This is a genomic window from Streptomyces sp. TSRI0107 (assembly GCF_001905845.1).
GTDB lineage: Bacteria > Actinomycetota > Actinomycetes > Streptomycetales > Streptomycetaceae > Streptomyces.
This window is the reverse complement of sequence record NZ_LIVZ01000011.1, coordinates 1-56,027: the sequence shown is the minus strand read 5'-3', so window position 1 is coordinate 56,027 and position 56,027 is coordinate 1. Positions and strand designations below refer to the sequence as shown.

The 56,027-nt window shown below is 72.2% G+C and carries 53 protein-coding genes, 1 pseudogene and 1 riboswitch; of the genes and pseudogenes, 21 read left to right on the top strand and 33 right to left on the bottom strand.

What is annotated here, in order from left to right:
• Positions 1-75: 75 nt before the first annotated feature.
• From AMK31_RS27835 to lnt, 6 genes are all read left to right on the top strand, one after another.
• Positions 76-951 carry an undecaprenyl-diphosphate phosphatase gene (locus AMK31_RS27835; RefSeq protein WP_073943427.1) on the top strand — a complete coding sequence of 292 codons (876 nt, stop codon included), beginning with the start codon at positions 76-78 and terminating at the stop codon, positions 949-951.
• Positions 952-1,182: 231 nt separating this feature from the next.
• A complete protein-coding gene (locus tag AMK31_RS27830) occupies positions 1,183-1,362 on the top strand; it encodes a hypothetical protein (RefSeq protein WP_073943426.1) in 180 nt (59 codons plus the stop codon).
• 10 nt (positions 1,363-1,372) lie between these two features.
• Positions 1,373-1,942, top strand: a complete 570-nt coding sequence (locus AMK31_RS27825) for a chloramphenicol phosphotransferase CPT family protein (protein WP_073943425.1) — start codon at positions 1,373-1,375, stop codon at positions 1,940-1,942.
• A gap of 182 nt (positions 1,943-2,124) precedes the next feature.
• Positions 2,125-3,444: a vanadium-dependent haloperoxidase gene (locus AMK31_RS27820; RefSeq protein ID WP_198948587.1), complete on the top strand. Its 1,320-nt coding sequence runs from the start codon at positions 2,125-2,127 to the stop codon at positions 3,442-3,444.
• Positions 3,445-3,610: 166 nt separating this feature from the next.
• Entirely contained in the window at positions 3,611-4,096 is a 486-nt protein-coding gene (locus AMK31_RS27815) for a nuclear transport factor 2 family protein (protein ID WP_073943424.1), read from the top strand.
• Between the two features lie 78 nt (positions 4,097-4,174).
• Positions 4,175-5,746 carry an apolipoprotein N-acyltransferase gene (lnt, locus tag AMK31_RS27810; protein ID WP_073943423.1) on the top strand — a complete coding sequence of 524 codons (1,572 nt, stop codon included), beginning with the start codon at positions 4,175-4,177 and terminating at the stop codon, positions 5,744-5,746.
• On the opposite strand, the gene AMK31_RS27805 is transcribed toward lnt, so the two are convergent.
• Positions 5,661-6,575 carry a Gfo/Idh/MocA family protein gene (locus tag AMK31_RS27805; protein ID WP_073943422.1) on the bottom strand — a complete coding sequence of 305 codons (915 nt, stop codon included), beginning with the start codon at positions 6,573-6,575 and terminating at the stop codon, positions 5,661-5,663. The genes lnt and AMK31_RS27805 overlap by 86 nt on opposite strands.
• An 11-nt stretch (positions 6,576-6,586) precedes the next feature.
• A complete protein-coding gene (locus tag AMK31_RS27800; RefSeq protein ID WP_073943421.1) occupies positions 6,587-7,768 on the bottom strand; it encodes an FAD-dependent oxidoreductase in 1,182 nt (393 codons plus the stop codon).
• 116 nt (positions 7,769-7,884) lie between these two features.
• On the opposite strand from AMK31_RS27800, the gene AMK31_RS27795 reads away from it, so the two are divergent.
• Together AMK31_RS27795 and AMK31_RS27790 are read left to right on the top strand one after the other, a co-directional pair.
• Complete coding sequence (locus AMK31_RS27795) at positions 7,885-8,493, top strand: TetR/AcrR family transcriptional regulator (RefSeq protein WP_073943420.1); 609 nt, start codon at positions 7,885-7,887, stop codon at positions 8,491-8,493.
• A gap of 113 nt (positions 8,494-8,606) precedes the next feature.
• Positions 8,607-9,116, top strand: a complete 510-nt coding sequence (locus tag AMK31_RS27790) for a hypothetical protein (protein ID WP_073943419.1) — start codon at positions 8,607-8,609, stop codon at positions 9,114-9,116.
• A 14-nt stretch (positions 9,117-9,130) separates the two neighbouring features.
• On the opposite strand, the gene AMK31_RS27785 is transcribed toward AMK31_RS27790, so the two are convergent.
• From AMK31_RS27785 to fabG, 5 genes are all read right to left on the bottom strand, one after another.
• Entirely contained in the window at positions 9,131-9,691 is a 561-nt protein-coding gene (locus tag AMK31_RS27785; RefSeq protein WP_073943418.1) for a hypothetical protein, read from the bottom strand.
• 147 nt (positions 9,692-9,838) lie between these two features.
• A complete protein-coding gene (locus AMK31_RS27780; RefSeq protein ID WP_073943417.1) occupies positions 9,839-10,522 on the bottom strand; it encodes a uracil-DNA glycosylase in 684 nt (227 codons plus the stop codon).
• Between the two features lie 92 nt (positions 10,523-10,614).
• Complete coding sequence (locus tag AMK31_RS27775; protein WP_107468741.1) at positions 10,615-12,201, bottom strand: ABC transporter substrate-binding protein; 1,587 nt, start codon at positions 12,199-12,201, stop codon at positions 10,615-10,617.
• Between the two features lie 246 nt (positions 12,202-12,447).
• Positions 12,448-13,200 (bottom strand): SDR family oxidoreductase, encoded by a 753-nt coding sequence (locus tag AMK31_RS27770; RefSeq protein WP_073943415.1) that lies wholly within the window; start codon positions 13,198-13,200, stop codon positions 12,448-12,450.
• A 13-nt stretch (positions 13,201-13,213) separates the two neighbouring features.
• Positions 13,214-13,975 carry a 3-oxoacyl-ACP reductase FabG gene (gene fabG, locus AMK31_RS27765; protein WP_073943414.1) on the bottom strand — a complete coding sequence of 254 codons (762 nt, stop codon included), beginning with the start codon at positions 13,973-13,975 and terminating at the stop codon, positions 13,214-13,216.
• 239 nt (positions 13,976-14,214) lie between these two features.
• Between fabG and AMK31_RS40750 the strand changes: the two genes are divergently transcribed.
• Positions 14,215-14,715, top strand: coding sequence for an excalibur calcium-binding protein (locus tag AMK31_RS40750; protein ID WP_073943413.1), 501 nt, complete (start codon positions 14,215-14,217; stop codon positions 14,713-14,715).
• Positions 14,716-15,352: 637 nt separating this feature from the next.
• On the opposite strand, the gene AMK31_RS27755 is transcribed toward AMK31_RS40750, so the two are convergent.
• Positions 15,353-15,769 carry a DUF3037 domain-containing protein gene (locus tag AMK31_RS27755; protein ID WP_073943412.1) on the bottom strand — a complete coding sequence of 139 codons (417 nt, stop codon included), beginning with the start codon at positions 15,767-15,769 and terminating at the stop codon, positions 15,353-15,355.
• Positions 15,766-16,530 carry a HipA family kinase gene (locus AMK31_RS27750; protein WP_073943411.1) on the bottom strand — a complete coding sequence of 255 codons (765 nt, stop codon included), beginning with the start codon at positions 16,528-16,530 and terminating at the stop codon, positions 15,766-15,768. Before AMK31_RS27750 ends, AMK31_RS27755 begins: the two co-directional genes overlap by 4 nt.
• 170 nt (positions 16,531-16,700) lie before the next feature.
• On the opposite strand from AMK31_RS27750, the gene AMK31_RS27745 reads away from it, so the two are divergent.
• Positions 16,701-17,165 (top strand): Rieske (2Fe-2S) protein, encoded by a 465-nt coding sequence (locus tag AMK31_RS27745; RefSeq protein ID WP_073943410.1) that lies wholly within the window; start codon positions 16,701-16,703, stop codon positions 17,163-17,165.
• Here the strand turns inward: AMK31_RS27745 and AMK31_RS27740 are convergent.
• Positions 17,152-17,820: a cysteine hydrolase gene (locus tag AMK31_RS27740; RefSeq protein ID WP_073943409.1), complete on the bottom strand. Its 669-nt coding sequence runs from the start codon at positions 17,818-17,820 to the stop codon at positions 17,152-17,154. The two genes, AMK31_RS27745 and AMK31_RS27740, sit on opposite strands and share 14 nt — an antisense overlap.
• A gap of 86 nt (positions 17,821-17,906) precedes the next feature.
• Here AMK31_RS27740 and AMK31_RS27735 point away from each other — a divergent pair, with 86 nt between their 5' ends.
• Positions 17,907-18,374: a pyridoxamine 5'-phosphate oxidase family protein gene (locus AMK31_RS27735; protein ID WP_073943408.1), complete on the top strand. Its 468-nt coding sequence runs from the start codon at positions 17,907-17,909 to the stop codon at positions 18,372-18,374.
• Here AMK31_RS27735 and AMK31_RS27730 read toward each other — a convergent pair.
• The gene (locus tag AMK31_RS27730) at positions 18,337-19,293 is read right to left on the bottom strand and encodes a LysR family transcriptional regulator (protein ID WP_073943407.1); all 957 of its coding nucleotides are present in this window, start codon (positions 19,291-19,293) and stop codon (positions 18,337-18,339) included. The genes AMK31_RS27735 and AMK31_RS27730 overlap by 38 nt on opposite strands.
• Before the next feature lie 110 nt (positions 19,294-19,403).
• Between AMK31_RS27730 and AMK31_RS27725 the strand changes: the two genes are divergently transcribed.
• Positions 19,404-20,342, top strand: a complete 939-nt coding sequence (locus AMK31_RS27725) for a DMT family transporter (protein ID WP_198948586.1) — start codon at positions 19,404-19,406, stop codon at positions 20,340-20,342.
• A gap of 47 nt (positions 20,343-20,389) precedes the next feature.
• Here the strand turns inward: AMK31_RS27725 and AMK31_RS27720 are convergent, their stop codons facing one another.
• Positions 20,390-21,721 carry an aminotransferase class I/II-fold pyridoxal phosphate-dependent enzyme gene (locus AMK31_RS27720; protein WP_073943405.1) on the bottom strand — a complete coding sequence of 444 codons (1,332 nt, stop codon included), beginning with the start codon at positions 21,719-21,721 and terminating at the stop codon, positions 20,390-20,392.
• A gap of 36 nt (positions 21,722-21,757) precedes the next feature.
• Between AMK31_RS27720 and AMK31_RS27715 the strand changes: the two genes are divergently transcribed.
• The gene (locus tag AMK31_RS27715; protein ID WP_073943404.1) at positions 21,758-22,441 is read left to right on the top strand and encodes a pyridoxamine 5'-phosphate oxidase family protein; all 684 of its coding nucleotides are present in this window, start codon (positions 21,758-21,760) and stop codon (positions 22,439-22,441) included.
• Here the strand turns inward: AMK31_RS27715 and AMK31_RS27710 are convergent.
• The gene (locus AMK31_RS27710; RefSeq protein ID WP_073943403.1) at positions 22,423-23,328 is read right to left on the bottom strand and encodes a LysR family transcriptional regulator; all 906 of its coding nucleotides are present in this window, start codon (positions 23,326-23,328) and stop codon (positions 22,423-22,425) included. The two genes, AMK31_RS27715 and AMK31_RS27710, sit on opposite strands and share 19 nt — an antisense overlap.
• A gap of 119 nt (positions 23,329-23,447) precedes the next feature.
• Between AMK31_RS27710 and AMK31_RS27705 the strand changes: the two genes are divergently transcribed.
• On the top strand, positions 23,448-23,948 hold the full coding sequence (locus AMK31_RS27705; RefSeq protein ID WP_073943402.1) for a cupin domain-containing protein: 501 nt from the start codon (positions 23,448-23,450) through the stop codon (positions 23,946-23,948).
• Positions 23,949-23,973: 25 nt separating this feature from the next.
• On the opposite strand, the gene AMK31_RS27700 is transcribed toward AMK31_RS27705, so the two are convergent.
• Together AMK31_RS27700 and AMK31_RS27695 are read right to left on the bottom strand one after the other, a co-directional pair.
• Entirely contained in the window at positions 23,974-24,978 is a 1,005-nt protein-coding gene (locus AMK31_RS27700; protein WP_073943401.1) for an EamA family transporter, read from the bottom strand.
• A 249-nt stretch (positions 24,979-25,227) separates the two neighbouring features.
• Positions 25,228-25,740, bottom strand: a pseudogene (locus AMK31_RS27695) (Clp protease N-terminal domain-containing protein); the annotation flags it as partial.
• 76 nt (positions 25,741-25,816) lie between these two features.
• Between AMK31_RS27695 and AMK31_RS27690 the strand changes: the two are divergent.
• Positions 25,817-26,206: a type II toxin-antitoxin system Rv0910 family toxin gene (locus AMK31_RS27690; RefSeq protein WP_073943660.1), complete on the top strand. Its 390-nt coding sequence runs from the start codon at positions 25,817-25,819 to the stop codon at positions 26,204-26,206.
• A 91-nt stretch (positions 26,207-26,297) separates the two neighbouring features.
• Here the strand turns inward: AMK31_RS27690 and AMK31_RS27685 are convergent, their stop codons facing one another.
• The 4 genes from AMK31_RS27685 to AMK31_RS27670 all read right to left on the bottom strand — a co-directional run bounded on the left by AMK31_RS27685 (position 26,298) and on the right by AMK31_RS27670 (position 31,552).
• Positions 26,298-26,936, bottom strand: coding sequence for a PadR family transcriptional regulator (locus AMK31_RS27685; RefSeq protein WP_073943659.1), 639 nt, complete (start codon positions 26,934-26,936; stop codon positions 26,298-26,300).
• 95 nt (positions 26,937-27,031) lie between these two features.
• Positions 27,032-28,744, bottom strand: a complete 1,713-nt coding sequence (locus tag AMK31_RS27680) for an ABC transporter ATP-binding protein (RefSeq protein WP_073943399.1) — start codon at positions 28,742-28,744, stop codon at positions 27,032-27,034.
• Positions 28,741-30,609, bottom strand: a complete 1,869-nt coding sequence (locus AMK31_RS27675; RefSeq protein WP_079186953.1) for an ABC transporter ATP-binding protein — start codon at positions 30,607-30,609, stop codon at positions 28,741-28,743. The genes AMK31_RS27680 and AMK31_RS27675 overlap by 4 nt, the downstream gene beginning before the upstream one ends.
• Positions 30,610-30,655: 46 nt before the next feature.
• The gene (locus AMK31_RS27670; protein ID WP_079186952.1) at positions 30,656-31,552 is read right to left on the bottom strand and encodes an alpha/beta hydrolase; all 897 of its coding nucleotides are present in this window, start codon (positions 31,550-31,552) and stop codon (positions 30,656-30,658) included.
• A 193-nt stretch (positions 31,553-31,745) separates the two neighbouring features.
• Here AMK31_RS27670 and AMK31_RS27665 point away from each other — a divergent pair, with 193 nt between their 5' ends.
• A complete protein-coding gene (locus AMK31_RS27665; protein ID WP_073943397.1) occupies positions 31,746-32,555 on the top strand; it encodes a PhzF family phenazine biosynthesis protein in 810 nt (269 codons plus the stop codon).
• A gap of 71 nt (positions 32,556-32,626) precedes the next feature.
• On the opposite strand, the gene AMK31_RS27660 is transcribed toward AMK31_RS27665, so the two are convergent.
• Positions 32,627-33,427, bottom strand: coding sequence for a CPBP family intramembrane glutamic endopeptidase (locus AMK31_RS27660; RefSeq protein ID WP_073943396.1), 801 nt, complete (start codon positions 33,425-33,427; stop codon positions 32,627-32,629).
• 172 nt (positions 33,428-33,599) lie between these two features.
• A complete protein-coding gene (locus AMK31_RS27655) occupies positions 33,600-35,117 on the bottom strand; it encodes a glutamate-cysteine ligase family protein (protein ID WP_073943395.1) in 1,518 nt (505 codons plus the stop codon).
• Between the two features lie 583 nt (positions 35,118-35,700).
• Here AMK31_RS27655 and AMK31_RS27650 point away from each other — a divergent pair.
• Positions 35,701-36,285, top strand: coding sequence for a hypothetical protein (locus tag AMK31_RS27650; RefSeq protein WP_073943394.1), 585 nt, complete (start codon positions 35,701-35,703; stop codon positions 36,283-36,285).
• A gap of 306 nt (positions 36,286-36,591) precedes the next feature.
• Complete coding sequence (locus AMK31_RS27645) at positions 36,592-36,798, top strand: DUF5999 family protein (RefSeq protein WP_073943393.1); 207 nt, start codon at positions 36,592-36,594, stop codon at positions 36,796-36,798.
• 59 nt (positions 36,799-36,857) lie between these two features.
• On the opposite strand, the gene AMK31_RS27640 is transcribed toward AMK31_RS27645, so the two are convergent.
• Complete coding sequence (locus tag AMK31_RS27640; protein WP_073943392.1) at positions 36,858-38,369, bottom strand: glycoside hydrolase family 43 protein; 1,512 nt, start codon at positions 38,367-38,369, stop codon at positions 36,858-36,860.
• A 142-nt stretch (positions 38,370-38,511) separates the two neighbouring features.
• On the opposite strand from AMK31_RS27640, the gene AMK31_RS27635 reads away from it, so the two are divergent.
• Together AMK31_RS27635 and AMK31_RS27630 are read left to right on the top strand one after the other, a co-directional pair.
• Positions 38,512-39,075 carry a hypothetical protein gene (locus AMK31_RS27635; protein ID WP_073943391.1) on the top strand — a complete coding sequence of 188 codons (564 nt, stop codon included), beginning with the start codon at positions 38,512-38,514 and terminating at the stop codon, positions 39,073-39,075.
• Positions 39,076-39,148: 73 nt separating this feature from the next.
• Positions 39,149-39,544: a TOBE domain-containing protein gene (locus AMK31_RS27630; protein ID WP_241842736.1), complete on the top strand. Its 396-nt coding sequence runs from the start codon at positions 39,149-39,151 to the stop codon at positions 39,542-39,544.
• Positions 39,545-39,667: 123 nt separating this feature from the next.
• On the opposite strand, the gene gcvP is transcribed toward AMK31_RS27630, so the two are convergent.
• A complete protein-coding gene (gene gcvP, locus AMK31_RS27625) occupies positions 39,668-42,553 on the bottom strand; it encodes an aminomethyl-transferring glycine dehydrogenase (protein WP_073943389.1) in 2,886 nt (961 codons plus the stop codon).
• Between the two features lie 176 nt (positions 42,554-42,729).
• Positions 42,730-42,825, bottom strand: a riboswitch (glycine riboswitch).
• A gap of 114 nt (positions 42,826-42,939) precedes the next feature.
• Between gcvP and AMK31_RS27620 the strand changes: the two genes are divergently transcribed.
• Positions 42,940-43,311: a PRC-barrel domain-containing protein gene (locus AMK31_RS27620; RefSeq protein ID WP_198948585.1), complete on the top strand. Its 372-nt coding sequence runs from the start codon at positions 42,940-42,942 to the stop codon at positions 43,309-43,311.
• Positions 43,312-44,865: 1,554 nt separating this feature from the next.
• Here the strand turns inward: AMK31_RS27620 and AMK31_RS27610 are convergent.
• The 10 genes from AMK31_RS27610 to AMK31_RS27565 form a co-directional block, all read right to left on the bottom strand.
• On the bottom strand, positions 44,866-46,878 hold the full coding sequence (locus AMK31_RS27610) for a DNA polymerase IV (RefSeq protein WP_385313109.1): 2,013 nt from the start codon (positions 46,876-46,878) through the stop codon (positions 44,866-44,868).
• A 267-nt stretch (positions 46,879-47,145) separates the two neighbouring features.
• Positions 47,146-47,787: a MerR family transcriptional regulator gene (locus AMK31_RS27605; RefSeq protein WP_073943386.1), complete on the bottom strand. Its 642-nt coding sequence runs from the start codon at positions 47,785-47,787 to the stop codon at positions 47,146-47,148.
• 245 nt (positions 47,788-48,032) lie between these two features.
• The gene (locus tag AMK31_RS27600) at positions 48,033-48,506 is read right to left on the bottom strand and encodes a bifunctional nuclease family protein (RefSeq protein ID WP_004002801.1); all 474 of its coding nucleotides are present in this window, start codon (positions 48,504-48,506) and stop codon (positions 48,033-48,035) included.
• 135 nt (positions 48,507-48,641) lie between these two features.
• On the bottom strand, positions 48,642-49,379 hold the full coding sequence (gene ftsR, locus AMK31_RS27595; protein ID WP_073943385.1) for a transcriptional regulator FtsR: 738 nt from the start codon (positions 49,377-49,379) through the stop codon (positions 48,642-48,644).
• A 43-nt stretch (positions 49,380-49,422) separates the two neighbouring features.
• Positions 49,423-50,385: an FHA domain-containing protein gene (locus tag AMK31_RS27590; protein ID WP_073943384.1), complete on the bottom strand. Its 963-nt coding sequence runs from the start codon at positions 50,383-50,385 to the stop codon at positions 49,423-49,425.
• Positions 50,386-50,446: 61 nt separating this feature from the next.
• The gene (locus tag AMK31_RS27585) at positions 50,447-51,280 is read right to left on the bottom strand and encodes a DUF881 domain-containing protein (RefSeq protein WP_073943383.1); all 834 of its coding nucleotides are present in this window, start codon (positions 51,278-51,280) and stop codon (positions 50,447-50,449) included.
• A gap of 5 nt (positions 51,281-51,285) precedes the next feature.
• Positions 51,286-51,618, bottom strand: coding sequence for a small basic family protein (locus AMK31_RS27580; protein WP_003988855.1), 333 nt, complete (start codon positions 51,616-51,618; stop codon positions 51,286-51,288).
• The gene (locus AMK31_RS27575; protein WP_073943382.1) at positions 51,615-52,544 is read right to left on the bottom strand and encodes a DUF881 domain-containing protein; all 930 of its coding nucleotides are present in this window, start codon (positions 52,542-52,544) and stop codon (positions 51,615-51,617) included. Before AMK31_RS27575 ends, AMK31_RS27580 begins: the two co-directional genes overlap by 4 nt.
• Positions 52,545-52,643: 99 nt before the next feature.
• Positions 52,644-55,139 carry a mannose-1-phosphate guanyltransferase gene (locus tag AMK31_RS27570; RefSeq protein ID WP_073943381.1) on the bottom strand — a complete coding sequence of 832 codons (2,496 nt, stop codon included), beginning with the start codon at positions 55,137-55,139 and terminating at the stop codon, positions 52,644-52,646.
• 116 nt (positions 55,140-55,255) lie between these two features.
• Positions 55,256-55,861: a CDP-alcohol phosphatidyltransferase family protein gene (locus AMK31_RS27565; RefSeq protein ID WP_073943380.1), complete on the bottom strand. Its 606-nt coding sequence runs from the start codon at positions 55,859-55,861 to the stop codon at positions 55,256-55,258.
• Between the last annotated feature and the right edge of the window lie 166 nt (positions 55,862-56,027).

The following is a 56,027-nucleotide window of genomic DNA, read 5'->3' as shown; positions in this document are numbered from 1 at the left end:
ACACCTGATCACCGCGCGGCGGGACGGTGTGTCCGTCGTCCTTTCCACGATCGGCACTTGGACTCCGTAACTTCCATGTCTTGGTTCGAATCACTCATCCTCGGACTCGTCCAGGGGCTGACCGAGTTCCTTCCCGTGTCCTCGAGCGCGCACCTGCGACTGACGGCCGCGTTCTCCGGCTGGGACGACCCCGGCGCCGCCTTCACGGCGATCACCCAGATCGGCACCGAGACCGCCGTGCTGATCTACTTCCGCCAGGACATCGGCCGGATCCTGTCCGCCTGGTTCCGCTCGCTGTACGACAAGACGTGGCGCAAGGACCACGACGCGCAGATGGGCTGGCTGGTGATCGTCGGCTCGATCCCGATCGGCGTGCTGGGCGTGACGCTCAAGGACCAGATCGAGGGGCCGTTCCGCGATCTGCGGGTCACGGCGACCATGCTGATCGTCGTCGGCGTGGTCATCGGCATCGCCGACCGGCTGGCCGCGCGCGACGAGACCGGCGGACGGCACCGCGCGGTCAAGGAGCGCAAGGGCCTGCAGGACCTGAGCGTGAAGGACGGCCTGATCTTCGGCCTGTGCCAGGCCGCCGCGCTCATCCCGGGCGTCTCCCGCTCGGGCGCGACGATCAGCGGCGGCCTGTTCATGGGCTACCAGCGCGAGGCCGCGGCCCGCTACTCGTTCCTCCTCGCCATCCCGGCCGTGCTCGCCTCCGGCGCGTTCGAGCTGAAGGACGCGATGGAGGGCGGCCATGTGTCCTGGGGGCCGACGATCTTCGCGACGATCATCGCCTTCGTGACCGGCTACGCCGTCATCGCGTGGTTCATGAAGTTCATCTCCACCAAGAGCTTCATGCCGTTCGTCTGGTACCGCGTGGCCCTCGGCATCATCCTCATCGCCCTGGTCACCTTCGGCGTACTGAGCCCGCACGCGGCCGAATCGGCACACTGAGCCACCGCTTCCGGGTCCGGTTCAAGCCGGTCGGACCTACGAAGGCCCCCGCAGACGACATCTGCGGGGGCCTTCCGCTGCCCGGGGCCCGATCCGGGGCTTACCCGGGACGTGGCCGAATCGGCGTACTGACGCCGGGAGTTGGTCCATACGCCGAGCGTGACCGACTCCATACGGAACGAGTAGCCGCGCGGTAGCGCAGTGTCAGTGACAGCGCCTAGGCTTGCCCGCATGTCCCCTGATTCCGTTGCCCCTGGTTCCGTGCGGTCCGCGGCCGAGGTGAACGAAGAGATCCGGGCCCTGTGGCTGCGCGCGGGCGGCACCCTGTCCGCCGAGGAGCGCGCCGAGTACGAGCTGCTGGTGGTCGAGTGGGCGGCCGCCGTGCGGTGCGAGATCATCGAGGCGGCGTGAGAGCGGCGGTATGCGGCATCTGACCGGCGTACCGCCGCGCCGCGGCCGCGTCATCCTGCTCAACGGCACGTCGAGCTCCGGCAAGTCCAGCATCGCGGCGGAGCTGCTGCGCCTGCTGGACGAGCCGTGCTTCCACATGCCGGTGGACGCCTTCCACGCCATGCGCTCCCCCGTCCCCGTTCCGCCGGAGCGGCTGGACACCGTGCTGCACCGCACCTGGCAGGGCTATCACCGCGCGGTCGCCGGCATGGCCGCCGCGGGGAACGACGTGGTGATGGACCATGTGCTGAGCGCCGAGTGGCGGCTGGCGGACTGCCTGTCGCTGTTCGTCCCGCAGGACGTGGTCTTCGTCGGCGTCCACTGCCCCCTGGAGGAGCTGGAACGCCGGGAGCGCGAGCGCGGCGACCGGCCACCGGGGCTCGCCGCGCGGCAGCTGCGCCAGGTGCACGCGCACGGCGTGTACGACATCGAGTGCGACACCGCCACCGACAGCCCCGCCGAGTGCGCCCGCCGGATCAGGGACTTCCTGCCCGCCCAGCCCACTCCCACCGCGTTCGAGAAGCTGCGCGGCACGGACTGAGCGGCGGAGGACGCCTGAAACCGCCCGTTTTGCGGCGGGTTGTCTTGATCACGCAGTGGGCCGTTGCTAAGCCTTGGGCACTCGACTCCAGGGAGCACACTGTGCATCGAGAGCCCCCTCTTCCCGTTCCTCGGCGTTCACGTGTCCGGGGATACATCTGCGCCCTCGCGGCCACCGCCCTCGTGACGGTCACCGCCGCGACGAGGCCCCCCGAACCGGACACCCGGACCACCGCGGACCCGGCGGCCGTGGTCCGCGAGTGGAACGCCCTCACCATCGACACGATCAAGACCAGTCTCGGCCCCCGCCCCTCCGGGCAGGTGGCGATCTGGCAGGGATTCGTCTCCGTCGCCGTGTACAACGCCGTGGTGGGGATCGAAGGCGGTTACGCCCTGTACAAATGGCGCGAGCGCGGTCCGGCCAGGGCGTCCTCCGCGGCGGCCGCCGCCACCGCCGCCCACGACGTGCTGCTCGCCTACTTCCCCGCCTTCAAGGAGCGGCTCGACACCGCCTACGCGGACTCGCTCGCCGCCCTTCCGGACGGTCAGGCCAGAGACCGGGGTGTTCACTACGGACGGCGCGCCGCCGCCCGCCTCATCGAACTCCGGGAGGGCGACGGCAGGTTCGCGGACGTTCCCTTCACCGCCTCCCCGGCGCCGGGGGTCTGGCGGCCCACCCCGCCCGCGTTCCAGCCCTTCATCGACACCTGGCTCGCCAGGCTCCGCCCCCTCCTGCTCACCTCCCCGCAGCAGTTCCGCCCCGGCGGACCCCCCGCCCTCTCCTCGGCCGAGTACGCGGAGGACATCCAGGAGCTGAAGGTCATGGGCGCGAAGTCCGGTTCGGGCAGGAGCGCGCAGCAGACCGAGACCGCCCTCTTCTTCAGCGGCAACCTGGTCGAACAGGTCCAGACGGCCGTACGGGACCACGCCGCCCGGCACCGGCTCGGCATCGCCGAGACGGCCCGGCTGTTCGCCGCGGTGAACGCGTCGGCGACCGACGCCGTCGTCACCGCGTGGGACGCCAAGCTCCACTACGCGTCCTGGCGGCCGATCACCGCCATCCGCCTCGCCGACACCGACGGCAACCCCGCGACGACGGCGGACCCGGCCTGGGAGCCACTGCTCCCCACCCCGCCGCACCCGGACCACATCGCCGGCCACACGACCGTCACCGCTGCCGTGGTGCGCGCCCTGACCGGCGTCCTCGGCACCTCGCGCATCGACCTCCGCGTCCCCTCCGAGGTCACCGGCACCACGCGGTTCTACGGGTCCGCCGACGACCTCAACCGGGACGTCGTCGACGCCCGTGTGTGGGGCGGCGTCCACTCCCGTACAGCGGACGTGGCCGGCTGCCGGGCCGGTACCCGCGTGGCCGCCTGGGCGCTGGACCACTACTTCCAGCCGGTCGCCGAGGACGGCACCCGGCAGTCCCCACCGAAGCGAACGGCTCGGCAGGACGGGCTTTCCGAGCCGGAGTGCGGCGGCGGCACCGGCGGACGGTGAGCGTGGTCTCCGGGTGGCGGGCACGGACGCGGAATCGCGGTTCCGGCTGATCGGGGCGAGCGTTCACGGCGATCGCCCTCCGCCCGTGCCACCCACTCGGAGCCACCGCGCATCCCGGCCCGCACGCCCCCTTGGCGGGACCGGTCCGGTGCCCAACACTGAGCCGATGACGCAGCGCGTGGAGCTCGCGACCGTGTTGGACCGGCTGGCCGTGGACGGTCTGATCACCGACTACGCCGTGGCCGTCGACGACGGCGACTGGGAGGCGTACCGAGAACTGTTCACCCCGGACGGGCGGGCGGACTACCGCTCGGCCGGCGGGATCGAGGGCGAGGCGCGGACGGTCGCCGTATGGCTCGCCGAGAATCTGGGCGTGTTCCCGATGCGGCAGCATCTGATCGTCAACCGCCGGGTGCGGTTCGGGGTTCTGGAGCGGGACACCGGGGACACGGCACGGGTCCAGGCCGACTACGTCAATCCGATGGGCTTCGCCGGCTCCGACGGTGCCTCGGCCCCGCCCGACCTGGTGTGCGGCGGCCGGTACGCGTTCGGGCTGCTGCGGACGGACGAGGGCTGGCGGCTGCGCGAGGTCGTCGTGCACGAGAAGTGGCGCCGTGCGCCCGCCGGGACCGGGGCGGCGGTGACCGGCTGAGCCGAGGCCCCCTGTACCGAGATCGTCCGCAGCGCGCACACTGGACGCACGGGTGATCGAGGGGCAGGAGGAGGCGCCGTGACGAAGACGCTCGGGCAGTGGCTCGACTCCCCGTGGCGGCGGTCGCTGCTCGGCGTCGCCGCGGGCGCCCTGCCGATGTTCGCCTTCCCCGGCCCGTCCCTGTGGTTCTTCGCCTACGTCGCCCTGGTGCCGTGGATCCTGCTGGCCCGCACGGCGCCGACCGGACGGCGGGCGGTGTACGACGGCTGGTGCGGGGGGTTCGGGTTCGTGCTGGCCGTGCACCACTGGCTGCTGCCGAACCTGCATGTGTTCACGTTCGTCATCGCGGGCCTGCTCGGCGCGCTCTGGGCGCCCTGGGGCTGGCTGGTGCGCCGGTTCCTGGCCGGCGGCGCCGCACCGGGCCGGGTCGCGGCGGCGCTGCTGGTGCTGCCGTCGGCCTGGCTGGCGGTGGAGCTGGTGCGCTCCTGGCAGGGGCTCGGCGGGCCCTGGGGCATGCTGGGCGCGAGCCAGTGGCAGGTGGAGCCGGCGCTCCGGCTGGCATCGGTCGGCGGAGTGTGGCTGCTGAGCTTCCTGGTGGTGGCGGTGAACGTGGCCGTCGCCGTGCTGGTCGCGGTACGAGCGGCGCGGGTGCCCGCGCTGGCCGGGCTGCTGGCGACGGCGGCCGCCACCTCGGCGGCCTGGTCGTGGTCGCCGCGCCCGGAGGTGCACGGACAGGCACGGGTGGCGGTGGTCCAGCCGGGGGTGATAGCGGGCCCCGGCCAGCGGTTCGACCGGGAGGAGCGGCTGACCCGGCAACTGGCCGGGCAGGACGTCGATCTGATCGTGTGGGGCGAGAGCAGCGTCGGTTTCGATCTGCCGGCCCGGCCCGACGTGGCGCGGCGGGTCGCGGAGCTGGCCCGCGTGACGGACACGCCCGTCCTGGTCAACGTGGACGCCCGGCGCTCGGACCGGCCGGGCATCTACAAGAGTTCGGTGCTGGTCGGGCCCGACGGTCCGACCGGCGACCGGTACGACAAGATGCGGCTGGTCCCGTTCGGCGAGTACGTTCCGGCACGGTCGCTGCTCGGCTGGGCCACCTCGGTCGGCGAGGCGGCGGGCGAGGACCGGCGGCGTGGCACCCAGCAGGTGGTGATGGACGTCGGGGGCGGGCTGCGGGCCGGGCCGATGGTCTGTTTCGAGTCGGCGTTCCCCGACATGAGCCGCAGGCTCGCCGAGGCGGGTGCCGATCTGCTGATCGCCCAGTCGGCGACCTCGACGTTCCAGCAGAGCTGGGCGCCGGCGCAGCACGCGTCGCTGGGCGCGCTGCGCGCCGCGGAGACCGGCCGCCCGATGGTGCACGCGACGCTGACCGGGATCTCGGCGGTCTACGGCCCCGAGGGGCAGCGGATCGGCTCCTGGCTCGGTACGGACGAGAGCGCCGCCGAGGTGTACGAGGTGCCGCTGGCCGCCGGGACGACGCCGTACGTCCGCTTCGGCGACTGGCCGGTGTACGCGGCGCTGCTGGTGCTCGCCGGGTTCGCGGCCGCCGAGGGGGCGCGGGTGGTCAGGCGGCCGGGCCGGAGTACTCCAGCACCGCGTGTACCACCCGCTCGCACAGCTCGTGAGTCGCCAGCGCGTCCCGGGCGCTGAGCACCTTGCCCGCGCGGACGGCGTCGAGGAAGCCGAGGACGGCCTGCTCGATGCCGCGCTGCCGGGCGACCGGCACCCAGTCGCCGCGCCGCCGGACGGTCGGCTGGCCCTTGTGGTCGATCACCTCGGCGAGGTTGATCACCTGCCGCTTGGTGTCCTGCCCGGAGATCTCCAGGATCTCCTCGCCCGAGCCGCTGAGCCGGTTCATCACGCCGAGCGCGGTGAAGCCGTCCCCGGCGAGCTGGAGCACCACGTGGTGCAGCAGCCCGTCGCGGAGCCGGCCGCGCACCGTGACGTCGTCGACCGGTCCCGGCACCAGGAAGCGCAGGGTGTCCACGACGTGGACGAAGTCGTCGAGGATCATCGACCTGGGCTCTTCGGGCAGCCCGATCCGGTTCTTCTGCATCAGGATCAGCTCGCGCGGATGCTCCAGGCACTGCGCGTAGGCGGGCGCGTGCCGCCGGTTGAAGCCGACGGCCAGGCTCGTGCCGCGTTCCTCGGCGAGCGTCACCAGCCGCTCGGAGTCGGCGAGTTCGTACGCGAGGGGCTTGTCGACGTACGTCGGTACGCCCGCCTCCAGCAGCCGGGTGACGATCTCCGGGTGGACGGCGGTGGGCGCGTGCACGAAGGCGGCGTCGAGGCCCTGCGCGAGCAGGGCGTCGAGGTCGGTGTGGCGCTGCCCGGCGGGCAGGTGCAGGGTGTCGGCGACCCGGGTGAGCGTCGCGGGCGTACGGGTCTGCAGGTGCAGCTCGACGCCGGGCAGCACCCCGAGCACCGGCAGATAGGCCTTCTGCGCGATGTCGCCGAGTCCGATGCAGCCGACCTTCACGTGTTCTCCCCTCACCGCGTCCCCGTGTCCGCCTCGACGGAAGCATACGGGGGCTGCGGGGGCCGCCAGTCGGCGATGCCGTCGAAGCCGCGCAGGACGAGCGCGGGTCCGGCTTTGGACAGGCCGGCGATGAGCGTGTTCCGTACGGCCATCAGGGCCCGGTTGCCGGTCATGTTGAGCCGGGCGACCCTGACGGCCTGGCGGGCAACGGCGGTGGTGCGCGGCAGGCGGGCGGCGGTGTAGGCGGCGAGGTCGCCGCAGTGGTGGGCGAGGACGACGGCGTCCTCGACGGCCTGGTTGCCGCCCTGGCCGAGCGTGGGCGGCATGGCGTGCGCGGCGTCGCCGAGCAGCGCGGCCCGGCCGTGGTGGTAGGCGGGCAGCGGCTGGGCGAGGTGGAACACGTCGTGGCGCAGGACGTCCTCGGGGCGGGCGGCGGCGAGCACCGCGGGGACCGGGTCGTGCCAGTCGCCGAAGCGACGCAGCAGTTCCGCCTTCTCGTCACCGCCGCGCCCGCCGGCGGGGGTCATGGCGGCGGCGTAGGCGTAGACCCGGCCGTCCTTGAGCGGATGCGTGCCCCAGATGCGGCCCCGGCCCCAGGTCTCGTGCGAGGCGAACTCCACGCCGGGCACCGGGATCACCACCCGCCAGGTGGTGAAGCCGGAGTAGACGGGCCCCGGGTGGTCGGGGAACAGCGCGCGGCGCACCTCGGAGTGGATGCCGTCGGCGCCCACGACCAGGTCGGCCTCCAGCTCGCCGGCGGCGGTGCGCACGACGGCCGGCCGGCCGTCGTCGCCGGGGTCGGCGAGGGTGGCCTCGGCGGCCGTGCGGACGGTGCCGTCGGGGAGCAGCGCGGCCAGGTGGCCGATCAGGGTGGCGCGGTGCAGCAGGACCAGGGGTCCGCCGAAGCGCTCCTGGGCCGCGGCCGCGCTGGAGCGGGACAGCCAGCGCCCGCTCGGGGTGCGCAGGCCGCCGTCGCCCTGCCAGGCGGCGAGGTCGCGGACGGTGTCGCCGAGGCCGATGACGTCCAGGGCGCGCAGGGCGTTGGGGGCGAGCGAGATGGCCGCGCCGACGGGCTCCAGCGAGCGGGCCCGTTCCAGCACGGTGACCCGCCACCCGCGCTGGTGCAGGGCGGCGGCCGCGGTCAGTCCTCCGATGCCGCCACCGATCACGACGGCCCGCCTGGACGCTGTCATGGCTCCTCCTCGCCCCGACCCGTTGACTACAGCTGTAGTCCCCGACCGGTCCCGACTGTACTACAGGTGTAGTGAGGCGAGGAAGCGGGAAGAAGCGGGCCGGTAGGTTGATCCCCATGTCCGTACGCACCGCCGGCGGCGCCTCCCGCGCCGATCTCGTCGCCGACACCGCCCTCGCCCTGCTCGCCGAGCGCGGGATGCGCGGGCTGACCCACCGCGCGGTCGACGAGGCCGCAGGCCTCCCCCAGGGCTCCTCGTCCAATCTGGCGCGCACCCGGCAGGCGCTGCTCGAACTGGCGGTACGGCGGCTCGCGGACCGGGAGGCGCGGGTGCTCGCGCTGGACGAGATGCCGGACCCGCGCGGCGGACTCGACGCACTGGCGGACGGGCTGGCCCTGGCGACCCACCGCGCCCTGACCCACCACCGCGAACTCACCCTCGCCCGCTACGAACTGGCCTTGGAGGCGACCCGGCGCCCCGAACTGCGGACGTACTTCGACGCGACGGGCGCCCGTTTCCGCGAACGGCTCTCCGACCTCGTCACCGCCCTCGGCTCCCCGGCCCCGGACCGCCACGTCCTGTCCCTCGTCGCCTGGGCGGACGGCCTGATGCTCAGCTGCGTCGCCGGCTCCTTCAGCACCCGGCCGCCGAGCCTGGAGGAGGTACGGGCAGGGCTGCGGGAACTGCTGAACGGAATGCTGGGCGGCGCGGACGCGCGCGGCTGAACGTCACCCGCGCGAGCCGGGCGCCCTCCCTGCGGGGACGGAGATCACCCGTACGGCGTAACGTCCGCCGGTCCGCCGTGCCCGGGCGGGCCCGACGCAGCATTGTTGCGCGGGTGCACCGAACGACGACCACCGCAACGCTCCTGGTCACCGTGGCCGTCACGGCTCTCTCCGGCTGTGTGACGGTCCAGCGCCCGCCCGCGCCCGGGCCGCCGGCGGCGCCGTCCGGGCCCGTGGCCCCGCGCCCCGACCGGCGGGCCGAACCACAGATCGTGCAGGCTCCGGCCCGTGAGGCCCTGGAACTCGTCGGCCCGCCCCGCCGGCCGGAGCACCCCGCAGCCGAGCCGCGCCGCCCGCACCCGCGAACCCCCGCGCCCGCCGCCCAGCCGCCGAAGCCGCGCACCGCTCCCCCACCCGAGCAGCCGCCTGCCCGGCGTCCGCAGTCCCGCCCCGCGCACCCGCCCCGGACGAACGCCCCCGACATCCCGGCACCCGTGCGCAAGGACATCACGAAGGACGTCCCCAAGGGCCCGCAGGACGTCTGCGCCCTCGGCAGGACATACGGCGGCTGGCGCGCCGACAGCCCCGAGGCGACCATCTGCCGCGGGACGTACGGCCACTGAGAACGCGCTCGGGGTCAGGTTGTCGGCGGCGTCTCGGGGCCGCCGGGCCGCTGCTGCGGCGGCCCCCACGTACCGCCGCCCCGGGAGCCCCCGTCGAACTCCCCGTCCCCCAGTGCCGACTCCAGCCGGCCGATCGCCGCGCGCACCCCGTCGCCGTAGCTGTCGTCGGCGAGGACACCGGCCGCGCCGCGGGCCCGGCGCAGATGGATCCGGGCCGCCTCGCGACGGCCGAGCTTGACGTAGTCGGCGGCCAGGTTGAGGTGCAGGGAGGGGTAGAGGGCGCGCACCGCCAGGGTGCCCTCGCGGGCGGCGAGACGGTCGTCGCTCACCTCCTCCGCGGCGGTGAGGGCCCGCAGGTCCCAGGCCAGTTCGTCCGACGGGTCGTCCTGTGTGTCGGCCAGGTAGTGGGCCAGCGTGCAGCGGTGCAGCGGATCCCCGTGCTCCCCGATCTCCGCCCACAGCTGCAGCAGCCGCCGCCGGGCCTCCTCGCGGTCGCCCGCGTGATGCAGCATCACGACCTGCCCGATCCGCCCCATCACCGCGTCCGGAACCGCCTGCTCCTGCCGTTCCACCACCACGCCCTCCGCCCGCTCAGCGTCGATCCCGTCCCTCCCGACGCTAACCGCCCCCGCGGACAAACCGGACGAGGCAGCTCCGTACGACAGGAACGGGATCCGACGCGGCCGGACCGGCGGCGCCGGCCGGATCCGGCCGGGCCGGGGTCAGCCCAGGTTCGGGATGCGCCAGTCGATCGCCGTGTGGCCCTGCCGGGCGATCGCCTCGTTGATCTGGGTGAAGGGGCGGGAGCCGAAGAACTTCTTGGCGGAGAGCGGGGACGGGTGGGCGCCCTTGACCACGACGTGCCGGGTCTCGTCGATCAGGGGGAGCTTCTTCTGCGCGTAGTTGCCCCACAGGACGAAGACCGCCGGGTCGGGCCGGTCGGCCACCGCGCGGATCACCGCGTCGGTGAACTTCTCCCAGCCCTTGCCCTTGTGCGAGTTCGCCTCGCCCGCGCGGACGGTCAGCACCGCGTTGAGCAGCAGCACGCCCTGCTGGGCCCACGGCATCAGATAGCCGTTGTCCGGCACCGGCAGGCCCAGCTCCTCCTGCATCTCCTTGTAGATGTTGCGCAGCGACGGCGGGGTCTTCACCCCGGGGCGGACCGAGAAGCACAGACCGTGGCCCTGGCCCTCGCCGTGGTACGGGTCCTGGCCGAGGACGAGCACCTTCACCTGGTCGTACGGCGTGGCGTCGAGCGCGGCGAAGACCTCCTCGCGCGGCGGGTAGACGGGACCCTTCGCCCGCTCCTCCTCCACGAACTCCGTCAGCTCCTTGAAATAGGGCTTCTGCAGTTCGTCGCCCAGGACCCCGCGCCAGGACTCGGGCAGCATGGCGATGTCGGTCACGTCAACTTCCTTACGGTGTGCGGTCGCTTCCAGGACTCAGAACCTACAGGCGACCACTGACAACGCACCGCGCGGGCCGCGTGGGACCGGCCTCACCAGCTGGTCTTCCGGTCCAGCTCCCACATCATCATGATCGTCGACGGGTCGAGGGCCCGCTCCCCGCCGGAGATCTCCTCGCTCGCCGCGACGAACTGCTTGCCCTGCCACAGCGGCAGCAGCCGCACGTCGTCGACGAGGATCTGCTGGGCCTCCTCGAACTCCCGCTCCACCTGCGCCCGGTCGCTCTCCCGGCGGGAGCGGGGCAGCAGGTCACCGGTGATCTCCGGCGCCGGGTAGGGCGTGCCGAGGGCGTTCTCCTTGCCGACGAACGGCGCGATGAAGTTGTCGGCGTCAGGGAAGTCGGGGAACCAGCCGCGCCCGAACACCGGGTACTCGCCCTTCTGGTAGCCCTCGACGTACGTCTTCCAGGGCCGGCTCTTCAGGGTGATCTCGAACAGGCCGGACGCCTCCAGCTGCCGCTTCAGCTCCTGGAAGAGCACGGCGGTCTCCGAGCCGTAGCGGTCCGTGGTGTACCAGAAGGTCAGCGGGACCGGGTCGGTGATCCCCGCCTCGGTGAGGATCGCCTTGGCCTTGTCGGCGTCGGGGTCGCCGTAGTCGTCGAAGAAGCCGGTGGTGTGGCCGTTGATGCCGTTCGGGACCATGGAGTACAGCGGGTCCACGGTGTCCTTGTAGATCTTGTGGGCGATGGTCGGCCGGTCCACGATCTGGGCGACGGCCTTGCGCACGGCGGGCTTCCCGGCCCACGGGTCGTCGGGGTTGAACACCAGGTAGCTGATGTCGATGCCGGCGCCCTCGACCAGCTGCAGGGTCTGGTCGGGGTCCCTGGTCTGCAGGTCGACGATGTCGTCGGCGGCGAGGCCGCGGTAGGTGAGGTCGATCTGCTGGTCCTCGAGGGCCTTCACCATGGCCTTGGAGTCCTGGAAGTACCGGATGGTCACCGCGTCGTTGCGGCGCTCCGCGAAGCCCTCGTAGTGGTCGTTGCGGACCAGTTCGGCCCGGTCGTTCTCCTTGTACGACTTGAGGGCGTACGGCCCGGACCCGGTGACCTCGCCGCCCTCGCGCAGGGCGTCGGCGGGGTAGCTCTCGGGATCGACGATGGACATCGCCGGCGTGGCGAGCACGAACGGGAAGGTGGCGTCGGCCGTCTTGAGGTGGAAGACGACCTCGCGGTCACCGCGCGCCTGCACCCGGCTCAGGCTGCCCAGCAGCCCCGCGGGCCCGGAGGGCGCCTTGATGGCCAGGATCCGGTCGATCGAGTGCTTGACGGCGCGCGCGTCGAGCGGGCTCCCGTCGGAGAACTTCAGCCCCTTGCGCAGCTCGCACCGGTAGGTGCGGTTGGTGGTGTCGGTGAACTCGCAGCTCTCGGCCGCGTCCGGCTGGGGCGTGGTCGAGCCGCTCGGGTAGCTGAGCAGCGTCTGGTAGATGTTCCGGAACAGCTCCCAGGAGCCGTCCCAGGACGCGGCAGGGTCCAGGGTGCTGGGCGCACTGGTGGTCCCGACGACGATCGGGCCGCTCTCGGCCTCGTCGCCGTCCGAGAACAGGCCACAGCCGGCCACCAGGGATATGGAAGCGATCGCCGCCACTTGCCGCAGGCATCGGTTCCGGTTGAACACGCGCACGCTCCTCGATCTGCCATACCAAAGGTCGGCAGACACTACCGCAGCAACACGCCGCGTGGACCGTCCTTGCGGGAGGTGGTTGATCACCTTTCCGATGACGACGTTGTCAGCCTCCTTGCGAGCCTCAAACATGGGCACGGGCGCCGTTTCCGTCAACACCGATCGCGTCACGCGCGGAGCACGAAAAGGTATCGACGGGAAACGACGCCCGTGTGGCGGGCCCGGCGACCGCCGGGCCCCGGCGCGTCAGGCGACGCCCGCGTTGAGGAAGATGCCGCCGTCCACGACGAGCGTCTGACCGGTGACCCAGTCGGACTGCTCGGAGGTCAGGAACGCGGCGGCGCCACCGATGTCGGAGGGCACGCCGAGCCGCTTCAGCGGGTACGCCGCGGCCGCCTCCTCCTCACGGCCCTCGTAGAGCGCCTGCGCGAACTTGGTCTTGACCACCGCCGGGGCGATCGCGTTGACCCGCACCTTGGGCGCGAACTCGTGCGCCAGCTGGATGGTCAGGTTGATCATCGCGGCCTTGCTGACGCCGTACGCGCCGATGAACGGCGAGGGCGCGAGGCCCGCGACGGAGGCGATGTTGACGATCGCCCCGCCGTTGTCCTTCTGCCAGGCGTGCCAGGTCCGCTGGGCGAAGCCGAGCGCCGAGATCACGTTGGTCTCGAACACCTTGCGGGCCACGTTGAGGTCGAGGTCCGCGATCGGCCCGAACACCGGGTTGGTCCCGGCGTTGTTGACCAGGTAGTCGACCCGGCCGAAGGCCTCCATGGTGCGTTCGACGGCGAGCGCCTGGTGGGCCTCGTCGTGGGCCTTGCCCGCGACACCGATCACCCGGTCGGAGCCGAGCCTTTCGACGGCCTCCTTGAGGGCGTCCTCGGTGCGGCCGGTGATGCAGACCCGGTCGCCGCGCGCGACGAGCGCCTCGGCGACGCCGTAGCCGATGCCGCGGCTGGCGCCCGTGACGAGCGCGACCTTGCCGGAGAGTTCAGTCATGGTGTCGTGATCCCTAGTCGAGCGGTCCGCCGGCGACGTACAGCACCTGGCCGGAGACGAAGCCGGCCGCCTCGCCGGTGAAGAAGGCGATGGCGTTCGCGATGTCGTCCGGCTCGCCGACGCGCTGCACGGGGATCATCGAGGCGGCGGCGGTCTTGAAGTCCTCGAAGCCCATGCCGACCCGCTCGGCGGTGGCGGCGGTCATGTCGGTGGCGATGAAGCCGGGGGCGACGGCGTTGGCGGTGATGCCGAACTTGCCGAGCTCCTTGGCGAGGGTCTTGGTGAAGCCCTGCAGACCCGCCTTGGCGGCCGAGTAGTTGACCTGGCCGCGGTTGCCGAGCGCGGAGGACGAGGAGAGGTTGACGATCCGGCCGAAGCCGGCGTCGACCATGTGCTTCTGACAGGCCTTGGACATCAGGAAGGCGCCGCGCAGGTGCACGTTCATGACGGTGTCCCACTCGGACACGCTCATCTTGAACAGCAGGTTGTCGCGGAGCACGCCCGCGTTGTTGACGAGGATCGTGGGCGCGCCCAGTTCCTCGGCGATCCGCGCGACGGCCGCCTCGACCTGCGCCTCGTCGGAGACGTCGCAGCCGACCGCGAGGGCCTTGCCGCCCGCCGCGGTGATCTTCTCCACGGTGTCCTTGCAGGCGGCCTCGTCGAGGTCGATCACGGCGACCGCACGACCCTCGGCCGCCAGTCGTACGGCGGTGGCGGCGCCGATACCGCGCGCGGCACCGGTGACGACCGCGACCCGCTGCTCAGTGGTGGACATTGCTGCTTCTCCTCGCCCTTGGGATGCGGCTCCTGCGGTACGCCCATTGAGTGAGCGACCGCTTAGTACCTTCAGCAGACGTGACGCTAGAAGCCCTGGCACGCGGTGTCAACGCCCGATCGGGTGCGTGTGATCCATTACCCCCGCGCCATCCGATCGGCCTACCGCCACGCGCCGCCGCGCCGCCCGGCGCCTAGCGTCGAGGAGCGAGCCATTCGTGGCCGGAAAGGAGGCGCTCCATGCGCCGTCGCACCGGTGCCGTGGGCACGCTCTTCGCGCTCGTCGCGATAGTGCCGGCGGCCGGCCCCGCTCACGCGCAGGACCTGGACTGCACCCATTTCGCCCACCAGGAGGACGCGCAGGCCGTCTTCGACGCGGACCCGAGCGATCCGCACGGCCTCGACGAGGACACGGGCCCGGACGACGGGGTCGCCTGTGACGTGCTGGCCCGCCGCGGCGGCGACGACACCGGCGACGGTGACCTCGGCGACGGTGACATCTCCGCCACCACCCGCCCCAGACAGCCCGCGACACCCACGGCGCCCGCGACCCCCGGGGTGCCCGCCCCCGCGACCACCCTCGCCGCCCCCACGACCGCCGCCCCCACCCGCGGCGTCGCGGGCGGACTCGGCGGCGCGACCACCTCCGGCCCGAGCGGCTGGGACCTGACCGCAGGCGCCCTCTTCGTCGCGGCCGCCGCGCTCACGACCGGCTACGTGGTACGCCGGAGGAGACGCTGACCTGCGGGGAGCCCGCGCGGGACTGACGCAATGGCACACAGCTGCCCTGCTGCGGAACCGGCCGCTCACCAGCTTCGGCGACCGCACCACCGGCAACTTGGCGGCCGACGCAACAGCCGCTTCGCCGGGGACACCCGTCCCCGCACCGGCGGTTCACCAGCTGCCACCGGCGCCTTGCAGCACACCGCAGAAAATGCCCGGCCGAGGGCCCGAGCCCAGCATCCGCCGCTCGCCACCGGCAACCCGAGGGACCGGGGCAAACCGCCCCGCCAGGAACACCCGTCCCCACACCGACCGCCCACGGCCACCACCCGCAGCCCTTGATGGCGCGCCGCAGAAACTGCCCCGCCGAGGACCCGGCCACCGCACCCGCCGATCGCTGTCGGCGACCCTGGCACCCGGCCGCAGAAGCAGAGCGTCAGCGTCCCAGCCACCGCACCACCGGCAACCCTGGCGCACCGAAGCAACAGCCGCCCCACCGGGGCCACCTGCCCCGTACCGGCCGTCCACAGCCCCCACCCGCAGCCCTTGAAGCGCGCCGCAGAAACTGCCCCGCCGAGGACCCGGCCACCGCACCCGCCGATCGCTGTCGGCAACCCCGGCACACCACCCCGACAGCAGACCGCCGGTGGCACCTTCACCGCACCAGCAGGTCCAGCAAGCGCTCGGTCTCCGCGGTCGGGTCGGTCGTCAGGCCCGTGTGGACCGGGCCCGGTTGGACGATCGTCGAGCGGGGGGCGATCAGCCAGCGGAAGCGGCGGCCGGGGTCGTCGCCCGCGGCCTGTCCCGCCGCCTCGCCGCCGCCGCAGACGCTCTCGACGGCGCGCAGCGCGGCCCGGACGCCGGCCACGTCGGTCCGGGGGTCCAGGGCCAGCAGCCGGGCCTCGTCGAGGTGGGTGCGGGCGCCGACGTAGGCCTTGGCCCGGCAGTAGACGAGCACGCCCGCGTTGATGCACTCCCCGCGTTCGACGCGGGGCACGACCCGCAGCAGGGCGTACTCGAAGACGTCCCGGTCGCTGCGCCGGCTGCCCTTGATGATGTGGCGCTCGGTCACTTGGTCCCCTCGATGCCGTTGACGCGGTCGTGGATGACGGCGGCGCGCGCCAGCAGCGGCCGCGCGTACGCCCTTCTGAGGTCGTCCGGCGAGTCGAAGCCGGGCTCGTCGGCCAGCCAGGCGTCCGGGATCTCGGCGGTGACCTCGGCGAGCAGATCCTCGGTGACGCGCGGCGCGAGCTCGGCGGCGGCCGCGCGGACGTCCGGGGCGAACGGCCGCAGGGCGTGGTCGGAGGCGTCGTACGGGCGGGCGGCGGAGGCCTCGGCGGACGGCCAGTTGTGGTGCCAGATCATCGTGGCGCCGTGGTCGATGAGCCACGGCTCGCCCCGCCACATCAGCAGGTTGGGGTTGCGCCAGGAGCGGTCGACGTTGTTCACCAGCGCGTCGAACCAGACGATCCGCCCGGCCTCCTCGGGGCTCACCCGGAAGGCGAGCGGGTCGAAGCCGAGCGCGCCGGAGAGGAAGTCCATGCCGAGGTTGGTGCCGCCGCTGGACTTCAGCAGTTCCTGCACCTGCTGGTCGGGCTCGCCGAGCCCCAGGTCGGGGTCGAGGTCCAGCGTCACCAGCCGGGGCACGCGGAAGCCGAGGCGGCGGGCGAGTTCCCCGCAGACCACTTCCGCGACGAGGGTCTTGCGTCCCTGACCGGCTCCGGTGAACTTGACGACGTACGTCCCGAAGTCGTCGGCCTCGACGAGTCCCGGCAGCGAGCCGCCCTCACGCAGCGGCGTGATGTAGCGGGTCGCGATGACTTCCTTGAGCATCGCCCCAGGCTACTGGGGCGTCGGGGGCGGCCTGACGCGGCCCGGCCCAGCCCTGGGCCTCTTTGGGGTGAAGACCCGCGTGGCGGCTGAACCGGATCCGCTCCGGGGCCGTACTGCTGGACATCACATGCAGCCGACCGCACACGAAGTCCGCAGAAGGGAACCTCAGGATGCCCACGGAATCGCTTCAGCCCGGGTCGGGTCCGGCCCGTCGTACCGTCCTGGCCGCGGCCGGAGCGGCGAGCCTCGCCGTCACGCTGACCGGCTGCGGCTCGGAGGACGGCGGGAACGGCGGGAACGGCACGGACGCCGTAGACGCCGGAGACGGCGGTGACAGCGGCGCGACCGGCGCCGTGCTCGCCGCGACCACGGAGATCCCCCAGGGCGGTGGCAAGGTCTTCGCCGACGAGGGTGTGGTGGTCACCCAGCCGGCGGCGGGCGAGTTCAAGGCGTTCTCGTCGAAGTGCACCCACCAGGGCTGCGCGGTGCGGGACGTCAAGGACGGGCTGATCATCTGCCCCTGCCACGACAGTCATTTCTCGGCCACCGACGGCAGCGTCAAGAAGGGCCCGGCGACCAAGCCCCTGCCGCCCGCCGAGATCACCGTGCAGGGCGAGGAGATCAGGCTGGCGTGAGTGCGAGGGGCCAGTCCCGGCGCGCGCGTCCGAGGTGGCCCAGCACCTCGTCGGTGGTCGTGAGCGTGGCGACCAGGGCGAGGGTGTGCCGGATCATCGTGGGGGTGCAGTCGTCGGGCACCCCCGCGATGGCGTCGGTCGGCACGACCACGGTGTGGCCCAGGTTCACCGCGTCGAAGACGGTGTTGGGTATGGCCACGTTGGCGGAGACGCCGGTGACGACGAGGGTGCGGCAGCCGAGGTTGCGCAGCAGGGTGGGGAGCTCGGTGCCGTGGAGGGGCGACAGGCCGTGCAGCCGCCGTACGACCAGGTCTTCCTCGGTGACCTCGATCGGGGCCGCCACCCGGACCGCGGCGGTCCCGGCGAGCTGCCGGACCGGCAGCCGTTCGGCGGCGCGGAAGAGGCGGGCGTTGCGGCTCGGTCCCCGGCCGTCGGGGCGGCGCTCGGCGACGGCGTGGACGACCTGGACGCCGCTGCGGTGCGCGGCGGCGACCAGCCGGGCGACACGGTCGAGAGCCCCGGAGACGCGGGCGGCCCGGGCGAGTTCGGGCAGGGCGCTGTCCGGGCCGAGAACCCCCTGCTGGCATTCGACGGTGAGCACTACGGTGGTGGCGGGGTCGAGGGGCGCGCCGGGACCCTCGTACGACGACGTCATGGCGACCTCCACCGTTGCGCGGGGACGGGAGAGGGCCCATTCTGTTCTGACGCATCGTCAGACACCAGTCGGCCGAGGGGAATTCCATGTCCGTCACGCAGCGCCGGGGCCGGAAGATCATGATGACGCCCGGCGAGCTGGACGCGTTCCTGGCCGCCGAACGCACCTGCCGTGTCGCCACCGTCTCCGCCGACGGGACCCCGCATGTGAGCCCCCTCTGGTTCGTCTGGGACGACGGCTCGCTCTGGCTGTACTCGATCACCCGCAGCAAGCGCTGGGCGGACCTGCGCGGCGACGCGCGCCTCGCCGTGGTGGTCGACGCCGGCCGGGAGTACGACGAGCTGCGGGGCGCCGAGCTGTCCGGGACCGTCGAGTTCGTCGGCGAGGCCCCGCGCACCGGCGAGCCGCACCCCGGGCTGGAGCGGGTCGAGCGGCTCTTCGCCGGGAAGTACTTCGGCCTCGATACCCTGCCGCACGACGGCCGTCACGCCTGGCTGCGGCTGGCCCCGGACACGATCAGGTCGTGGGACTTCCGGAAGCTGGCGCTGCTCTAGGGGAAACGTCCGCCTGTCCGGCGACCCGCTTCCCCGCCGCGCGCAGCGCCCGCACCGCCGCCCGTATCGACGGCCGCCGGTCGGCGTCCACGCGCCAGACGACGTACACATGGCGGCGCACCCGCTGCCGCAGCGGGACGGTGACGACGCCGGGCGGCATCGGATGGCGGCCGAGCAGCGGCACCACGCACACCCCGAGTCCGGCGGCGACCAGCCCGAGCTGGGTGTGGGTCTCGGCGGCGCGGTGGCTGAGGGTCGGCTCGATGCCCTTGGACCGCAGGGTGAACATCAGCCACTCGTGGCAGAACTCGCCCTCGCCCCAGGTGATCCACTCGTCCTCGGCGAACTCGGCGAGGTCCACCTCCTCCCGGCCGGCCAGCGGATGGCCGACGGGCAGGGCGACGTCCGCGGGGTCCTCCAGGATGGACGCCTTGACCAGGCCGTCGGGCAGCGGCATCGGCTTGTTGTACCAGTCGAGGACGACCGCGAGATCGAGGTCCCCGCGGACCACGCCCCGGATGCCGTACTCGGGTTCCAGCTCGCACGAGCGCAGGCGCAGCGCGGGATGCTCGGCGCGCAGCGCGGCGAGCGCCGTGGGGAAGAGGCCGCGCGCGGCGGTCGGGAACGCCGACAGCCGCAGCTCCCCGACCACCTGACCGCGCTGCGCCTCCAGGTCGGACTGGGCGAGCTCCACCTGTGACAGGATCCGCGCCGCGTGCTCGGCGAGCAGCCGCCCCGCGTCGGTGAGGCGGACGCCTCTGCCGTGCTTCACCAGCAGCCGCTGGCCGACCTCCCGCTCCAGCTTGGTCAGCTGCTGCGAGACGGCCGAGGTCGTGACATGCAGCCCCTCGGCGGCACCGCTCACCGAGCCGTGCCGGGCGAGGGCGTCGAGGGTGCGCAGCCGGTCGAGGTTCAGCATGGACGCGATGCTACGACCGGGCGGTTAAGGCGACGGTTAAGCCGTGCTACGAGATATCCCGTGCGAATTCTCGATTGTGCTACGAGATCGACTCCCGCATCGTGGGCATCATGACCACCGCCGCCTCCACCACCCGCGCCCCCTCCGCCGCCCCGCCCCGGCCCCGCCGTGCCGTCGACTGGCGTGTCCGCTTCGCCGCGCTGTCGCTGATCTGGGGCTTCAGCTTCCTGCTCATCAAGGTGGGCACCGGGGCGTACGCGCCGTTCCAGGTCACGCTCGGGCGGCTGGTGTTCGGTACGGCGGTGCTGGCGGCGGCGATGGCGATGAAGCGGCAGCGGCTCCCGCGCGGTGCCCGCACCTGGGCGCACCTCACGGTCGCCGCCTTCCTCCTGAACGCGCTGCCGTTCTCCCTCTTCGCCTACGCGGAACTGACCATCCCGTCGACGCTCGCCGGCATCTGCAACGCCACCTCGCCGCTGTGGGGCATGGCCCTGTCCCTGGTCGCCCTCGCCGAGGACCGTCCGACCCGGCTGCGCGTCGCCGGTCTCGGCATCGGCTTCCTCGGCGTCCTCACCGTGCTCGGCGCCTGGCAGGGCTTCGCCGGACTGGACGCCACCGGTACGGCGATGGCCCTGCTGGCCTCGCTGAGCTACCCGATCGGCTGGATCTACGTCCGTCGCACGCTCGCCGGGGCGCCCGACTCCCACCTGTCCCTGACCGGCGCGCAGTTGCTGCTGGCCACGGTGCAGCTGGCGATCGTCACGCCCCTGTTCACCAGCGCGCCGACCGCGTTCCCGCTCGTGCCGCTGCTGGCCGTCGCGGCCCTGGGCGCGCTCGGCACGGGCGTCGCCGTGCTGCTCCAGTACGGCCTCGTCGCCGAGGTCGGCCCGACCACCGGCCAGATGGTCACGTACTTCATCCCCGTCATCGCCACCGCCGCCGGTGTCGCCCTCCTCGGCGAGCCGCTCGCCTGGTCGACGCCGGTCGGCGCGGCCATCGTGCTGGCGGGAGCGGCGCTGACCCAGGTGCGGCCGAAGGCGCGGGAGTAGCGGCGCACCCCCTGCGCGAGCAGCGGCGCCTCCCTGTGCGCACCGCCTCAGACATACCCCCGCGCCGGCGCCGGCCTCACCGCCGACGCGATCGCGTCCGCCAGCGGCTCCGTCTCGGTGCCGGTCAGCGCCGAGACGGTGACGCGGATGCCGGGCGGGGCGCTCATCCGGAAGCGGGCGCCGGGGGCGACGGCCCAGCCCGCGTGCAGCAGCCGGGCGACGGCTCCGGTCTCGTCGGGCACCGGGATCCACACGTTCATCCCGCTGCGCCCGTGCGCCGCGATCCCGCGTTCCGCGAGCGCGTCGACGAGCGCGTCGCGGCGACGCCCGTAGGCCTTCGCCACCGCCCGCGCGTCCACCGCTCCGTCGGTCCAGAGCCGGACGACCGCGCGCTGCACGATCCGGCTGACCCAGCCGGGCCCGAGCCGCTGGCGGCCGACCACCCGGTCGACGGTGACGGTGTCGCCGGTGAGCACGGCGAGCCGCAGGTCCGGGCCGTAGGCCTTGGCGACCGAGCGCACGAAGGCCCAGCGGCGGGTGGCGCCGGCCAGCGGGTGCAGCGGCAGGTCGACGATCCGGTACCCGTGGTCGTCCTCGATCAGCAGGGTCTCCGGGTGGTCGCGGAGCACGGACCGCAGGGCACGCGCGCGTGCGGCGGTGACCGCTGCGCCGGTGGGGTTCTGGGCCCGGTCGGTGACGATCAGGGCACGGGCCCCGCCGGCGAGGGCCGCGCGGACGTCGTCCGGGAGCGGTCCGTCGTCGTCGACGCCGACGGGCACCGTGCGCAGCCCGAGCGCCGGGACGAGGTCGAGGAGGCTGCCCCAGCCGGGGTCCTCGACGGCGACCGCGTCGCCGGGCTTGAGGTGTGCGACGAGCACCCGCTCGATCGCGTCGAGCGAGCCGGAGGCGACCGCGACCGGCCCGTCCGGCACCCCGTCGGCGTCGAGGTCGGCGCGGGCGATCCGGGCCAGCTCGGGCTCCACGGCCGCCTCGCCGTACAGCACCGGATGCCGGTCGCCCTGTCCGGCCGCCGCCGCGAAGGCCGGGCCGAGCGGTGGCAGCAGCGCGGGGTCGGGGTTGCCCGCGGCCACGTCGCGCACCCCCTCCGGCACCTCGACCCGGATGTACTCGCGTCCGGTGGTGGCCGGTTTGGCGCGCACCCGGCTGCCCCTGCGCCCGTCGGTCTCGATGACCCCGCGCTCGCGCAGGGTGCGGTAGGCGGCCGCGACGGTGTTCGGGTTCACTCCGAGCCGGGTCGCCAGCTCCCGCATCGGCGGCAGCAGCCGGCCGGGTTCCAGGTCGCCGGAGGCCACCGCCTCCTCGACGCTCGCGGAGATATCCGCTGCGCGCCACCCTCTGATCGGATATTCTCCTAGCACAAAGACGATTATGCACTAGTGCAATGGAGAGCGCCAATGCAGGCCACCCGGCAGACGGATGAGTCGCCCGCCGCCTACACCCCGACCGACCGCACCGTCCCGACCCGCTCGGCCGACCGCGCCCGGTACGACAGGGAGCTGGTGCACTCGATACTCGACGAGGGTTACGTCTGCCACCTGGGCTTCGTCCGCGACGGCGCCCCGGTCGTACTGCCGACGCTCTACGGCCGGGTCGGCGAGCGGCTGTACGTGCACGGCTCGACGGGTTCCCGCCCGCTGCGCATGACCGGCCAGGCCGACCCGGGCCTCCCGGTGTGCCTGACGGTCACCCACGTCGACGCGCTGATCCTGGCCCGCTCGGCCTTCCACCACTCGATCAACTACCGCTCGGTGGTGGTGCACGGCCTCGCGTACGACGTCACGGACCCCGACGAGAAGCGCGAGGCCCTGGACGCCCTGGTGAACCACGTGGTGCCGGGCCGGGCCGAGGACTCCCGCCCCGCCAACAAGAAGGAACTCGCCGCCACGGCCGTGATCCGCCTCGACCTGAACGAGGTCTCGGCCAAGCTGCGCACCGGCGGGGTGAACGACGAGCCCGAGGACCTCGACCTCCCCCACTGGGCCGGCGTCGTCCCGCTGCGCAAGGGGTACGACACGCCGGTCGCCGACGCCGCCCTGAAGCCCGGCACGCAGCTGCCCGGCTACCTCGCGGCGCTCTGACCCGGCCCGGGTCCGGCGTCCACCCGCGCCACCGCCGCCAGCAGGTGACGCAGCGGCGCGGAGGGCGGGCCCGGCGGCACGGCGAGCGAGGTGACGAGCGCCGGCCCGGCCAGCGGCCGTATCGCCACGCGCGGCACCGACGGCAGTCCGGCCACCTCGTAGAAGACCGTCCAGGAGGGGCTGCCGGCGCCGATCTCGGTCAGGGTCTCCTGGAGGGTCGTGAACGGCGGCCCCGGCACCGGTTCGGCGCCGGCCGCGCGCAGGGCGCCGGTCACCAGGTCGTGGAAGGGCGGGTTGCGCTCGCGCGGGGCGAGCCGCAGGGGCAGGTCCGCCAGCTGCTCCAGGCGCGGGGCCGGCCCGGCCGACAGCGGATGGCCGGCGGGCAGCGCCACGTACAGCGGGTCCTCCCACACCGGCAGGAAGACCGGCTCCGGCGCGGTCAGCGGCCCGCGGACCAGCGCCGCGTCCAGCTCCCCGGCCCGCACCGCGGCCAGCCGGTCGGCGAGGGGGAGCCGCCGCAGCCTGACCTTGAGCCGGGGGGCCACCGCGGCCAGTCCGTCCAGCAGGCGGTAGATCCGGTCGCCGGGGCCGTGCACGCTGCCCAGCCGCAGCACTCCGTCCGCCCCGGACACGATGCCGGCGGCCACCTCCCGCACCCGCCGCGCGGCGGCCAGCGCTGCCCGCGCCTCGGGCAGCAGCCGCTCACCGGCACCCGACAGCCGCACCCGGCGCGTGGAGCGATCGAACAGCGGCACACCGAGCTGCCGCTCGAGGCGGCGGATCTGCTGGCTCACGGCCGACTGCACGATGCCGAGCCGTTCCGCGGCCCGGCCGAATCCGCCCTCCTCGGCCACCGCCACGAAGTACTCGAGCTGCCGCAGCTCCACAGCTCCCCCATTCATCACGAACCGTGATCACCACCAGCGCCAACCGCCGCTGGTTCACGGTCTGTTCCCGCGTTCGAATGGAGACCCGGCCCGGCACACCCCGACAGGAGCCACGAGACATGACCCGGCGCACCGCCACCACCCACGACCCGCTGATCGTCCGGCCCGAGGAGGCCGAGCACGTGCCACTGCCGCACGGCGGCGGCTTCCGGCTGCTGGCCGACGCGAGCGCCACCGGCGGCACGCTGGGCGCCAACCGCCTCACCCTTCCGGAGGGCGCCGACGGAGCCCGGCCGCACCACCACGCGGCGTCGTCCGAGCTGTTCTACGTCCTCGACGGCACCGTGGACTTCTTCCTGGACGGGACGCTGACACCCGTCGGACCGGGCGGGCTGGTCGTCGTCCCGCCGGGGCTGCCGCACGCCTTCGGCGCCGCCCGCGGCCACAGCGCCGACCTGCTCGTGGTGCTGACGCCGGGCGTCGACCGGTTCGACTACTTCCGCGCCCTCGGCCGGATCGCCCACGGCGCCGGCTCCTTCGACGCCCTCCTGCCCGAGCAGGACCGCTACGACGTGCACTTCCTCGACCCGTCGGCGTGGGAGGCCGCCCGGGCCCGCTGACGGGTGCCGGGGCCCCGGCCGGGCGTCAGGTGGCCGTGCCGCGCGCGGACAGCTCCCGTTCCGGCGCGCCGCCCGCGACCGGCTCCGCGGCCCCCTTGGCCGGCGTCGAGGACTGTGCGATGAACGCGCCCACCAGGACCACCGCGCCGCCCACGACCTGCGGGGCGGACAGGTGCTCGCCGAGCAGCACCCAGGCCAGCACGGTGGCGATGACCGCCTCGAGGCAGGCCACGACCCCGGCGACCTGCGGTGACAGCCGGCGGACGGACAGCACGCCGGTGATGTAGGCGACGACCGTGGCGACGAGCACGATCCAGCCGAGCAGCAGCCAGGCCGCGACCGGGGTGCCGTCCATGCGCGCGGTGCCGGTGAGCACCGACCAGTCCATGCCCCAGGGCCGGGCGACGACGGTCAGCACGGCGGCGCCGACCAGCAGGCCGTAGGCGATGACGCCGAGCGGGTCGGGCGCGTCCTCGCCGGAGTCGCTGCCCTGGTCGGACAGGACGAAGTAGCCGACCTGGCAGCAGGCGGCGCCGAGCGCGAGCAGCAGGCCGAGCGCGTCGAAGCGGAGTCCCGACCACACCTCGACGACACAGGCGAGCCCGCCGACCGCGAGGACCACTCCGAGCGCCGCGGCCCGGGTCACCGGCCGCCGCTGCACGAACCGCACCCAGCCGAGGACCAGGGCGGGCGCCAGGTACTCGACGAGCAGCGCGACCCCTACGGGGATCCGGGATATCGCGGCGAAGTAGCAGGCCTGCACACCGGCCACGGCGAGCAGCCCGAACCCGGCGAGCAGCGCGGGCCGGCGGCGCAGCAGCGCGCGGTGGCGCACGGCGAGCGGCAGCATCACCAGGGCCGCGCCGGTCACCCGCAGCCAGACCACGTGCAGCGGGTCGAGGCCCGCCTCGATCAGCGGTTTGGCCGCGACTCCGGAGCCGCCGAAGGCGACCGCCGACGCGAGCGCGAGACCGAGGCCGAGGCCCTTCCCGCGGCTGCTGTGACTGCTCTCAGACGTATGCACCGGCACATGATGACAGGCGACGACATGACCGTCATCCCCGTTGACACCTGTCTCACCGGCTGGACCTCAGAGCCCGGGTTCGCCGCCCCGCACGTACGGCCGCGGCGCCCCCTCGAACAGCCGGCCGTCGAGCGATCCGTCGTCGAGAGATCCGCCATCGAGTGATCCGTCGGCAAGCGATCCGCCATCGACTGATCCGTCGGCGAGCGATCGACCGTGGAGTGATCGACCGTCGAGTGATCGGTCGTCGAGTGATCGGTCGTCGAGCCGTGTGCGCAGCTCCGCCACGTCGATCCCGGCCCGGCCCAGCACCTCGACCGCCCGTGCCCCGGGATCCACGACGATCCCCGCGAGCAGGTCGACCCCGCGGGCGGTGCGGTCGCCGCGCCGCTCGGCCCGGCCACGGGCGTACGACAGCGCGGCCGCGGCCACGGGCGAGAAGCCCTCGCAGCCGGGCACGACCGGGATCGCGCCGGAGTCCTCGACGCTGCCGTGCCAGCGCAGGCCGTAGCCGATGCTGCGCTGCACGAGATAGCCGAGCAGCCGGGCGAGCCGGGGGCCACCGCTGAGGGCGGCGCGGACGTCGGAGTCGTACTCCAGGAGCGAGTGGAGGAGATGGGCGGTGTCGATCTGCCCGTCCCCGTCGCGTACGGCCCTTCTGCGGGCAGCGGCGAGCACCGATGCCAGCTCGGCACTGAGCCCGGCATCGTCGTCCACGCGGTGGGCGCCGAGGTCATGGCCCGACTGCCGGGGGAAACGGGGTCGCACATCCCCCACCCCATCAGCCCTCGCCGATCGGGGCATCCCCGGCAGGACGCATCTTCGCGTCCCACGCGGAGCGGACATCCCTGGCCGGAATCTCCTCCTTACGGATGAGATCACGCACGCGGAGTGGAACGCCACCCACACCGCCTTCCCGCAGGGCGGCCCCGCGAGCCTGGAGGTGGGCGCGACCTTCCAGGAGAACATGAGGCTCGTGGGCTTCCCCGCCGAGGTCGAGTGGACCGTCGAGGAGGTGACGCCGGCCCGGGGGCTGGCGATCCGCGGCAAGGGTCCGATGGCCGTGACGGTGGCCACCCGCTACACCCTGACGCCGACCGGGGGCGGCACGGCGATCCGGATCGACGGCGAGTTCACCGGCGCCGCGGTGTCGTTGATGGCGGGCAAGCTGACGGACTCGGCGACGGCCGCGCTCCACGAGTCGCTGCGCAAGCTGGGCGGACCGGTCGGCTGACGGGACAGCGGCGGACGCCCGCCGGGCACGGGAGAGCGCCCCGCGGGGTGTCCGCGGGGCGCTCTCGTCGCCGTAGGGCCTGCGCAGCCGCTCAGTCCTCGTCGGCGAGGATGAGGTACAGCTTCTTGCGGGCGTCGTTGATGACGGCCAGCGCCTTCTCGCGCTGCTCGGCGCTGCCGGTCTTCCAGACCTGGCCGAAGGCCTCCATCAGGCCGAACCCGGCCTGGCGGATGTCGTTCAGCGCCTCCCAGTCGACCCCGCGCGAGGCCTCCTCCCAGGGGGCGTCCGGGCCTTCCTCGGCCGCCGTGCGGCCCGTCTCGGTGAGCGAGAACAGCTTCTTGCCGCCCTCGGACTCACTGACGATGAGACCCTCGTCCTCCAGCAGCTGAAGGGTCGGGTACACCGAGCCGGGGCTGGGCTTCCAGGCGCCGCCGCTGCGTTCGGCGATCTCCTGGATCATCTCGTAGCCGTGCATCGGCCGCTCCTTCAGCAAGGCCAGGATCGAGGCCCGTACGTCACCTCGCCGCGCCCTGCCACGCGGTCCGCCGCGCCCTCGGGGCCCCCAGGGGCCCGCACCGAATCCCGGTCCGCCGAAGCCGGGACCACCCGGCCCGAACGGGCCGAAGGCCGCACGCCGCCCCTCGAAACCGGCACCGAGGCCGCCACCGAAACCACCCCGGCCGTGACGGCCGGAACCACCGTGTCCACGCTCGAATCCGTGGGTACGCATGATCATCACTCCATTCGATCGCTGATCTGTCGCGTATCGCTCGCGATGCCTCAACGATATATCGGAACGATGCTTACGGCAAGGGGCTCGCTCGCTCAGCCTCCCGCCGGCGCCATGGAGATGCCCCAGAACTCGGCGTAACGGCCGCCCCGGCGCAGCAGCTCCTCGTGGCCGCCCTCCTCCACCACCCGGCCGCCGTCCAGGAACACCACGCGGTCAGCGCTTTCGACGGTCCGCATCCGGTGCGCGACCATCACCACCGTCCGGCCCGCCATCAGGCGCTCGATGCCCTCGTGGACGGCCGCCTCGTTCACCGGGTCGAGCGCCGAGGTCACCTCGTCCAGCAGCACGACGGGCGCGTCCTTCAACAGCGCCCGGGCGATCGACACGCGCTGGCGTTCACCGCCCGACAGCAGTGCGCCGCCCTCGCCGACACGCGCGTCCCAGCCGCCGGGCAGCCGCTCGATCACCTCGTCCAGCCGCGCCGCGGTGGCCGCCTCCCGCACCTCGGCGTCGGTGGCGTCGGGCCGGCCCAGCCGGACGTTCTCCTCGATCGTGCCGTCGAAGAGATAGACGTCCTGGAAGACGATGGCGATCCGGGCCATCAGCACCTCGGGGTCGATCGAGCGCACGTCCACGCCTCCCACGCGCACCGCGCCCCCGTCCACGTCGTGGAACCGCGCCGGCAGGTGCAGCAACGTGCTCTTGCCCGCGCCCGACGGTCCCACGACGGCGAGCCGCTGACCCTCCGGGACGGACAGCGAGACGTCGTCGATCACCGTGCGATCGCCCTGCCGGAAGACGACCGACTCGAACTCCAGGCCATGGCCTCGCGGCTGGACCGGTTCGGCGGCTTCCGGCAGCGGGGCGGTGCCGAGCACCGCGTCGAGCCGCGCCAGCACGGACCGGGCGCCGCGCAGCTTCCCGGCGATGTCCGTCAGCGACAGCAGTGGATCGGCGCAGCGGGCGGCCAGCACCAGGATCGTCAGGAGCTCGGCCGCACCGATGCTTCCGTCGAGCGCGCGGTAGGCGCCCAGGGCCAGCAGTCCGGTGAACGCGGCCTGCACGGTGAGCGTCAGGCCCACCGCGCCGGGCAGCGCCGAGAGCGTGGACCGGCGGGACGCTCGCTGGACGTCCCGCAGCGCGTCGTCGAGCAGCCGGAAGCGTTCGGTGGTCCGGCCACCGGCCCGCAGCACCGGCTGCGCCTGAAGGAACTCGATGACCCGCCCGGTGGCCTCGTGGTCGCGTTCCTCGCGGCGCGCGTCCTGAGCGGCCGTCGCGCGTGCCGTCCACACCTGGATCGCCGCCACGACCGGTACGGCGGCCAGCGCGGCCAGCCCCATCTGCCAGTCGAGCACCAGCATCACGACGACGATCGTCAGCGGGGTCACACCGGCCGAGACGAAGGGTGCCAGCAGATGCGCGATGACGCTCATCGCGTCCAGGACGCCACGACTGGCCAGGACGGACACCTCGCCGAGGCGACCCGAGCCGTACCAGCCGAGGGGAAGCCTCGCCAGATGGTCGCCGAGCCGGTGGTACATGCCGCGCAGCAGCGCGCTGCCGACGTGGAAGCCGGACAGGTCGCTGAGGTAGCGCAGCGCCGCGTAGACCGCGAACGCGATCCCGAACGCGGTCAGCCAGGGCCAGGCGTCCCCGGGCGTGCTCCCGAACAGCTCCCGCAGCACGGGAGCCAGCAGCGCGTAGGACAGGCCCTCGGCCACCGCGGTCGTCGTCATCAGAGCCACGGTGCGGCGCAGTGGCCGGGCGTACGCGCGGCCTAGCACGCGCAGCAGCATTCGGATCATCGGGAGTCGTCTCCTCGCGGTACGTCACCGTGGGCTTCGTTCTCGTCGGCGGTCGTTGATCGGTGGGATGGCCGGAGCGCGGCCGAACGATGGGACTGCCGGAGCACGGCCGATCGGTGGGCCTGCGGGATCCCGGCCGAACGATGGGACTGCCGGAGCGCGGCCGATCGGTGGGCTTGCCAGAAGTCGGCGAATCTGCCGTTCCGAGCCAGCAGTTCGGCGGGCGTGCCGCGCTCGACGATCGCCCCGTCCTCCAGCATCACGACGGTGTCGGCGTCGGCGATCGTCTCCAGGCGGTGGGCGATGACCAGAACGGTCCGCTCGCCGTGAAGCGTCGCCAGCGCCCGGCGTACCGCCTGCTCGGTGCGCGGATCCGCGAACGCGGTCGCCTCGTCGAGCACCAGCACGGGCGTGTCGGCGAGCAGCGCGCGGGCGAGCGAGATCCGCTGTGCCTCGCCGCCCGACAGGCCGGCGTCCTCACCGATCACCGAGTCGTAGCCGCGGGGCAGTTCGAGGACGCGGTCGTGGATGTTCGCCAGCCGGGCCGCGCGCACCACGTCGTCGAGGTGGGCGTGCGGTACCGCGAGGGCGATGTTGTCCGCGACCGACGCGCGCAGCAGCCGGACGTCCTGGAAGACGAAGGAGACCGCCCGGTACAGCTCCCGGCTGCCGAGGTCGCGCAGATCGACGCCGCCGAGCAGGACGGACCCGTGGGTGGGGTCGAAGAACCGCGGCAACAGCTGCACCAGCGTCGACTTCCCGCTCCCCGACGGTCCGACGATCGCAGTGACCGTGCCCGGCTCCAGGACGAGGTCGATGCCGCGCAGCACCTCGCGGTCGGCCGTGTAGCCGAAGCGGACGTCCCGCAGTTCCACCCGCCGCCCCTGGGGCGCCACCGGGCGCGCGGGCTCCGGCAGCGGCTCCGTCGCCAGCACCTCCCGGATCCGGCCGACCGCGCGGCGCGCCGCCTGCATCTCGTCGAAGCCGTGCCCGAGGGCGGCCACGGGAGCGGTCAGACCCAGTCCGAGCAGCAGGAACGGCAACAGGTCGGCCGGCGCCAGGTCGCCGTTCGTGATGAGGGCCGTACCGCCGGTCAGTACGACCAGCAGGACGAACGGCGGCGACAGCGCGAGCTGCATGCCCGCGGCGATCCTGGAGAGGCCGTGCACCCACCGGCCGAAGGTCTCGACGAAGTCGTCCGCGGCGGTGCGGAACGCGCGGTGGGCGCGCCCGGTCCCGCCGAACGCCTTGACCACCGAGATGCCCTGTACGAACTCGACGACGGAACCGGAGATCCGGGCCATGGCCCCGTCGAACTCCTCCTGCTCACGCAGCCGGGCCGGGGTCATCATCAGCGGGACCAGCGCCACGGCCAGTACCACCGGTACCAGGGTGATCAGCGTGAGCCGCCAGTCGACGGTGAACAGGTAGACCAGCGACGCCGACGGCACCACGAAGGCGGAGACCAGCTCGCCGGGGGTGTGCGCGATGAACGGGTGCACGGCGCCGACGTCCTCCCCGACCACCTTGGCCAGTTCACCGGTCCGGCGCCGGGCGAACCAGCCGATCGGCACACGCCCCAGCCGCGCGGCCAGTTGCCTGCGGAAGGTCAACTGCACCTTGCCGTCCAGGAGATGGCCGATGCCGGACGACGCCGCCGTGAACACCAGCCGGACGAACAGGCCGACCGCGCCCGCGATCACGACCGTCCGGACATGGTCGCGGTCGACCGGTCCGGGCTCCAGCAGGGTGCGCCCCAGCTCCACGACCGCGAGCAGCGGCGCGAGACCCGCGAGAGCGCCGATCACCTGAAGGATCACGACGGCCGCGAAGGTCCGTGCATACGGGCGCAGCAGCCGCCCCATGCTCTCTTCCACAAAATCGCTCTTCGTCTCGGCGGTCACCACCGCCTCACCCGGTGAGGGCACGGCGCAGGGCGCCGCCGATCTCGGCGAGCTGTCGCTGCGAGACCTCGGCGGACTGGATCGCCAGCGACCCGTGGAAGGTGCCCGGCCACTGGTGCAGCTCCACCGGCACGCCCGCCTGGAGCAGGCGCAGCGCGTACTCGATGCCTTCGTCGCGATTCGGATCGAACTCCGCGGTGGCGACGTAGGCCGGCGGCAGACCGGTCAGGTCGTCGGCCCGCGCGGGTGCGGCGTACGGCGTGGCGGGCTGGGAGCCCAGGTAGTGCTCCATCGCCGCGACGCGCACGGCACGGGTGTTCCAGGGCGTGTCGGTGAAGTTCCGCGCCGACCACGTCCGCTGCCGGTCGTCGAGGGTGGCCTCGTTGAGCAGCTGGAAGCGGATCGGCGGCCCCTGCTCGTCGCGGGCCCGCAGGGCCACCGCGGCCGCGAGCGCGCCGCCGGCGCTGTGACCGCCGACCGCGATCCGGTCCGGGTCGACGCCGAGCTCGGCGGCGTGCCGGTGCGCCCAGGTCAGTACGGCGTGGACGTCGTCCAGGGCGGCCGGGAACCGGTGCTCGGGCGCCAGGCGGTAGTCGACGCTGATCACGACGGCGCCGGAGAGTCGCGCGATCGGGGCGGCCCAATGGCGTTCGGTGTCCAGGTCGCCGACCACCCATCCGCCGCCGTGCAGCCAGACGACGGCACCCCGCGCCTGGTCCGGGCGGTAGATCCGCACCGGCACGTCCGGATCGGCGGGCACCGTGCGGTCCTCGATCTCCAGTCCCGTGGTGTCGGGTTCCGGCCTCGCGGCGGCCAGCTCGGTGTAGGTCTTGCGGTAGGCGACCGGATCGGTCAGGTCGAAACTGGGGAGCAAGGGGATGAAGGCTTCGAGTTCGGGATCCATGCCGGTCATCCTCACCGGCACCGGCCCCGAGGGTCATCCGCCAACCGTCGGGCAACTGGCCCTGCCGGCGCGCCGATTGGCGCCACGCTCGGCGCGAGGAGCCGGACCGGGGACCACCACCGCCCGCGAAATCAATCCAACACTCGCGAATTGGCCTTGGTCCGCGGCTCCACCGAACCCCTAGCGTCATGCCATGCGGATTCGAATCGTCGACGCCTTCACCGACCGTCCCTTCGCCGGCAACCCGGCGGGGGTCCTGCTCCTCGACGCCTACCCGGACGACGCCTGGCTCCAGAACGTGGCCATGGAGGTCAACCACGCCGAGACCGCCTTCGCGCACCGCCTGCCCGAGGGCGGCGAGGCCGACTGGGCGCTGCGCTGGTTCACCCCCGTCTCCGAGGTCGCGATGTGCGGCCACGCCACACTCGCCACGGCCCACGTGCTGCACACCACCGGCGCCCACGAGGGCCCCGTCCGCTTCGCCACCCGCAGCGGCGTCCTCATCGCGACACCCCGCCAGGACGGCTCGATCACCCTGGACTTCCCCACCGCCCCGCTCACCCCCGTCGACGTGCCGGACGGGGTCGCCGAGGCCCTGGGCGCGGTACCCCGCGCGGCCTTCGACACCGGCCCGAACGTCGGTGACCTGCTGCTCGAACTCGCCGACGAGAAGACGGTGCACGCCCTGGCACCCGACCACAAGGCGCTCGCCGCGTACTCCCGGCGCGGCATCATCGCCACCGCCCGCGCCGACGACCCGGCCCGCGGCCACGACTTCGTCTCCCGCTGCTTCTTCCCGAACGTCGGCATCGACGAGGACCCGGTGACCGGCAGCGCCCACACCGCGCTCGCCCCGTTCTGGTCCGAGCGCCTGGGCCGCACCACGCTGACCGGCCTCCAGGCCTCACCGCGCTCCGGCCGGGTCCACGTCGAACTGCGCGGCGACCGCACGCTCCTCAGCGGACACGCGGTCACCGTGATCGAGGGCGAACTGCACGCCTGAGGAAGGCGAGAAGAGGACACGAGAAGGGGGCGTACGAAGCAGCCGTACGCCCCCTCCCCCAGCCCGGTCGCTCACGCCGTCGGCAACCAGTCCACCCGGCCGGCCAGCAGCGCGTACCCGACGAACGCCCCGATGTCGAGCAGCGAGTGCGCCACCACCAGGGGCCCCACCCGGCCCCAGCGCCGGTACAGGTGGACGAAGACGACGCCCATCACCAGGTTGCCGATGAAGCCTCCGATGCCCTGGTAGAGGTGGTACGAGCCGCGCAGGACGGAGCTGGCCATCAGCGCGCCGCCGGGCGACCAGCCCAACTGGTTCAGCCGGCGCAGCAGATAGCCGACCACGATGACCTCCTCCACGACGGCGTTCTGCACCGCCGAGAGGATGAGCACCGGGTACTTCCACCACACGTCGGGCAGCGCCTCGGGCACCACGGTGAGGTTGAAACCGAGGCCGCGCGCGGCGAGGTAGAAGGCGATGCCGGTACTGCCGATCACCGCGGCGATCGCGGCACCCCGGCCCAGGTCCGGCCAGGGCCGGGTGCGGTCGAAGCCCAGGGTGCGCAGGCTCTCGCCCTCGCGCAGCAGGAAGTGCGCGACGAGGGCGACCGGCACCAGCGCGGTCGTGATGCCGAAGAGCTGCCAGGCGAGGTCGAGCCAGGGGCGGCCCGGCGCGGCCGAGGCGTTGAGCGTGGCGGCCTGGTCCTTGAGGCCGCCCGGTCTGGTCACCGAGCCGATGAAGCTGATCAGCGCGGAGACCCCGCTGGCGCCGAGCGAGAGCGCCAGTACCAGCAAGGTCTCGTCCCGCAGAACCCGCCGCCCGGGCCGCTCCAGCGGGGAGGAACCAGCCACCGCGTCCGAGTCCGCCTGCACTCTGCCTCCCGTTGCCTCACACCCGCCACACCCGCGACGGCTGGAGACAGAGCTTACGAACCTCCCCACCTCACCGAGCCCTCGCCCTCCCACCACCCCTGACCGGTGCGCCGAGAGGCCCCGTCCGCCGCGCACGCAGTGACCCGGCCCTCGACCGAACGGCTCCCCCCGCTCAGCCGGCCACCACTGGCTCCCGCAGCCCCACCGGCCACAGATGCACCGGCTCCCCCTCCCGCATCAACTCGGCGTACCGCCGCGTCGTCGCGGCCAGTGCCGCTTCCCTCGACAGCCCCGCCTCCAGGGCCCGGTGGAACGTCGCGACCTGCCAGGACGCGCCGTTCACCCGGCGCCGGCACCGCTCGTCGATCACGCCGAGGTAGAAGTCCCGGTCGGCGGGCTCCACCCCCCACGCGTCCAGCCCGGCCGAGGCCAGCGGCAGCAGTTCGTCGCGTACGAGGCTCACCGCGTCGACCTCGGTGAGGCCGCCGTAGCGCCCGCGCCGCGGCCAGGTGAAGCGTGCCTCGATGCCGTACCGGCACGCCGCGTCGAAGTTGGCCGCCGCGTCCTCGAACGGCAGCCGGGTCCACACCGGCCGCGCCTCCTCGGCCAGCGCGCGGACCAGGCCGTAGTAGAACGCCGCGTTGGCGACGACGTCGGTCACGGTCGGCCCGGCCGGCAGCACGCGGTTCTCCACGCGCAGATGGGGGACGCCGTCGGCGATGCCGTACACCGGCCGGTTCCAGCGGTACACCGTGCCGTTGTGCAGCACCAGCTCGGCGAGCTTGGGCACGCCGCCCGCGTCCAGCACGGCCAGCGGGTCCTCGTCGTCGCAGATCGGCAGCAGCGCCGGGAAGTAGCGCAGGTTCTCCTGGAACAGGTCGTGCGCGGAGGACACCCACCGCTCCCCGAACCAGGTCCGCGGGCGCACGCCCTGGGCCTGGAGCTCGGGCGGACGCGTGTCGGTGGACTGCTGGAACAGCGGCGGCCGGGACTCCCGCCACAGTTCCCGTCCGAACAGGAAGGGCGAGTTCGCGCCCACGGCGATCTGCGCGGCCGACGCCGCCTGCGCCGCGTTCCACACGGCGGCGAAGCGGCCCGGGGTGACCTGGAGGTGCAGCTGCACGGAGGTGCACGCGGCCTCGGGGGCGATGGACTTGGACGTGCAGACGAGGTGTTCCACGCCGTCGATGTCGAGCGTGAAATCCTCGCCGCGGGCGGCCACGATCTGGTCGTTGAGCAGGGTGTAGCGGTCGACGGCGGAAAGGTTCGTGGAGACCAGGTCGTCGCGTTCCAGGGTCGGCAGAATGCCGATCATCACGATTCCCGCGTCGACCTCCCCGGCCTTTCGGTGGGCATATGCCAGCGCGGTACGGAGTTCCTCGGCGAGCTGGTCGAATACCCGCGCACCCAGCCGGTGCGGGGCGATGTTCACTTCCAGGTTGAACATGGCGAGTTCTGTTTGGAAGTCGCGGCTGGCGATCCTTTCGAGGACCTCGCCGTTCAGCATTTTCGGCATGCCGTCGCCACCCGCGAGATTCAGCTCTATCTCCAGGCCCATGAGATTCTTCGGCCGGTCGAACCGCTGCTCCTCCAGGAGTCGCTCCAGCCCCTTCAGGCACTGCTGGAGCTTGTCGCGGTAGCGCTGCCGATCGGACAGGTCGAACGCGCCTGCCACGACCTTCTCCCCCATCGAAGCGTCCCTCCTTCGGCGGGCAGGCCGGACGGTCCGGCCCCCGGTGTCCGGTGCAGGGGGGATGATGCCCAGCCGAAGCGATCCATAACGTCCCCGGCCGAGGCCCCGGACGGCTACTCTGGTCACGCCGACCGGAATGATCGACGGCACATTCATCAGGCATGACGCAGAAGGCAATTTCCGGCACTCCACCCACTCGTGAAAAACGCCGACGACAATGCGCCGACCGCAGCGCCGCTATTAGCCGAGGTCACCGCCGCGCAGCCGGCCCGGAATCGGGATGATTCCACATGTATCGTCGCCGCCTCACCGGCTGAATGACACCTTGCCGGAGTGCCCTGAATCAGCTAGATGAAACAACGAGTGAACAAGTGTCGTATAAACTCCGCGAACAAGGCAGAGAAGGTTGGCGCCCGGCCTCCGGAGCCTGCCGCCGATACCCCGCGGCAGCCCCCGTACACACACATCCCTCGTGCACGGACCCCGGCCCGCCTCTCTGACCTTCATGAGCTGACAGCGCCGTCCGCCCAGCCCTGCCCTCCTCGCGCCACCGTGCCTGTCGAATGAGAGGCGACCCACCATGCCGCTGCATGTCCCCCCGGCTCCCGCGCCCGCACTTCGCTCCGTCCTCACGGCACTCGGTTCCCCCACCGCGGTCCGCGAGGCTCGAACTCCCTCCCTGCGCGCCGTGCAGGGTCCCGTCACTCCCGAGCTGCCCCTGCCCGTCCACGTCCTCGACAGCGTCAGCGCCAAGGGCGTGGCAGCCACCCGGCTGGCCGGCTGGCGTTTCCTGATCCGCTCCGGCGACCGGTCCGTGGCCGCCGCCGAGAGCCGGCTGACCCCCGACGGGTGGGCGTTCTCCCACTTCTTCGAGGGGCCGTACATCCCGTCCACCGAGCGCGCGCTGGCGCAGGCCGAGACCCTGCCCCAGGCCTACCAGCCGCGTCTTCTGTCCGTACCCAGCCTCTACATGCTCACCCTCTGGCTGCACGGCGACCCCACCGCGGACGGCGCCGCCGGCCACCCCGCGGCCACCGACCTGCTGGTCCCGCTGGCGCCCGCCCCGCCCGGCATCGCGGCCCACCGCCCGCACCGGGTCGCCGATCTGCTCCCGGTGCTGACCCTGCGGGCGACACCGACACCGCTGCTGGGCTCACCCGCCTGAGGTCGCAGATCGAAGACAGCGCGTTCCGTACCCCGTCGCGGCGACTCCGCGGCGGGGTACGGCCGTTCGCCCCGGCCCGCCCGCCGAAGGCACCCCCCTTCCGGACTAGCCCCTTCCGACCACCCCGAACCACCCAAAGGGACAGTGCAGTTGGGATGAACCGTCCGCGTGGGTGACGCGTCATGAACCTGTGAGAAGCGGTGCTGCGAAATCCCTGCGGATCGACGCCCGCGGGGCAACACTGGGTTCCGACCGACTTATCCAACGGGGGCGGCCATGAACACGACAGAGCGAGAGACCTCACCAATGTGCCAGCACCAGCCACCGTGCCCGACCGCCGACTCCGCCGACCGGGAATCCGCCCGACTCGTGGCGCACCACCCGGAGCAGGGATGGAGCCTGCTGTGCAACGGCGTCGTCCTCTTCGAGGACACCGGTGAGCTCCTGCCGGACGGCCGGATCATCGCCCCGCACCGTCCGCAGGACACCGGTCAGGTGATGACAGCCGCCTGAGCGGCACGGTTCGAACGGGGCCGGCCCACGGACCGGCCCCACCTCGCGCCGGGTGCCCGTCAGTCGCCGGCCCGGTAGTCGAACCAGTCGAACGCCGCCCGTCCCTCGGTGGCGTACATCCCGATCACCCGGCCCGTGAACCCGCCGGCGACCTCGGTGGACAGATAACGCCCGTCCAGCTCAGCGAGCGTCACGGACCCGTCCGGGCCCTCGACGGAGAAGGCGAGCGTGTCGGGCCCGCCCGACCGCAGCCCCGGGCTGTCCTCGCCGGGCAGTACGGCCGTCGGCGGACGTACGCCGGTCGTGCGGATGCCGACGGCGAGGGTGACCGGCCCCGGCGGCACCGGATGCTCCGCGAGGACCTGCCGGACCGGACCGATCCGGGCGATCACGCTCGCCACCCCCTGGGCGACCTCCAGGTCGTAGTGGTGCGCCTCGTCCAGCCGGACCGAGAGCCCGGCCCGCGCGTCCGCCGGGTCCAGCCGTACCGCCGCCCGGCAGTCGTGATGCTGCTGCCGGCGTCCGACGAAGGTGTGACCGGGGCGGTCGAGGCTGTCCCCGGTCGCGGTGAGCGTCAGCCACCCAGGCCGCTCGGTCAGCGACCAGGAGCCCTCGGCGCGGCGGCGCGGGGAGATCCAGTAGGGGGCGAGTGCGGTGCCGTCGAAGTCGTCCCGCGCCGGGTCGGCCGCCTGCGGGTGCCAGGCCGCGGGCGCCGGATGCCGATCCCGTACGGGGCCCACCCGGGGCCAGCCGTCGACCCACTCCACCGGCGCCAGGAACGTCTCGCGGCCGAGGACGTGGAACTCCGGGAAGTAGCCGCGCGGCCGGGTGCCGAGCAGCACCATCCACCAGCTGCCGTCGGCCGCCTCGACCAGGTCGGCGTGCCCGGTGCACTGGACCGGCTCCCGGGTACCGCTGTGGGACAGGACCGGGTTGTGCGACGCCGGTTCGTAGGGGCCCAGCGGGGAGCGGGCGCGGGCGACGGAGACGGAGTGGCCGCGCGCGGTGCCGCCCTCGGCCACCAGCAGGTACCACCAGTCCCCCACCCGGTACAGGTGCGGCCCTTCCGGGTCCCGCTTCCCCGACCCCGACCACACCGGCACCGGACCTTCCAGCACCTTCCCCGTCGCCGGCTCGATCCGGGCCAGACCGACCCCGGCCAGCGCGACCCAGCAGGTGCCGTCGTCGTCCCAGGCCAGGTCGGGGTCGATGCCGGGCAGGTCGATCCAGACCGGGTCGGACCAGGGGCCCTCGGGCCGCTCGCTGGTCACGATGAAGTTGCCCCCACCGCCGACGTTGGTGGTGATGACGTGGAACCGGCCGTCGTGGTGGCGGATCGTCGGCGCGTAGATCCCGCCCGACGCCGGGACCTCGTCCGGCACCGGCAACTGCTCCGGCCGGTCCAGCACGTTGCCGATCCGCCGCCAGTGCACCAGGTCGCGGCTGTGGAAGACCGGTATGCCGGGGAAGTACTCGAAGCTGGAACAGACCAGGTAGTAGTCCTCGCCGACCCGGCACACGCTGGGGTCGGGGTGGAAGCCGGGGACGACGGGGTTCTCGTATGTCCGCATGCGTAGCAAGCCCTTTCTGAAGTCACCCCAAGCCTGCGACGCCGGCGACCCGGGCAAACCCGCGTCAAGAAACTCCCGCCGACCCGTCAGAGTCACGTCAAGCCGCGCCGTCCACGCCCGCCGGGACCCTAACGTCGAACACATGACGCCCTTCGACAGCGCAAGAGGCGAACTGTCCCGCTTACCCGAGCGGCACTCCGGCCCCACGGCCTCCGACCGTCACTGGACACGCCACCGGGGCAGCGCCCTGGCCTGTGCGGCCGCACTTCTCTCCACGCTGATCCTCACCGACTGGGCCGCCGGCACCCTCGCTCCCTGGCGCGGCGTGATCTGGCTGACCCTGTCCGCGCTGCTCTTCCTCATGCTGTGCCCACCCCGCGTGACGGCCGGACCGGGCTGGCTGGAGACACGGTCCCTGCTGCGCACCCGGCGGCTCCGCACCGATCTGCTGGTCACCGTGCGCTGCCACGGCGGCGTCGCCCAGCGCGTCATGCTGCGTGACGCGTTCGGCGACTGGGTCGAACTCGACCCCCAGGTGCTCGTCGACAACCCTGACCTGTGGCGCCACCTCGACGCGGGCGCCCACCACTCCGAGAGCACGGGCACCCTGCGGTGCGGACGCTCCGCGCTGCGCCGCCTGATCCGGCACGTCGACCACGAGACCGCCCTGGCCGTGTTCCGGGTGTCGGGCCTGGAGGAGCCATGACCTACCTGGTCGAGGCGTGACCTACCTGGTCGCGGGTGTCGGTCGACCGCGAGGCGGCCCTATCGTGACGGACATGCACTCCTACACGATCGGTCAGGCCGCGCGACTGCTCGGTGTCAGCCCCGACACCGCACGCCGCTGGGCGGACGCCGGCCGGTTCGCGACCCACCGTGACGACACCGGGCGGCGGCTCATCGACGGACGGGACCTCGCCGCCTTCTCCGTCGAACTCGCGCAGTCCGGCAACGCCGAGGAGGAGACCCCGTACACCTCGGCCCGCAACGCCTTCCCCGGCATCGTCACCGCGATCAAGCTCGGCGACATCGCCGCCCAGGTCGAGATCCAGGCCGGCCCGCACCGCCTGGTCTCCCTGCTCACCCGAGAGGCGGTGGAGCAGCTGGGCCTGGAGGTCGGCATGGAGGCCACCGCGCGGGTGAAGTCGACGAATGTCCATATCGACCGCACCTGACGTCCTGGCGCCCCCTGCCCGCTGACACCGGCGCACAGTCGCCGCCGTACACCCGCCCGAGACGCGGTGAGGGCTCCGCTTCGGCCGATCGGCCGAAGCGGAGCCCTCACCGTGCGGGAACGATCAGTCCTCGTACGCGTCCAGCGGCGGGCACGAGCACACCAGGTTCCGGTCACCGAACGCCTGGTCGATCCGGCGCACCGGCGGCCAGTACTTGTCGGCGACCGAGACCCCGGCCGGGAACACGGCCTCGTCACGGGCGTACGCGTGGTCCCACTCCCCGCCGACCGCGGCCGCGGTGTGCGGCGCGTTGCGCAGCGGGTTGTCGTCCGCGGGCCACTCGCCGGAGCCGACCTTCTCGATCTCCGCGCGGATGGCGATCATCGCGTCGCAGAACCGGTCGAGCTCGGTCAGGTCCTCGGACTCGGTCGGCTCGATCATCAGCGTGCCGGCCACGGGGAACGACATGGTCGGCGCGTGGAAGCCGTAGTCGATGAGCCGCTTGGCGACGTCGTCGACGCTCACGCCGGTCGCCTTGGTCAGCGGACGCAGGTCGATGATGCACTCGTGCGCGACCAGCCCGCCCGGGCCGGTGTACAGGACCGGGTAGTGCGGCTCCAGGCGCTTGGCGATGTAGTTCGCGCTGAGCACGGCCACCTGCGTGGCCCGCTTCAGGCCCTCGCCGCCCATCAGCCGGACGTACGCCCAGGAGATCGGCAGGATGCCGGCGGAGCCCCACGGCGCCGCCGAGACCGGGCCGACGCCCGTCTCGGGACCGGCGGCCGGCTGGAGCGGGTGGTTCGGCAGGTACGGCGCCAGGTGCTCGCGGACGGCCACCGGACCGACGCCGGGACCGCCGCCGCCGTGCGGGATGCAGAACGTCTTGTGCAGGTTCAGGTGCGAGACGTCACCGCCGAAGTGCCCCGGCTTGGCCAGGCCGACCAGCGCGTTGAGGTTGGCGCCGTCGACGTACACCTGGCCGCCGGCCTCGTGGACCTGCGCGCAGATGTCGGAGACGTGCTCCTCGAACACACCGTGGGTCGAGGGGTACGTGATCATCAGCACCGACAGCTCGTCGCGGTACTGCTCGATCTTGGCCCGCAGGTCGTCGACGTCGATCTCGCCGTCCTCGGCCGTCTTGACGACGACCACCTTCATCCCGGCCATGACCGCGCTCGCGGCGTTCGTCCCGTGCGCGGAGGACGGGATCAGGCACACGGTGCGCTGCTCGTCGCCGTTGGCCCGGTGGTAGCCGCGCACGGCCAGCAGACCGGCCAGCTCGCCCTGCGAACCGGCGTTCGGCTGCAGCGACACCTTGTCGTAGCCGGTGACCTCGGCGAGACGTTCCTCCAGCTCGCGGATGAGCGTGAGGTACCCCTCCGCCTGCTCGGCGGGCACGAACGGGTGCAGCTGGCCGAACTCCGGCCAGGTGACCGGCTCCATCTCGGTGGTCGCGTTGAGCTTCATGGTGCAGGAGCCCAGCGGGATCATGCCGCGGTCGAGCGCGTAGTCACGGTCGGCGAGCCGGCGCAGGTAGCGCAGCATCGCGGTCTCGGAGCGGTGCTGCTGGAAGACGGGGTGGGTGAGGTACGCGTCGGTGCGCAACAGCGCGCCCGGCAGGGCGTCCTCGGTGGCCGCGTCCAGCGCCTCGACGTCGCCCTCGACGCCGAAGGCGGTCCATACGGCGGTCAGCTGGGCCCGCGTGGTGGTCTCGTCGCAGGCGATCGACACCAGGTCGGCGTCGACGAGCCGCAGGTTGACGCCGTTCTCGCGCGCGGCGGCCACGACCTCGGCGGCCCGGCCCGGCACGCGCACGGTCAGCGTGTCGAAGTAGGCGCCGTGAACGATCTCGGCCCCGCCGTTCGCCAGGCCCGCGGCCAGGATCGACGCGTACCGGTGGGTGCGCCGCGCGATGCCCTTCAGGCCCTCGGCCCCGTGGTAGACGGCGTACATGCCGGCCATCACGGCGAGCAGCACCTGCGCTGTACAGATGTTGCTGGTCGCCTTCTCACGGCGGATGTGCTGCTCACGGGTCTGGAGCGCGAGGCGGTACGCCTTGTTCCCGTCGGCGTCCACGGACACGCCGACGAGCCGCCCGGGCAGGCTGCGCGCGAACTTCTCGTGGACGGCCATGTAACCGGCGTGCGGCCCGCCGAAGCCCATCGGCACGCCGAACCGCTGCGTCGTGCCCACGGCGATGTCCGCGCCCAGCTCACCGGGCGACTTCAGCAGCGTCAGCGCGAGCAGGTCGGCGGCGACGGTGACGAGCGCGCCCCGCTCGTGCGCCTGGTCGACGATCGGCTTGATGTCCCGTACGGCACCGGAGGCGCCGGGGTACTGGACGAGCACACCGTTGATCTCGCGGCCGTCCAGCTCGGCCGGGATGCCCTCGGAGAGGTCGGCGACGACGACCTCGACGCCGGTCGGCTCGGCGCGGGTCTCGATCACGGCGATGGTCTGCGGCATCGCGTCCGCGTCGACCAGGAACAGGCCCTTCTTGTTCTTGCCCATGCGCCGGGACAGGGCCATCGCCTCGGCGGCGGCCGTGCCCTCGTCCAGCAGCGAGGCGCCGGAGGTCGGCAGCCCCGTCAGATCGGCGACCACGGTCTGGAAGTTCAGCAGTGCCTCGAGACGCCCCTGGGAGATCTCCGGCTGGTACGGCGTGTACGCCGTGTACCAGGCGGGGTTCTCCATCACGTTCCGGAGGATGACGGGCGGCGTGAAGGTGCCGTAGTACCCGAGCCCGATCATGGAGCCGAGGACCTGGTTGCGGTCGGCCAGCGACCGCAGCTCGGCCAGCACCTCGGCCTCGGTGCGCGCCCCCGGCAGGTCCAGGGCGTCGGCGTTCTTGATCACATCCGGGACCGCGGCGGCGGTCAGCTCGTCCAGCGAGCCGTAGCCGACCTGCGCGAGCATCTTGGCCCGAGCCTCCAGGTCGGGCCCGATGTGGCGCTGCTCGAACGGGATGCCCTGTTCGAGCTCGGAGAGCGGAATGCGGGGGGCGGTCATTGCGGAGGCCTCCTGGTCTGACGCGACCTGCGAGGGGCACCACGGCGCGGGTGCCCGGACGGCCTCCCCCTCTGTCATCTCAACCTGAGAGTTTCACCGGACCACCCGAGGGGACCCGGCTTTCACCGTCGGTGAGAGCGGAAGCCGTCGACACCCGCCCTGCTTTCCAGAGTGACCTCGTCCGTGCGGTACATGGGCCTGAGAGATTCCGGGGAGGATTTGCTCCTTCGGCGCCTCCGATGGTGTCCGGAGGACTCTCCCGCACGGGGTCAGCAGCCGTTTGCCAGCGTACCAGCGAGGTCAACGCCCAGGCGTTCGAGTGGCCGGGTTCACCATTGTGCTCTTTCGTAGTGCTTACGGATGAGTTGCGACCACGTGGAGGGCCCGTGCAGACCGATATCGATCCGCGCAACCTGATCGGCCGCAAGGCGTTCGACCGCAACGGCACCAAGATCGGCACCATCGACGAGGTCTACCTCGACGACGCGACCGGCGTGCCGGAGTGGGCCGCCATACGCACCGGCCTGTTCAGCAGGGACGCCTTCGTCCCCCTCGAACCCAGCGAACTGGTCGAGGGCAGCCTCCACGTCCCCTTCGAACGCGCCCTGATCAAGGACGCCCCCGACTTCGGCGTGGGCCGCCACCTCTCGCCCGAACAGGAACTCCAGCTCTACCACCACTACGGCCTCGACATCGCGCCCCCACCGGTCCTGCCGGACCACGACTTCGGGAAACTGGCGGGCACGGACGAGACCTGAGCCCCCGGGGTGAGCGGCCACGGCAAACCCGAACCGCGCACCCACCGGCTTCACCCACCGAGCCGGTTCGGCACAACGCCACTCAGCCACTCACCCCGGGCACCACCTGAGCACCACCCCTGGCGACGTCCCCGGCGGCTTGGCCGCACCTGACGGCTTCTGAGCCCCCGGTCGCTCGCCCCTCCCCGGCGGCTTCCGAGTTCCCGGCATCTGCTGAGTCCCCGGCCGCTTGGCCATACCTGACGGCCTCGCCTTCCCCGGCCACTCGGCCCTGCCCGGCGGCCTCTGAGTCCCCGGGCGTTTGGCCTTCCCCGGCGCTCTCCGAATCCCCGGCAGCCTCTGAGCCCCCGGCTCCTTGGCCCTTGGCCATACCTGGCGGCCTCGCCCTTCCCGGCGGCCTCCGAGTTTGCGGCGGCTTCTGAGTCCCCGGCTGCCTGGCCATCCCTGACGGCCTCGCCCTCCCCAGCCACTCGGCCCTGCCCGACAGCCTCCGAGTTCCCGGTCGCTTCTGAGTCCCCGGCGGCCTGCCCGCACCTGGCGGCCCCCAAGTCCCCGGTCGCTCGGCCCTCACCGGCGGCCTCCGAGTTCCCGGCATCTGCTGAGTCCCCGGCTGCCTGGCCATCCCTGACGGCCTCGCCCTCCCCAGCCACTCAGCCCTACCCGACAGCCTCCGAGTTTGCGGCGGCTTCTGAGTCCCCGGCCGCTTGGCCGTACCCGGCACTCTCCAAGTCCCCGGCGGCCTCCGAGTCCCCGGCTGCCTGGCCATCCCTGACGGCCTCGCCCTCCCCAGCCACTCGGCCCTGCCCGACAGCCTCCGAGTTCCCGGTCGCTTCTGAGTCCCCGGCGGCCTGCCCGCACCTGGCGGCCCCCAAGTCCCCGGTCGCTCGGCCCTCACCGGCGGCCTCCGAGTTCCCGGCATCTGCTGAGTCCCCGGCCACTTGGCCGTACCCGGCACTCTCCAAGTCCCCGGCGGCCTCCGAGTCCCCGGCTGCCTGGCCATCCCTGACGGCCTCGCCCTCCCCAGCCACTCGGTCCTGCCCGACAGCCTCCGGGTTCCCGGTCGCTTCTGAGTCCCCGGCGGCCTGCCCGCACCTGGCGGCCCCCAAGTCCCCGGTCGCTCGGCCCTGCCCGGCGGCCTCCGAGTTTGCGGCATCTGCTGAGTCCCCGGCCACTTGGCCGTACCCGGCACTCTCCAAGTCCCCGGCGGCCTCTGAGTCCCCGGCTGCCTGGCCATCCCTGACGGCCTCGCCCTCCCCAGCCACTCGGCCCTGCCCGGCGGCCTCCGAGTTTGCGGCGGCCTCCGGGTCCCCGGTCGCGTGCTGTTCCCCGGCAGCCTCGCCATCTCCCGCCGCCCGGCCCTCCCGGCCGCTCGGCCATCCCTGGCGCCTCGCCATCTCCGACTGGGGCCTTCCCCGGCCGCCTCATCGTCCCGGCACCCCGGCCGTCCCCGTCGGCTTCGCCATCCCAGCGCGCATCGCCTTCCGGGGCAGCCCCGCCGTTTCCAGGCGCTCCGCCGTCCCCGCCCGCTCGGCCATCGCTGGCGGCTGCACCATCTCAGGCGGCTTGGTCTGGCCTGGCGGCCTCACCGTCCCCGGCGGCTCGGCCTTCCCCAGCAACGTCGATGTCCCCGGTGGTTTCGCCATCTGCGGGCGCTTCGCCTGCCCTGGCAGCGTCGGCGCTTCCAGGCGCTCCGCAATCTCCAGAAGCTTGGCCATCGCTGGCGGCCTCGCCATCTCCGGCGGCTTGGCCTTCCCTGACGGCCTCATCGTCCCGGGCAGCTTCTTCCTCCCCAGGGACGTCTGTGGCCTCGCTATCTCCCAGGGCTTGGCCTTCCCCGGCGGCCTCGCCATCTCCGCGTACCCGGCGATCCTCTGCGGCCTCGCCATCCGGGGGGGCTTCGCTGTTCCCAGCAGCTCGGTCTTTCCGAGCAGCCTCATCATCACCGACGGCCACGCGACCGCGTCCGGCGGCTTCCCCTTCCCAGGTGGTCTCGTCGGCTCCGGGCGCTTCGCCGTCCTCGGCGGCTCGACCTTCCCTGGCGGCCTCGCCACCTCCGGCCACTCGGCCGTCCCCGGCGACCTTGCGACCCCCGCCAGCCTCGCTGGCTCCGGGCGCCTGGCCGTCCCCGGAACCCTCGGTGCCTCCGCGACCCCCATCGGCTCCATCCCCGACGGCCTCACCGACCCCGCATACCTCGCGGCCCCCAGCCACCTCGTCTCCCGAGAGGCCGCCAGGTCTCCGCGCAACCAGCGGCAACGGCTCAGCCGGCTCAAGGGCCGGATCGTCGATCCGGAACGTCCGCACGCGCCCCGGCTCCGAGTCCGGCCTCTCGAATCGCACGGTCACCCGCCCTAGCCCACTGCCCTGCACCCACCCGTGCCCGTACTCGGCGTGCCGCACGTCGTGACCCGCCCGCCAGTGCCGCTCGGCCGGCTCCGCCTCCCCGGGGACGCGCACGTCGACCGCCTGGTCCTCCTCGTCCTCCTCGCGCTCCCCCGCCGCCTGCGCGAACAGGTCCTCCTGCGTGTAGTCCGCGAGCCCGCTGACCCCGACGCCGAGCAGCCGGACACCGCCCGTCGTGTCCACGGAGTCCAGCAGCCGCGCCGCCGCCTCCCGCACCACCGCCGGGTCGTCCGTGGGCCCGCGGAGGGTCTCGGAGCGGGTCAGCGTGGAGAAGTCGTACCTGCGTACCTTCAGCACGATGGTCCGCCCGGACAGCCCCGCGCCGCGCAGCCGCCGTACACACCGGTCCGCCAGCCGCCGCACCTCCAGCCCCACCCGGAGCCGGTCGTGGATGTCCACGTCGTAGGTGTCCTCGACCGACACCGACTTGGCTTCCCGCTCGGCCACCACAGGCCGGTCGTCCCGCGCCAGCGCCATCGCGTGGAGCGCCTGCCCGTGCGCCTTGCCCAGCAGCCGCACCAGCTCGTCCTCGCCGGCCTCGGCGATGTCGTCGACCGTGGTGATGCCGGCCCGCCGCAGATGGTCGCCGGTGGCCGGGCCCACCCCGGGCAGGGTCCGCACGGACATCGGCCCGAGCAGCGCCCGCTCCGTCCCCGGCGGGATCAGCACCAGCCCGTCGGGCTTCGCCTGCTCGGATGCGATCTTCGCGAGCATCTTGGATGCGGCCAGCCCCACCGACCCCGTCAGCCCGGTCACCGCCCGGATGTCCGCGCGCAGCTTGGCCCCCGCCAGCCGCGCCGACTGCTCGTCCCAGGCCGCTCCCCCGGCCTCCAGGTCCACGAACGCCTCATCGAGGCTCAACGGCTCCACCAGCGGCGACAGCGCCCTGAGCAGCGCCATGACCTGCTCGCTGATCGACCGGTACAGCTGGAAGCGCGGCACGAGATACGCCGCGTTCGGCGCCAGCCGCCGTGCCTGCCCCATCGGCATCGCGGAGTGCACCCCGAAGACCCGTGCCTCGTACGACGCGGTGGCGACCACGCCCCGCGGCCCCAGCCCGCCCACGACGACGGCCTTCCCGCGCAGGCTCGGCTTCGACGCCTGCTCCACCGAGGCGAAGAAGGCATCCATGTCGAGATGCAGGATCGTGGGCGCGTTTCTCACATCTCCGATGCTGCACCACACCACTGACAATGGGCCCGCACGAACGGACCGCGACAGCGACAGCGACGGCCGCAGCGGAGCGGGAACGCTCCCATACGCCACTCGCCGCTCCGGAAACACGTTTCAGCAGCCCTCACAGCCGCTGTGACGCCCCTTCCGGTACCAGGGGGCCCACGAGTCCCCACCCGAGGCCCACCGGCACTCCACGACAGCCCCGTGACCGTCTCCGACCACTCCGCTGCCGCGCCGGACCTCTTCGCGACCGGCTCAGACAGCCCGGTTGCGCCGCCGGGCCAGTTCGTCCGCCGGATTGTGCCCGACGAGCGTCTCCCCCGTGTCGATGCGCTCCCCGTGAAGCTGAGACAGCGCGTTCTCCACATCCCGCCAGACCACACCGACCGCGATCCCGAAGATCCCCTGACCGCCCTGGAGCAGCGCGTGCACCTCGTCGGGCGACGTGCACTCGTAGACCGTCGCGCCATCGCTCATCAGCGTCATACGCTCAAGATCACGGAACCCGCGTTCCCTGAGATGCTGGACGGCGGTGCGGATGTTCTGCAACGACACCCCGGTGTCGAGGAACCGCTTGACGATCTTCAGGACGACGACGTCCCGGAAGCTGTAGAGACGCTGGGTGCCCGACCCGTAGGCGGGCCGCACGCTCGGCTCGACCAGCCCGGTGCGCGCCCAGTAGTCCAGTTGCCGATAGGTGATGCCCGCCGCGGCACACGCCGTCGGGCCCCGGTAGCCGACCTCCTCGGCCTCCTCGGACGATGCCCCTCCGCCGCCGGGCACAGCCGTCGGCCGCTGCGCAGGGTGATCGGCCGCCCGCCCAAGCGGGTACGGACCGCTCTCCCCGAAACTGCGTCCGGGGGCACCCCCAGCCGTACCGTCGCCGCTGTTTCTCACGCCGACCTCCGTCCTTGACCTGCCTTCTCGACGGTAGGCAGTCACCAAGGGTGCGTCAACGATCGCCACACTCGGCACGCCGAGTGATAATCACCCTAAGAGTGGTTTCCCGTGCCCCACCGCGGGGAAAGGCTAGCCGAATGCTCTCGGCGGAAGCCGCAGGACGCTCTCACTCGCCGCCGGCAAATGCCCACGGCGTCCTGTGACAGGCGCGGCCCGGCCGAGGTCCGCCGGACCGCCCCGACTCACTGGCTGCTGGTCCCGAAGTCCTCGGGCGAGATCTGGTCGAGGAACTCCCGGAACTTCTCGACCTCGTCCTCCTGCTCATCCGGAATGGCGATACCCGCGTCGTCCAGCACCCCGTCACTGCCGTAGATCGGCGTTCCGGTGCGCAGGGCCAGCGCTATGGCATCGGACGGGCGGGCGCTCACCTCGACCCCGCTCGCGAAGACCAGCTCCGCGTAGAAGACGCCTTCACGCAGATCCGTGATGCGTACTTCGGTGAGCTCCTGGCCGACGGCCTCCAGCACGTCCTTGAACAGGTCGTGGGTCAGCGGTCGTGCGGGGGCCATGCCCTGCTGGGCGAAGGCGATCGCCGTCGCCTCCCCGGGCCCGATCCAGATGGGGAGGTAACGGTCGCCTCCCACTTCGCGCAGGAGCACGATCGGTTGGTTGGAGGGCATCTCGACCCGGACACCTACGACATCGAGCTCGTTCACACAGCAACCCTAGGCCGTGCTCGGGACGTTTGGGTAGTCGGGCCGACATCAGGTGCCCGATCCCGGCCGTCCCGGCCCCCTCGGACACCGTTCGCCACCCCGGCCGAGCGGGGCCCGCGGGCAGCGCGTCCCAGCTCAGGGCAGGCGCACCCCGAGCGCGGTCTGCACCAGCGCCGAGTGCAGCCTCACCGCGAGACCGGCCAGTTCCTTGGCCCGCGCTTCCGCGTGCGCCCTGGTCTGCGGGTTGCGGTGGCGCCTCAGCGGGGCCACCACCTGGTCCACCAGCCCGGCCTCTCGGTCGGCCGCGGCCTTCATCGAACGCAGATGACGCGGCTCGATCCCGAACCGCCCCAGCTCCGCGACCAGCGTCGCGACGGTGACGGTCTCCGCGTCGTACACCCCGTCCGACAGCGCCGTGACCAGCCCGTACGACTCCCACTCGGCCAGCTGGAGCTCGTCGATCCCGGCGGCGGCCAGCAGCTCGGCCCGCCCGATCCGGGCCGCCGTGGGCCCCTCGGCCGGCTCCAGGACGGCCTCGCCGTCACGTTGCCGGCCGAGCACGGGAAGGCGTACGTCCTCGCCCCGCTCCAGCGCGTCGAGGTGTTCACGGATCACTTTGAGCGGCAGATAGTGGTCCCGCTGCATCCTCAGGACGTGACCGAGACGCTCGACGTCACCGGCGCTGAACTTGCGATACCCCGAGGGGGTCCGCTGCGGCTCGATCAGTCCCTCCGACTCCAGGAAACGGATCTTGGAGATGGTGACTTCGGGGAACTCCTCGCGCAGCAGGTTCAGCACCATGCCGATGCTCATCAGCCCACTGTCCGCGGCGGCGGTACCGTGCCCGGCACCGCCGCTCGGTGTTTGAAGCATGGACCTTCCCTGGGGTTTCCCCCGGACTGCGTCTGGGGGAGGGTCAGATGCCCTGCCGGCTGGCGTAGAAGACCAGTCGGTACTTGCCGATCTGTACCTCGTCGCCGTTCGCCAGAGCGACCTGGTCGATCCGCTCACGGTTGACGTAGGTGCCGTTGAGGCTGCCCACGTCCGCCACCGTGAACGAGCCGTCCGGGCTGCGCCGGAACTCCACATGCCGCCGGGAGACCGTCACGTCGTCCAGGAAGATGTCGCTCTGCGGATGACGCCCGGCCGTGGTCAGGTCGCCGTCCAGCAGGAAGCGGCTGCCCGAGTTCGGACCGCGGCGCACCACCAGCAGCGCGGAGCCCAGCGGCAGCGCGTCGACGGCGGCCTGCGCCTCCGGGGAGAGCGTGGGCATCGGCGTCTGGCCGGTGGCCTCGGCGTCGTAGGCCTCCAGACCGCTGATGGAGATCGTGGAGGTCGTCTCCGACGGACGCTCCGCCGCCGCACCCGCCCGCAGCGGCGCACCGCAGTTGGAACAGAAGCGGCTGCTCTCCGCGTTGCGGTTACCGCACCTCGTACACACCAGGACCGACATCGACGGATCCTCCTGCCGCGGCTGCCCCGCCGGCGCATTGGACGCGTACGGACCAGAGGAGAACCCTCCACCCGTACTTGAGGTTGACGGTTGCCCGAAACCTATGCCGCCGGACTGGGCAGGGTCAACAGACGGCGCGCCCTGACCTCCCGAAATGTCACCGCCCGGACCAGCCACCTGGTCCCGGAACAGCGGGCGCTGGCCCTCCGCGTCAGGCTGTGCGCGATGACGAGCGGTGGCGTTGTTGTCGCTACCCTCTCGCGCGCTCTTGCCGAACAACTTCGCAAACAACTTCACGGGCGATTCCCCTTGACCGAAACAGACCCGCCCGTGGGGCAGGACGAACCCTGATTGCACACACTGGCCGAGCCGGACATCTTCACAACGTCCGTGTCCACCAGACAGTTTCCACCACGCACCACCCAATCGGTGCGGCGACCCCCCGCAAGCTCATGCCCCCGCCGGACGTCCCCCATGCACCGCCGGTTCACTGGGAGGACGACCGAGCGTAGTCAGGTCGCTTCGCAGCTCGCAAGGCGTCCACGACGATCTTGTCCGACCGCTCGACGGTCACGGTGGCCTGCTCCTTCTCAAGCGTCTGCACCACGCCTCCAGGGATGTTGAGCGCCGGTTCGAGGTCCTGCGGCTTGCCGATGACCTTGAAACGATAGGGCGCGTTGATCTTGTTCCCGTCGACGGCCACGCTTTCGCCGGAATCCGTCAGGAACGTGCTCGCGACCACCCGCACGCCGTTCACCTGGATCGCCTCCGCGCCCGCGGCGCGCAGCTCCTGGATCGCGTCGAGCAGCATGTCCGCCTCGACCGTTCCCTTCGGGGCCTCGATGGTCATCGTGATGCCGGTGCCCTCCGCGGCCACCGTGCCCGCGAGGACACCGAGTTGTCTCTCCTTCTCGATCGTCTGCCGACGGGCCTCCTCAGCCTGGTTCGAGCTGTTCTCCAGCTCGTCCCGCTGCGTCTCGAGATCCTGCTTCTCGTCTTCAAGACGCTGTGTGCGGTCGTCGAGTTCATCGAGGATGCGGACCAGATCCTCCTGCCGGGCTCCGCGCAGCGCGCTGTCCCCGTCGCTGTTCGACGCGACCTGCACGGCCAGCCCGAAGCCGAGGCCGAACAGCAGCACCGCCACGATGAGTTGGGCTCGCGTGACGCGCGGCGGCCACAGCCCCTGCACCAGCCGCTGCCGACCGGTCAGCGCGGGCTCGGCGGGCTCCTCGGGCTCCGGCGCCGGCGCTGGAATCGCCGGCACCTCCTCGGGCAGCTCCTTGCGCAGCCTGTTCTCGCCGGTCTCGTCCTGGGTGCTCATCGGCCTCACGCCCGGAACACGTGCCGGCGGATCGCCGCGGCGTTGGAGAAGATCCGGATGCCGAGGACGACCACGACTCCCGTGGACAGCTGGGCCCCCACGCCCAACTTGTCGCCCAGGAACACGATCAGCGCGGCGACGACCACGTTCGACAGGAACGACACCACGAAGACCTTGTCGTCGAAGATGCCGTCGAGCATGGCCCGAAGACCACCGAAGACGGCGTCCAGCGCCGCGACGACGGCGATCGGCAGATAAGGCTCGACGACCGCCGGAACCTCGGGCCGGACCAACAGGCCGGCCACGACTCCCACGACGAGGCCCAGTACGGCGATCACGATGTGCCTTTCTCAGTTCTCGGCTGTGCTGACTCGGATCTCGGCTGTGCGGTGCGCACGGTCACACTCGGCGCGGCCGGAAGCCGGAGATCGTCCTCCGCGGAGATCCCGGTCCGGATGCCGAAGTTCTCCTGCAGCGCATGCAGGTACAGCCCGTCCGCGCTGTTCTGGAACCGCCTGCTCAGCGTTTCCCCGTCCCCCACCGCGAGCACCGTGTACGGCGGCACCAGTGGCCGGTTGTCGACCAGTATGGCGTCACCCGCGGCCCTGATCGCCGACAGCGCGGTCAGCCGCTGCCCGTTGATCGAGACGGCTTCGGCGCCCGATTCCCACAGCCCGTTGACCACGCGCTGCATGTCGCGGTCGCGCACCCGTCCCGTGTCGGAGAAACCGGAGGTCCCGCGCGGGTCGGCGTCGCCGCCCACGCCGGCTTCCTTGGCGTCGTTGACGACCAGCTTCACCCCGGGCCCGTGCACCGCGGTGGCGCCCGACAGGATGCCCATCAGCTCCGTGCGCTCGCCCTCGCCGGTGTGCTTGAGGGCCTCGCGCTGCCGTGCGCCGACCTCGTTGCGCAGCTCGTCGACATCGTTCTCCAGCGCGTCGGCGGCCTCGGTCTCCCGGTCGATGCGGTCGATCAGCTCCTCGCGCTCCTTGGCGAGAGCGGGAGCGGCCACCCGCGCCTGCGCGGCGCCGACGGTGACGACCAGGGCGGCCAGCACCAGACCGACGGCCAGCCCCAGCCGGGCCCGGAGCGTCTTCGGCATGCCGGCGGCCCCGACGGCCTTCTTCCGCTCCGCCGCCTCGGCGTACCCGTCGTCGAGGCTGTGGTCCATGACGTTGTTGAGCAGCGACATGGACGCGTCCGGACGCGCGGGCGGTCGCGTCGATGTGCTCCGAACGGGGGGCGGCTGCGGCATGCCGCACATCGTCGCATGTCGCGCCCAGTACCTCCGAATGGCCCCACCGACGTGCCGGACAGGCCCCCTTGGAAGGCACATGTCCGGCACGCGCGCGTGGAGGGTTCTTTACCGTCCGGCGCTGTCCACGACCGCCGACCACTCGTCGAGCAGGGCCTGCGCGGACGCGTCGTCCGGGCCCTCCGCCCACAGATGGGTGACCGCCTCCGCAGGGTCGGGCAGGACCATCACCCAACGACCGTCGGCCTCCACCACGCGGACACCGTCCGTGGTGTCCACGAAGCGCTCTCCGGCCGCCTCGACCACCCGCCGCATGACCAGACCCTTGACGGCCCACGGAGTCGCCAGATCCCGCTTGAGGACGTGCGCCCGCGGAATCCGCGCGTCGATCTGGCTGAGCGTGAGCTGTGTCCGCGCCACCAGCCCGATCAGCCGTACGAAGGCCGCCGTGCCGTCGAAGACACTGCTGAACTCCGGAACGATGAAGCCGCCCTTGCCGTCACCACCGAAGATCGTCGACTCCTCGGCCCCGACCCGCGTCAGATCGTCGGGCGAGGTGGTCGTCCACTCGACCTGGGTCCCGTGGTAGGCCGCCACCTGCTCGGCGATCCTCGTGGTGGTCACGGGCAGGGCCACACGCCCACTGCGCCGCTCCGCGGCCACCAGGTCGAGCATCACCAGCAGCGCCCGGTCGTCCTCGACGATCCGGCCCTTCTCGTCGACCAGCGACAGCCGCTCGCCGACAGGGTCGAACCGCACACCGAACGCCGCCCGCGCGGACGCGACGATCTCGCCGAGCCGCACCAGGCCCCGGCGTCGGGCCTCCTCCGACTCCGTCGGCCGGGACTCGTCCAGACCGGGGTTGATCGTCAGCGAATCCACGCCGAGCTTGCCCAGCAGGCTCGGCAGCACCAACCCCGCACTGCCGTTGGACGCGTCGACGACGACCTTGAGCCCGGACTCCGTGATCCCCGTCGTGTCGACGTTCCGCAGCAGCGAGCCCGTGTACGAGTCGAACACGCTCGCCGGGAAATGCAGGTCCCCGATCTCTCCGGGGAACGCCCGCCGGTACTCCTGCCGCGCGAACACCCGGTCCAGCTTCCGCTGGCTCGCCTGGGACAGATCCGCGCCCTGGCTGTCGAAGAACATGATGTCCACGGAGTCCGGCACGCCGGGCGTGGTCCGGATCATGATGCCGCCGGCACTGCCCCGCGCCGTCTGCTGCCGCGCCACCGGGAGCGGTACGTTCTCCAGGTCCCGTACGTCGATGGCGCTCGCCTGCAGCGCGGAGATGACCGCCCGCTTCAGCGCGCGAGCACCCCGGGAGTGGTCGCGGGCCGTGGTGACCGTCGAGCCCTTCTTCAGGGTGGTCGCGTAGGCGCCGGCCAGCCGGACCGCGAGCTCCGGGGTGATCTCGACGTTCAGAATGCCGGAGACGCCCCTGGCCCCGAAGAGATGCGCCTGGCCCCGGGATTCCCAGATGACCGAGGTGTTGACGAACGCACCGGCCTCGATCGTCTTGAACGGGTACACCCGCACGTTGCCCTGCACGATCGATTCTTCACCGACCAGGCATTCGTCGCCGATGACCGCGCCGTCCTCGATACGCGCGGCACGCATGATGTCGGTGTTCTTCCCGACCACGCATCCCCGCAGATTGCTGTGCTGCCCGACATACACGTTGTCGTGCACCACGGCCTTGTGCAGGAACGCCCCGCTCTTGACGACCACGTTCGAGCCCACGACGGTGTCCTCGCGGATTTCCGCGCCGGCCTCCACCTTGGCGTAGTCGCCGATGTAGAGCGGACCTCGCAGTACGGCGTCGGGATGCACCTCGGCACCTTCCGCCACCCACACACCCGGAGAGATCTCGAAGCCGTCGATCTCGACGTCGACCTTCCGCTCCAGGACATCGGCCTGGGCCTTCACATAGCTCTCGTGCGTGCCGACGTCCTCCCAGTAGCCCTCGGCGACATAGCCGTAGATCGGCTTGCCCTCCTTCATCAACTGCGGGAAGACATCGCCCGACCAGTCGACGGGAACGTCGGCCTCCACGTAGTTGAAGACCTCGGGCTCCATGACGTAAATGCCGGTGTTCACGGTGTCCGAGAAGACCTGCCCCCAGGTCGGCTTCTCGAGGAACCGCTCGACCTTGCCCTCTTCATCGACGATGGTGATGCCGAATTCCAGAGGATTGGGCACACGCGTCAGACAGACCGTGACCAGCGCGCCCTTTTCCTTGTGGAAGTTGATCAGATCGGTGAGGTCGAAGTCGGTCAGCGCGTCACCGGAGATGACGAGGAACGTGTCGTCCTTCAGCGCCTCCTCAGCGTTCTTCACGCTTCCCGCGGTACCGAGTGGCTTCTCCTCGTTGGCATAGGTGAGCTCCATTCCGAGCTCTTCGCCGTCACCGAAGTAGTTCTTGACCAGCGAGGCAAGGAACTGCACAGTTACGACGGTCTCGTTGAGCCCATGCCTTTTGAGCAGCCTCAGAACGTGCTCCATGATCGGCCGGTTGGCCACCGGCAGGAGCGGCTTGGGCATGCTTGAGGTCATGGGACGAAGGCGTGTGCCCTCGCCACCGGCCATCACGACGGCCTTCATGTCGGAAGCGTCCTCCTCGAAGAGACGACGGTCTAGCCGACTTCACCCGTCCGAAATTGTCGCGCACTTTTCCGCTGCGGGCCATCGCGCCGTTGCGACCGCACCATTCGGCGAGCTCAATCGGCCATGTCCGCCCGAACGAGACGGCGGACTTGTACCACGTAGAGGACTCCTGCCCACCAGTACAGCGTTGTACCCCATCCGGCGAACGCCCATCCGAAAATGGCAGCGAGTGACGAGAGCCAGCCAGTCCCGTCACTGAGCAACAGCAGCGGGAAGGCGTACATCAGGTTGAAGGTGGCGGCCTTGCCGAGGAAGTTCACCTGCGGCGGCGGATAGCCGTGCCGCCGGAGGATGCCCACCATCACCAGCAGAACCAGCTCTCGCGCCAGCAGTACAGCGGTCAACCAGATCGGCAGAATCTCGCGCCAGGTGAGCCCGACCAGGGTCGAGAGAATGTACAGCCGGTCAGCCGCGGGATCGAGCAGCCGGCCAAGGTTGCTGATCTGGTTCCAGCGCCGCGCCAGCTTGCCGTCCAGATAGTCGCTGACGCCGCTCAGGGCCAGTACCAGCAGCGCCCAGCCATCGCTCTTCGGACCGCCGAACTCCGGCCTGAGGATGAGCCACAGGAAGAGGGGCACGCCGACGAGTCGCGCCATGCTGAGGATGTTCGGGATGGTGAGGACCCGATCTGTCTGAACTCGGGTCTCCTGGACCTCCACCCGGGGGCCTCCTGTGGGAAAACGTGCCAACGATGCCCCCCGACCTTACCTCAACGCAAAAAAGCTCTGGCTCTTGGGCTGTCTGCCCAAGAGCCAGAGCTCTAAAGGGAGTTCGGCGGCGTCCTACTCTCCCACAGGGTCCCCCCTGCAGTACCATCGGCGCTGT

What these genes read in the sequence shown, in the direction of transcription:
- AMK31_RS27835 (WP_073943427.1), top strand. Translation starts at nt 76, where the DNA reads ATGTCTTGGTTCGAATCACTCATCCTCGGACTCGTCCAGGGGCTGACC.
- AMK31_RS27830 (WP_073943426.1), top strand. Translation starts at nt 1,183, where the DNA reads ATGTCCCCTGATTCCGTTGCCCCTGGTTCCGTGCGGTCCGCGGCCGAG.
- AMK31_RS27825 (WP_073943425.1), top strand. Translation starts at nt 1,373, where the DNA reads ATGCGGCATCTGACCGGCGTACCGCCGCGCCGCGGCCGCGTCATCCTG.
- AMK31_RS27815 (WP_073943424.1), top strand. Translation starts at nt 3,611, where the DNA reads ATGACGCAGCGCGTGGAGCTCGCGACCGTGTTGGACCGGCTGGCCGTG.
- AMK31_RS27800 (WP_073943421.1), bottom strand. Translation starts at nt 7,768, where the DNA reads ATGACAGCGTCCAGGCGGGCCGTCGTGATCGGTGGCGGCATCGGAGGA.
- AMK31_RS27795 (WP_073943420.1), top strand. Translation starts at nt 7,885, where the DNA reads ATGTCCGTACGCACCGCCGGCGGCGCCTCCCGCGCCGATCTCGTCGCC.
- AMK31_RS27770 (WP_073943415.1), bottom strand. Translation starts at nt 13,200, where the DNA reads ATGACTGAACTCTCCGGCAAGGTCGCGCTCGTCACGGGCGCCAGCCGC.
- fabG (WP_073943414.1), bottom strand. Translation starts at nt 13,975, where the DNA reads ATGTCCACCACTGAGCAGCGGGTCGCGGTCGTCACCGGTGCCGCGCGC.
- AMK31_RS40750 (WP_073943413.1), top strand. Translation starts at nt 14,215, where the DNA reads ATGCGCCGTCGCACCGGTGCCGTGGGCACGCTCTTCGCGCTCGTCGCG.
- AMK31_RS27750 (WP_073943411.1), bottom strand. Translation starts at nt 16,530, where the DNA reads ATGCTCAAGGAAGTCATCGCGACCCGCTACATCACGCCGCTGCGTGAG.
- AMK31_RS27745 (WP_073943410.1), top strand. Translation starts at nt 16,701, where the DNA reads ATGCCCACGGAATCGCTTCAGCCCGGGTCGGGTCCGGCCCGTCGTACC.
- AMK31_RS27740 (WP_073943409.1), bottom strand. Translation starts at nt 17,820, where the DNA reads ATGACGTCGTCGTACGAGGGTCCCGGCGCGCCCCTCGACCCCGCCACC.
- AMK31_RS27735 (WP_073943408.1), top strand. Translation starts at nt 17,907, where the DNA reads ATGTCCGTCACGCAGCGCCGGGGCCGGAAGATCATGATGACGCCCGGC.
- AMK31_RS27730 (WP_073943407.1), bottom strand. Translation starts at nt 19,293, where the DNA reads ATGCTGAACCTCGACCGGCTGCGCACCCTCGACGCCCTCGCCCGGCAC.
- AMK31_RS27725 (WP_198948586.1), top strand. Translation starts at nt 19,404, where the DNA reads ATGACCACCGCCGCCTCCACCACCCGCGCCCCCTCCGCCGCCCCGCCC.
- AMK31_RS27715 (WP_073943404.1), top strand. Translation starts at nt 21,758, where the DNA reads ATGCAGGCCACCCGGCAGACGGATGAGTCGCCCGCCGCCTACACCCCG.
- AMK31_RS27705 (WP_073943402.1), top strand. Translation starts at nt 23,448, where the DNA reads ATGACCCGGCGCACCGCCACCACCCACGACCCGCTGATCGTCCGGCCC.
- AMK31_RS27685 (WP_073943659.1), bottom strand. Translation starts at nt 26,936, where the DNA reads ATGCGTACCCACGGATTCGAGCGTGGACACGGTGGTTCCGGCCGTCAC.
- AMK31_RS27680 (WP_073943399.1), bottom strand. Translation starts at nt 28,744, where the DNA reads ATGATCCGAATGCTGCTGCGCGTGCTAGGCCGCGCGTACGCCCGGCCA.
- AMK31_RS27675 (WP_079186953.1), bottom strand. Translation starts at nt 30,609, where the DNA reads ATGGGGCGGCTGCTGCGCCCGTATGCACGGACCTTCGCGGCCGTCGTG.
- AMK31_RS27670 (WP_079186952.1), bottom strand. Translation starts at nt 31,552, where the DNA reads ATGGATCCCGAACTCGAAGCCTTCATCCCCTTGCTCCCCAGTTTCGAC.
- AMK31_RS27665 (WP_073943397.1), top strand. Translation starts at nt 31,746, where the DNA reads ATGCGGATTCGAATCGTCGACGCCTTCACCGACCGTCCCTTCGCCGGC.
- AMK31_RS27655 (WP_073943395.1), bottom strand. Translation starts at nt 35,117, where the DNA reads ATGGGGGAGAAGGTCGTGGCAGGCGCGTTCGACCTGTCCGATCGGCAG.
- AMK31_RS27650 (WP_073943394.1), top strand. Translation starts at nt 35,701, where the DNA reads ATGCCGCTGCATGTCCCCCCGGCTCCCGCGCCCGCACTTCGCTCCGTC.
- AMK31_RS27645 (WP_073943393.1), top strand. Translation starts at nt 36,592, where the DNA reads ATGTGCCAGCACCAGCCACCGTGCCCGACCGCCGACTCCGCCGACCGG.
- AMK31_RS27640 (WP_073943392.1), bottom strand. Translation starts at nt 38,369, where the DNA reads ATGCGGACATACGAGAACCCCGTCGTCCCCGGCTTCCACCCCGACCCC.
- AMK31_RS27635 (WP_073943391.1), top strand. Translation starts at nt 38,512, where the DNA reads ATGACGCCCTTCGACAGCGCAAGAGGCGAACTGTCCCGCTTACCCGAG.
- AMK31_RS27630 (WP_241842736.1), top strand. Translation starts at nt 39,149, where the DNA reads ATGCACTCCTACACGATCGGTCAGGCCGCGCGACTGCTCGGTGTCAGC.
- gcvP (WP_073943389.1), bottom strand. Translation starts at nt 42,553, where the DNA reads ATGACCGCCCCCCGCATTCCGCTCTCCGAGCTCGAACAGGGCATCCCG.
- ftsR (WP_073943385.1), bottom strand. Translation starts at nt 49,379, where the DNA reads ATGCTTCAAACACCGAGCGGCGGTGCCGGGCACGGTACCGCCGCCGCG.
- AMK31_RS27585 (WP_073943383.1), bottom strand. Translation starts at nt 51,280, where the DNA reads ATGAGCACCCAGGACGAGACCGGCGAGAACAGGCTGCGCAAGGAGCTG.
- AMK31_RS27575 (WP_073943382.1), bottom strand. Translation starts at nt 52,544, where the DNA reads ATGTGCGGCATGCCGCAGCCGCCCCCCGTTCGGAGCACATCGACGCGA.
- AMK31_RS27570 (WP_073943381.1), bottom strand. Translation starts at nt 55,139, where the DNA reads ATGAAGGCCGTCGTGATGGCCGGTGGCGAGGGCACACGCCTTCGTCCC.